General features: G+C 45.4%; 52 protein-coding genes (2 of these 52 cut by a window edge). 35 read left to right on the top strand and 17 right to left on the bottom strand.

The features are described 5' to 3' along the window. The 6 genes from ACYQ2M_RS11430 to ACYQ2M_RS11455 form a co-directional block, all read left to right on the top strand. On the top strand, positions 1 to 413 hold the end of the coding sequence (locus ACYQ2M_RS11430; RefSeq protein WP_459916474.1) for an acetyl-CoA hydrolase/transferase family protein. The gene continues 976 nt to the left of window position 1, outside the view; the window shows 413 of its 1,389 coding nt (coding positions 977–1,389); the start codon falls outside the window, past its left edge; it ends in the stop codon at positions 411 to 413. Between the two features lie 123 nt (positions 414 to 536). Continuing rightward, the gene (locus ACYQ2M_RS11435; protein ID WP_459916475.1) at positions 537 to 1,565 is read left to right on the top strand and encodes a TRAP transporter substrate-binding protein; all 1,029 of its coding nucleotides are present in this window, start codon (positions 537 to 539) and stop codon (positions 1,563 to 1,565) included. 285 nt (positions 1,566 to 1,850) lie between these two features. Continuing rightward, complete coding sequence (locus ACYQ2M_RS11440) at positions 1,851 to 2,345, top strand: TRAP transporter small permease subunit (RefSeq protein WP_459916476.1); 495 nt, start codon at positions 1,851 to 1,853, stop codon at positions 2,343 to 2,345. A gap of 11 nt (positions 2,346 to 2,356) precedes the next feature. Continuing rightward, on the top strand, positions 2,357 to 3,658 hold the full coding sequence (locus tag ACYQ2M_RS11445; RefSeq protein WP_459916477.1) for a TRAP transporter large permease: 1,302 nt from the start codon (positions 2,357 to 2,359) through the stop codon (positions 3,656 to 3,658). Between the two features lie 53 nt (positions 3,659 to 3,711). Continuing rightward, complete coding sequence (locus ACYQ2M_RS11450; protein ID WP_459916478.1) at positions 3,712 to 4,479, top strand: enoyl-CoA hydratase-related protein; 768 nt, start codon at positions 3,712 to 3,714, stop codon at positions 4,477 to 4,479. A gap of 31 nt (positions 4,480 to 4,510) precedes the next feature. Then, the gene (locus ACYQ2M_RS11455; RefSeq protein WP_459916479.1) at positions 4,511 to 5,725 is read left to right on the top strand and encodes an MFS transporter; all 1,215 of its coding nucleotides are present in this window, start codon (positions 4,511 to 4,513) and stop codon (positions 5,723 to 5,725) included. A gap of 243 nt (positions 5,726 to 5,968) precedes the next feature. Here ACYQ2M_RS11455 and ACYQ2M_RS11460 read toward each other — a convergent pair whose 3' ends face one another. Then, positions 5,969 to 6,886 carry a PAS domain S-box protein gene (locus ACYQ2M_RS11460; protein WP_459916480.1) on the bottom strand — a complete coding sequence of 306 codons (918 nt, stop codon included), beginning with the start codon at positions 6,884 to 6,886 and terminating at the stop codon, positions 5,969 to 5,971. 439 nt (positions 6,887 to 7,325) lie between these two features. Here ACYQ2M_RS11460 and ACYQ2M_RS11465 point away from each other — a divergent pair, with 439 nt between their 5' ends. The 5 genes from ACYQ2M_RS11465 to ACYQ2M_RS11485 all read left to right on the top strand — a co-directional run bounded on the left by ACYQ2M_RS11465 (position 7,326) and on the right by ACYQ2M_RS11485 (position 12,801). Beyond that, a complete protein-coding gene (locus tag ACYQ2M_RS11465) occupies positions 7,326 to 7,940 on the top strand; it encodes a flavodoxin family protein (RefSeq protein ID WP_459916481.1) in 615 nt (204 codons plus the stop codon). Between the two features lie 16 nt (positions 7,941 to 7,956). Further along, positions 7,957 to 8,748 (top strand): enoyl-CoA hydratase-related protein, encoded by a 792-nt coding sequence (locus ACYQ2M_RS11470; RefSeq protein WP_459916482.1) that lies wholly within the window; start codon positions 7,957 to 7,959, stop codon positions 8,746 to 8,748. 195 nt (positions 8,749 to 8,943) lie between these two features. After that, positions 8,944 to 10,098: an acyl-CoA dehydrogenase family protein gene (locus ACYQ2M_RS11475; protein WP_459916483.1), complete on the top strand. Its 1,155-nt coding sequence runs from the start codon at positions 8,944 to 8,946 to the stop codon at positions 10,096 to 10,098. A 120-nt stretch (positions 10,099 to 10,218) separates the two neighbouring features. Then, positions 10,219 to 10,986: an SDR family NAD(P)-dependent oxidoreductase gene (locus ACYQ2M_RS11480; protein ID WP_459916484.1), complete on the top strand. Its 768-nt coding sequence runs from the start codon at positions 10,219 to 10,221 to the stop codon at positions 10,984 to 10,986. A 153-nt stretch (positions 10,987 to 11,139) separates the two neighbouring features. Continuing rightward, positions 11,140 to 12,801, top strand: a complete 1,662-nt coding sequence (locus ACYQ2M_RS11485; RefSeq protein WP_459916485.1) for a class I adenylate-forming enzyme family protein — start codon at positions 11,140 to 11,142, stop codon at positions 12,799 to 12,801. 140 nt (positions 12,802 to 12,941) lie between these two features. Here ACYQ2M_RS11485 and ACYQ2M_RS11490 read toward each other — a convergent pair whose 3' ends face one another. Then, positions 12,942 to 14,369, bottom strand: a complete 1,428-nt coding sequence (locus ACYQ2M_RS11490; protein WP_459916486.1) for a sigma-54 interaction domain-containing protein — start codon at positions 14,367 to 14,369, stop codon at positions 12,942 to 12,944. Between the two features lie 685 nt (positions 14,370 to 15,054). Here ACYQ2M_RS11490 and ACYQ2M_RS11495 point away from each other — a divergent pair. Both ACYQ2M_RS11495 and ACYQ2M_RS11500 read left to right on the top strand, forming a co-directional pair. After that, complete coding sequence (locus ACYQ2M_RS11495) at positions 15,055 to 15,690, top strand: DUF3786 domain-containing protein (protein ID WP_459916487.1); 636 nt, start codon at positions 15,055 to 15,057, stop codon at positions 15,688 to 15,690. 141 nt (positions 15,691 to 15,831) lie between these two features. Beyond that, positions 15,832 to 16,008, top strand: a complete 177-nt coding sequence (locus ACYQ2M_RS11500) for a hypothetical protein (RefSeq protein WP_459916488.1) — start codon at positions 15,832 to 15,834, stop codon at positions 16,006 to 16,008. Between the two features lie 33 nt (positions 16,009 to 16,041). Here the strand turns inward: ACYQ2M_RS11500 and ACYQ2M_RS11505 are convergent, their stop codons facing one another. Then, on the bottom strand, positions 16,042 to 16,326 hold the full coding sequence (locus tag ACYQ2M_RS11505; protein WP_459916489.1) for a hypothetical protein: 285 nt from the start codon (positions 16,324 to 16,326) through the stop codon (positions 16,042 to 16,044). 333 nt (positions 16,327 to 16,659) lie between these two features. Here ACYQ2M_RS11505 and ACYQ2M_RS11510 point away from each other — a divergent pair, with 333 nt between their 5' ends. From ACYQ2M_RS11510 to ACYQ2M_RS11565, 12 genes are all read left to right on the top strand, one after another. Next, the gene (locus ACYQ2M_RS11510; protein ID WP_459916490.1) at positions 16,660 to 17,802 is read left to right on the top strand and encodes a methionine aminotransferase; all 1,143 of its coding nucleotides are present in this window, start codon (positions 16,660 to 16,662) and stop codon (positions 17,800 to 17,802) included. Between the two features lie 181 nt (positions 17,803 to 17,983). Then, complete coding sequence (locus ACYQ2M_RS11515) at positions 17,984 to 18,163, top strand: hypothetical protein (protein ID WP_459916491.1); 180 nt, start codon at positions 17,984 to 17,986, stop codon at positions 18,161 to 18,163. 417 nt (positions 18,164 to 18,580) lie between these two features. Next, positions 18,581 to 19,858 carry an SPL family radical SAM protein gene (locus tag ACYQ2M_RS11520; RefSeq protein WP_459916492.1) on the top strand — a complete coding sequence of 426 codons (1,278 nt, stop codon included), beginning with the start codon at positions 18,581 to 18,583 and terminating at the stop codon, positions 19,856 to 19,858. A 386-nt stretch (positions 19,859 to 20,244) separates the two neighbouring features. After that, on the top strand, positions 20,245 to 22,911 hold the full coding sequence (locus ACYQ2M_RS11525; RefSeq protein ID WP_459916493.1) for a molybdopterin-dependent oxidoreductase: 2,667 nt from the start codon (positions 20,245 to 20,247) through the stop codon (positions 22,909 to 22,911). Next, a complete protein-coding gene (locus ACYQ2M_RS11530; RefSeq protein ID WP_459916494.1) occupies positions 22,912 to 23,274 on the top strand; it encodes a TusE/DsrC/DsvC family sulfur relay protein in 363 nt (120 codons plus the stop codon). A gap of 28 nt (positions 23,275 to 23,302) precedes the next feature. Continuing rightward, positions 23,303 to 24,451, top strand: coding sequence for an aminotransferase class V-fold PLP-dependent enzyme (locus tag ACYQ2M_RS11535; RefSeq protein ID WP_459916495.1), 1,149 nt, complete (start codon positions 23,303 to 23,305; stop codon positions 24,449 to 24,451). A gap of 231 nt (positions 24,452 to 24,682) precedes the next feature. Further along, positions 24,683 to 26,422 carry a sensor histidine kinase gene (locus tag ACYQ2M_RS11540; protein ID WP_459916496.1) on the top strand — a complete coding sequence of 580 codons (1,740 nt, stop codon included), beginning with the start codon at positions 24,683 to 24,685 and terminating at the stop codon, positions 26,420 to 26,422. Between the two features lie 30 nt (positions 26,423 to 26,452). Continuing rightward, a complete protein-coding gene (locus ACYQ2M_RS11545) occupies positions 26,453 to 26,908 on the top strand; it encodes a response regulator (RefSeq protein WP_459916497.1) in 456 nt (151 codons plus the stop codon). A gap of 24 nt (positions 26,909 to 26,932) precedes the next feature. Next, entirely contained in the window at positions 26,933 to 28,780 is a 1,848-nt protein-coding gene (locus tag ACYQ2M_RS11550; protein ID WP_459916498.1) for an SLC13 family permease, read from the top strand. Positions 28,781 to 28,803: 23 nt separating this feature from the next. Beyond that, the gene (locus tag ACYQ2M_RS11555) at positions 28,804 to 28,956 is read left to right on the top strand and encodes a hypothetical protein (RefSeq protein ID WP_459916499.1); all 153 of its coding nucleotides are present in this window, start codon (positions 28,804 to 28,806) and stop codon (positions 28,954 to 28,956) included. Positions 28,957 to 29,027: 71 nt separating this feature from the next. Continuing rightward, positions 29,028 to 29,558 (top strand): YIP1 family protein, encoded by a 531-nt coding sequence (locus ACYQ2M_RS11560; protein WP_459916500.1) that lies wholly within the window; start codon positions 29,028 to 29,030, stop codon positions 29,556 to 29,558. Positions 29,559 to 29,739: 181 nt separating this feature from the next. Beyond that, positions 29,740 to 30,642 (top strand): response regulator, encoded by a 903-nt coding sequence (locus tag ACYQ2M_RS11565; RefSeq protein WP_459916501.1) that lies wholly within the window; start codon positions 29,740 to 29,742, stop codon positions 30,640 to 30,642. 187 nt (positions 30,643 to 30,829) lie between these two features. Here ACYQ2M_RS11565 and ACYQ2M_RS11570 read toward each other — a convergent pair whose 3' ends face one another. Further along, entirely contained in the window at positions 30,830 to 31,312 is a 483-nt protein-coding gene (locus ACYQ2M_RS11570; protein ID WP_459916502.1) for a universal stress protein, read from the bottom strand. A 23-nt stretch (positions 31,313 to 31,335) separates the two neighbouring features. Next, positions 31,336 to 32,013, bottom strand: a complete 678-nt coding sequence (locus tag ACYQ2M_RS11575; protein ID WP_459916503.1) for a CBS and ACT domain-containing protein — start codon at positions 32,011 to 32,013, stop codon at positions 31,336 to 31,338. A 567-nt stretch (positions 32,014 to 32,580) separates the two neighbouring features. Here ACYQ2M_RS11575 and ACYQ2M_RS11580 point away from each other — a divergent pair. From ACYQ2M_RS11580 to ACYQ2M_RS11625, 10 genes are all read left to right on the top strand, one after another. Further along, complete coding sequence (locus ACYQ2M_RS11580) at positions 32,581 to 33,510, top strand: universal stress protein (RefSeq protein WP_459916504.1); 930 nt, start codon at positions 32,581 to 32,583, stop codon at positions 33,508 to 33,510. A gap of 57 nt (positions 33,511 to 33,567) precedes the next feature. Then, entirely contained in the window at positions 33,568 to 36,243 is a 2,676-nt protein-coding gene (locus ACYQ2M_RS11585; RefSeq protein ID WP_459916505.1) for a bifunctional acetate--CoA ligase family protein/GNAT family N-acetyltransferase, read from the top strand. A 92-nt stretch (positions 36,244 to 36,335) separates the two neighbouring features. Then, entirely contained in the window at positions 36,336 to 38,081 is a 1,746-nt protein-coding gene (locus ACYQ2M_RS11590) for a sensor histidine kinase (RefSeq protein WP_459916506.1), read from the top strand. Between the two features lie 202 nt (positions 38,082 to 38,283). Further along, complete coding sequence (locus ACYQ2M_RS11595) at positions 38,284 to 38,715, top strand: response regulator (RefSeq protein ID WP_459916507.1); 432 nt, start codon at positions 38,284 to 38,286, stop codon at positions 38,713 to 38,715. A 9-nt stretch (positions 38,716 to 38,724) separates the two neighbouring features. Then, complete coding sequence (locus ACYQ2M_RS11600; protein ID WP_459916508.1) at positions 38,725 to 39,132, top strand: response regulator; 408 nt, start codon at positions 38,725 to 38,727, stop codon at positions 39,130 to 39,132. Positions 39,133 to 39,160: 28 nt separating this feature from the next. Beyond that, positions 39,161 to 40,741, top strand: a complete 1,581-nt coding sequence (locus ACYQ2M_RS11605) for an SLC13 family permease (RefSeq protein WP_459916527.1) — start codon at positions 39,161 to 39,163, stop codon at positions 40,739 to 40,741. A gap of 74 nt (positions 40,742 to 40,815) precedes the next feature. Continuing rightward, positions 40,816 to 41,988, top strand: coding sequence for a sensor histidine kinase (locus tag ACYQ2M_RS11610; RefSeq protein WP_459916509.1), 1,173 nt, complete (start codon positions 40,816 to 40,818; stop codon positions 41,986 to 41,988). Positions 41,989 to 42,199: 211 nt separating this feature from the next. Next, complete coding sequence (locus ACYQ2M_RS11615) at positions 42,200 to 42,640, top strand: sigma-54-dependent transcriptional regulator (protein ID WP_459916510.1); 441 nt, start codon at positions 42,200 to 42,202, stop codon at positions 42,638 to 42,640. 138 nt (positions 42,641 to 42,778) lie between these two features. After that, positions 42,779 to 44,254, top strand: coding sequence for a sensor histidine kinase (locus tag ACYQ2M_RS11620; RefSeq protein WP_459916511.1), 1,476 nt, complete (start codon positions 42,779 to 42,781; stop codon positions 44,252 to 44,254). 1 nt (position 44,255) lies between these two features. Then, on the top strand, positions 44,256 to 45,677 hold the full coding sequence (locus ACYQ2M_RS11625; protein WP_459916512.1) for a sigma-54-dependent transcriptional regulator: 1,422 nt from the start codon (positions 44,256 to 44,258) through the stop codon (positions 45,675 to 45,677). A gap of 252 nt (positions 45,678 to 45,929) precedes the next feature. Here the strand turns inward: ACYQ2M_RS11625 and ACYQ2M_RS11630 are convergent, their stop codons facing one another. From ACYQ2M_RS11630 to ACYQ2M_RS11685, 12 genes are all read right to left on the bottom strand, one after another. Continuing rightward, positions 45,930 to 48,026, bottom strand: coding sequence for a transporter substrate-binding domain-containing protein (locus tag ACYQ2M_RS11630; protein WP_459916513.1), 2,097 nt, complete (start codon positions 48,024 to 48,026; stop codon positions 45,930 to 45,932). Positions 48,027 to 48,790: 764 nt separating this feature from the next. After that, entirely contained in the window at positions 48,791 to 49,156 is a 366-nt protein-coding gene (locus tag ACYQ2M_RS11635; RefSeq protein WP_459916514.1) for a cupin domain-containing protein, read from the bottom strand. A gap of 176 nt (positions 49,157 to 49,332) precedes the next feature. Further along, complete coding sequence (locus ACYQ2M_RS11640) at positions 49,333 to 49,920, bottom strand: AMP-binding enzyme (RefSeq protein ID WP_459916528.1); 588 nt, start codon at positions 49,918 to 49,920, stop codon at positions 49,333 to 49,335. Next, on the bottom strand, positions 49,910 to 50,917 hold the full coding sequence (locus tag ACYQ2M_RS11645; RefSeq protein WP_459916515.1) for an AMP-binding protein: 1,008 nt from the start codon (positions 50,915 to 50,917) through the stop codon (positions 49,910 to 49,912). The genes ACYQ2M_RS11640 and ACYQ2M_RS11645 overlap by 11 nt, the downstream gene beginning before the upstream one ends. Before the next feature lie 58 nt (positions 50,918 to 50,975). Continuing rightward, positions 50,976 to 51,311, bottom strand: coding sequence for a hypothetical protein (locus ACYQ2M_RS11650; protein WP_459916516.1), 336 nt, complete (start codon positions 51,309 to 51,311; stop codon positions 50,976 to 50,978). Between the two features lie 287 nt (positions 51,312 to 51,598). After that, positions 51,599 to 52,414 (bottom strand): penicillin-insensitive murein endopeptidase, encoded by an 816-nt coding sequence (gene mepA / locus ACYQ2M_RS11655; RefSeq protein WP_459916517.1) that lies wholly within the window; start codon positions 52,412 to 52,414, stop codon positions 51,599 to 51,601. A gap of 815 nt (positions 52,415 to 53,229) precedes the next feature. Continuing rightward, a complete protein-coding gene (locus ACYQ2M_RS11660) occupies positions 53,230 to 53,679 on the bottom strand; it encodes an N-acetyltransferase (protein WP_459916518.1) in 450 nt (149 codons plus the stop codon). Positions 53,680 to 53,818: 139 nt separating this feature from the next. Continuing rightward, entirely contained in the window at positions 53,819 to 54,364 is a 546-nt protein-coding gene (locus tag ACYQ2M_RS11665; protein ID WP_459916519.1) for a GNAT family N-acetyltransferase, read from the bottom strand. Between the two features lie 178 nt (positions 54,365 to 54,542). Further along, positions 54,543 to 54,764: a hypothetical protein gene (locus tag ACYQ2M_RS11670; RefSeq protein ID WP_459916520.1), complete on the bottom strand. Its 222-nt coding sequence runs from the start codon at positions 54,762 to 54,764 to the stop codon at positions 54,543 to 54,545. A 105-nt stretch (positions 54,765 to 54,869) separates the two neighbouring features. Continuing rightward, positions 54,870 to 55,496, bottom strand: a complete 627-nt coding sequence (locus ACYQ2M_RS11675; protein ID WP_459916521.1) for a LysE family translocator — start codon at positions 55,494 to 55,496, stop codon at positions 54,870 to 54,872. A gap of 726 nt (positions 55,497 to 56,222) precedes the next feature. Then, the gene (locus ACYQ2M_RS11680; RefSeq protein WP_459916522.1) at positions 56,223 to 56,405 is read right to left on the bottom strand and encodes a phage integrase N-terminal SAM-like domain-containing protein; all 183 of its coding nucleotides are present in this window, start codon (positions 56,403 to 56,405) and stop codon (positions 56,223 to 56,225) included. Between the two features lie 359 nt (positions 56,406 to 56,764). Further along, on the bottom strand, positions 56,765 to 57,671 hold the end of the coding sequence (locus ACYQ2M_RS11685) for a hypothetical protein (RefSeq protein ID WP_459916523.1). 1,280 nt of this gene lie beyond the right edge of the window; only the last 907 of its 2,187 coding nucleotides appear in the window; its start codon lies off the right edge, out of view; its stop codon occupies positions 56,765 to 56,767.

Consider the following 57,671-nt stretch of genomic DNA (forward strand, 5'->3'; position numbering starts at 1 on the left):
ATTTAACGGGGCAGGTGGCATCGGAACAGATGGTTTTCAATGGAAGGCCTTACCAGATAAGCGGGTCCGGAGGTCAATTGGATTTTGTAATGGGTACGATGATGTCCCAGGATCAGAAGGGAGTCAGTGTCCTTTCTTTGTATTCAACCTACAAGGGGATATCAAGAATCCTTCCTCTTTTGGAAACCGGTTCTAATATAACCGTTCCAAGAACCCTTACCCAATATGTGGCAACAGAATGGGGGGTGGTCAATTTAAGAGGGTTGAGCAACAGCCAGAGAGCTTTGGCGCTTATTTCCATTGCACATCCTGATTTTAGGGAGGATTTGTCCCGAAAGGCCTATGAGATGGGACTTGTTTCTTATGGGCAAAGACAAGGAAGAAATGATGGTGTCATTTTTATTAGGGAATAACCACTGTCTTTTTATGTGAAAGTCCTGGCAAAACGAGGAAGGATTTTCAAGATTCGTTGCAGGCGGACTCATTTTTTAGCTATGGTCTGCCAGTGCTGGTTTATTAGATTAAAGGAGTCTATTATGTATCGAAAATGCTTAAGATGGACCGTACTTTGTGTTGTCTCTATTTCAATGATGTTTCTGGTGACTGGAGTGGCTTTCGCAAAAAAAGAGCTGAAGATTCAGCTGGTGTATCCCCAGACAAGCAGTGTTGCAGCCAATAGCCTGTTTTTTGCTGACAAAGTGAAAGAATTAACAAAGGGAGAACTTTCCATTAAAATATTCTATCCCGGCCAGCTTGTTAAAGCAAAAGAAGGACTCACTGCAATGCAGCGGAACATGATAGATGGTTATATCGGTTCAATGCTTTACTATGCTGGTGTTATTCCTGAAGTGAATGGTGAATGGCTTCCGTTCAGCTGGAAAAATGTTTCTGAAGCCATGGATATTTATTATAATTACGGGTATCTGGATGTTATGCGACGGGCCACTGCCAAACAGGGGTGTTATTATGTGGCACCCATTTCCGTGGCAAAAATGGGTCTGATGACCAATTTTCCCATTAACAGTATGGAAGATTTAAAGGGGAAAAAGATCCGAGCCGTGGGAATGGAAGGAAAAATAGTAAAGGAATTGGGAGGATCATCCGTATCATTGTCCGGTGCGGAACAGTATACTGCACTGCAAAGAGGAGTGGCAGATGGCACGGATTATCCATGGTACACCCTCAGGGATTATAAATTCTATGAAGTTGTTTCCTATGTAAGCTCTCCCACGCTCCATTCTCCGGGAATGGTGGAAATATTATTTAATAATAAGGTGTGGGAAAAATTGTCAGCGGAGGAAAAAGATGCTGTTAACATGGCTGGCTTTCTGACCAGTATTCATTCTGCTAATTTATCGGAAAAGAATGATGCTGAAATCATTGATTTTTGTAAAGAAAATAATGTGACGATCATTGAATTGCCCACAGAAGAGGTGAATAAAATGATAACAGCCCTTAAGCCTGTGTATGAAGATCATTCCAAGGGAAGCGACCTATGTGCGGAGCAGATTGAAATATTAAGAAAATATTTTGCTGAAATGAAAATCAAGCATCCATTGTTTTAAAAAGGACATGTTCTTTTTAGTATCCTTTATTGTTCGAGTTGTCGTTTCCATCTAATATTCAAATTTTTGTTGGTCGATTATGCGAGAACGGGGTCAGGCTTGTGTTATTGGCGTTATCCAGACCAAATTCGGTACAAACCCAAAACTTCATGGATAATGCCAGTAACGCAAGTCTGGCCTCTCCTTGTACTGGTCCCTCATCCATTTTTATAAACATGAACAAATTTTAATAGCGACTACTATAAAAAAATTTGAGGGTTTGCTCATCGAGTCATAGGAAATTAAATGAAAAAAACAATTAAAGTTATGGATTTTATTGTGAGTGCCGGTGGTTATCTTGCGGGTTTCCTTTGTCTGGTGCTTGTGGCGATTGTTGTACTTGGCGTTTTCTCAAGATACATTTTGAAAGCTCCTCTGGATTGGACCATGGAAATTTCTCAATATCTTTTCTGCGGGATTTCTTTACTTGCAACCGGTTATGCATTGCTGGAGGGTGCCCATGTAAGAATTGATCTGGTTCGTATCCGTTTGTCCTTGAAGGTACAAGAGCGTTTGGATTTGGTTCAATATGTAGTTGTTATCTGTCTTTGTATTGTTCTTATCTGGATGGGGGGGCAAGAATTTTGGAACACTTTTGTTAATAATCATCGATCCGAAAGTGTACTGGGGCTTCTTTTGTGGCCGGTATGGTCAAGCATTCCCCTGGGAGGGGTTTTGTTATTGCTTGCAGCCATCTCCGGTATTTGTAAATTTTTCTTTAATATTGAAAAGAATTCATAAAGGACATCGCCATGGACTGGACGGTAACTATTGTCGGCGCTTCATTTTTTATTTTGCTTCTCATCGGGGTTCCTGTGGGTTTTGCTCTTACGGGTGTGGCCATGCTGGGAACGATTTGCTCCTGGGGAGTGGGTGCATTGTATCAGATAGTTAGTACCACCTACAGCGATTCAACCAGTTTTATTCTCATCGCTGTGCCCCTTTTCATATTAATGGCAAATTTTCTGGAGCGTAGTGGATTGGCCGATGATTTGTATCAAATTATTTATATGTGGTCAGGACGTTTAAGGGGAGGACTTGCCATTGGAACCGTTATTATTTGTGCGATTTTCGGGGCCATGTCAGGTGTCGGTTCCGTAGCCACTGTTACAATGGGCTTAATCGCATTGCCTGCCATGTTTAAACGTGGATATGATAAAAGTTTGGTCCTTGGATCAATCATGGCGGGAGGAGCCTTGGGGATTCTAATTCCTCCAAGTATTATTATGATTATATATGCAGGCATTGCCGATGTATCCGTGGGTAAGCTTTTCATGGCCGGTATCATGCCCGGTTTAGTGCTCAGTATTTTATTTATTGGATATATAGCTATTAGATGCCTCCTGAATCCCGAAATGGGACCTTCTGTTCCTGAAAGATATACCTTTGTGGAAAAAATGTTATCATTAAAGGGAATTATCCTTCCGATTCTCCTGGTACTTTTTGTACTGGGAAGTATTTATCAGGGGGTTGCCACACCCACAGAAGCCGCCGGTATAGGTGCTTTCGGTGCGCTTTTATGCATGGTTATATACAAACGTTTTAACCTTGCGAATCTTACTTCGGCGCTTTTGAGTACCGTTAAAGTAAATGCCATGGTCATGTGGATCATCATCGGTGCTGCATGTTTTACACATTATCTGGCATTTATCGGGGTTCAGGAGCTGGTTCAGGAAATGATGTTGAATTTAGGCGTTTCCAGGTGGTGGATATTAATTTTTATCCAATTCCTCTTCTTTTTCTGTGGAATGATTCTGGAACCTGCCGCCATAATCACCCTGCTTGGTCCTATTCTTATTCCCATTGTCAATGCATTGGGATTTGACCTGTTATGGTTTGGCGTTTTATTTGTCATCAACATGACCATGGGATATCTCACGCCTCCATTCGGTTTTAATCTTTTTATATTAAAAGGAGTGGCTCCGCCCCATATTACCATGAACGATCTGTATCGTTCCGTTTTACCCTTTTGTTTACTGCAGGCCATTGGGCTTATCCTCGTTATCGTTTTTCCTGAAATTGCGCTGTGGCTTCCCGGTAAAATGGTGAATTAAAAGGCTCATGTAACGGGTTGATAAAAGTGGCAGAAACATGGGAAATTTATCGAATGATTGAGAACAGGAATATTGATATTGTTATTCAAAATAAGGTGATGAGAATAGGAATTAATCGTCCTGAAAAAAGAAATGCTTTAACGGGCGATATGTATGATGCTATGAGTATGGCATTGAGACGTGCCAAGGACAGTGTCGATGTTAAAACGGTTTTGTTGCATGGTACCAGGGATGCATTTTCTGCAGGTAACGATTTAAAAGAGTTTGATAATCGTAATCCGGATAAACCATCACACGGTGCAATCTTTTTGATGACGCTTCAATCTTTTAAAAAGCCAGTTGTTGCCGCCGTCTCCGGTCTTGCTGTGGGGGTGGGGGTAACCTTACTGCTGCATTGTGATTTGGCCTATGCTGCCTTTGACACCCGTTTTCGTATGCCTTTTGTTAATCTCGGGGTTTGTCCGGAAGCCGGTTCAACCCTTTTGCTGCCCGTAGCTGCCGGATATAAAAAGGCCGCTGAAGCCCTGATGCTGGGTGATTTTTTTGAAACATCAACGGCCATGGAACTGGGGCTCGTCAATGGAGTTGTACCATCACAAGAACTTTTCAATTATGCGGTTGAAAAGGCAGAATATTTGGCCAAACAGCCCCAACGGGCACTTTTGCTGGTAAAGCAACTTTTAAAACAGGACTATGAACAGGCTCTTGCCCAACGAATGACATTGGAATTTACCTGTTTTAGTGAACTATTGCTGACGCCGGAGTCCATTGAGGCCCGGGGTAAATTGCAGAATCGGTCTTCAAAAGCAGAGGATTATTGATTTTGAAATTAGAATGGAGTAGGTTCCACCCATGGTAAAAAAGACTCTTTTCAATTTTGAATTTCTGTCCCTCTGCATGATTACTTTTCTGGCGCTGTGCAATGTGGCGGCTTTTTATAATTTTCATTTATATCTGCAACATCTCGGCTTTTTGGGTAAGCAGTCGGGGTTTTTAATTGGCATCTACTCCCTTACGGCAATGTCCCTTTATTTGTTTGCAAGTAAGCATATCACGATCAATAATGCCATTTTCTGTGTGTTCTCCGGCATTTTGCTGGTGGTCTGTTGCGGGTTCGCTTATCTGTTTGTAGAAAATTTCTGGTTGTTGGCGCTTGTGCGCATTGCCAATGGTGCCGGGGTGTTTTTGGTGATGGCATCGACCATGGTTATGTTGATTGCCATCATTCCGTCCCACAAAATCGGTATGGCTTTCAGCCTCTATTCGGTGGCGCTGTTGTTGCCGTATTCCATTATGCCGGCAGTATCGGAGATGATCCATCCTTATGTGGAGAAGCCCACGTTCGTTTACCTGGGCACAGCACTGTTGCTGCTGCCTGCCATTAAAATTATCTCCAACATCCGTAATCGGATAAGACCCCAGATGTCGGACCCGGATACGGGTGTGGATAAAGCGGGCCAACAGTCTTCATTGGACAACGGCGCAAGAAGGCGGAACCTCATGCGCAAACCTGTGATATCCATCCTCATTGTCAATGCCATCTATTTCACAATTTTTACAGCCCTTTTTTATCTGTTTGAAGGGTTTGCCGTGCAACGGGGAATTCAAAATACGGGATTGTTTTTTAGCACTCAAATGGGCGTTATGATTACCATTCGTCTTGTCGGCGGACGTATTTTTGACACGGTTTCAAAACTTGCCTTGATTATCATCGCGTTGCTGGGTACCGGAGCGGGATTTGGACTACTGCTGCTGGTTCGGGATCCGGCATGGATACTTCCCATTGCAGTTGTCTTTGGAATGGGTATGGGGCTATGCGTTCCCCCCCTCAACTCCTTGATGTACCTTGTGAGTCAACCGCAATACCGTGGATATAATTCTAATATGATGATGCTTTCCATTCATTTCGGCAGTTTTATGGGGCCTTTTGCCGGGGGATGGATCATTGATGCGGGCGGTTACGACAGTTTTTTGACTTGCGCAATTTTTATAACCGTGGGTGCTGCAGTTCTGTTTTTCGTTGTAAATCCTGAAAAAGATGTGCCGTACATTGCAGTTGCCCTTTAAATAATTGTGACGGGTGGCCCATCTTCTGATAATTCCCCCCAATTTTTTTACTGGGACCGCAAAGGATCTTGTCTCTGGCACAAACGTCTGGAAAAGAATAAAATCAGAACTTGCATATGTAAATGTTTGGGCAGTGCCCATATTCGGCTGTTTGTGGCTGCGTCGGATCCTGATGTGCTATATGAGCAGACCAAAACGGGTGATGATGGGGAGCTCACCGAATATTTACCTGCATATCTGTTATCAACATACATGTTTGGACAGGTTTAAAAGGTGGGTTCTTAGATTGGCTCGACTTCCTGTCAGACTTAGTTTTTTTCGTATTGAAAAACGATGTGATTCAACAGAGTGTACCGATATATGAAGAATCTTTGCAATGTCTTTATTCGTCTTTCCCGCAATAATATGTCCTGCTACTTCCATTTCACGGGCACTTAGACCATAGACATCATTTCCCAGCCTTTCACCTATGTCTGAAGCAATTTCATCCAGACGATCCATGATTACATCCAGATGTGCATGCTGAGTGGGGCTCAGGCGGGTCATTATTAGATTGTTCAGGTGAGGTTGTATCATGTTTTTTATGTTGTGCCAGACTTTCGACTCCAGTTCTTTTTTATCTTCAGCCCTCTGATTTAAAAGAACTTTCAAAGCGGTGTTCAACTCCAATAATTTGGCAGAGCGTTTTTCCAGTTCTTTATTGGCGTCAGCCAATTGCGTTTCTGTTCTTTTCAGGGTGGTTACATCAACTAAAACATTAATAAGACATTTTTGATTTTCCACGTCGATGATGGAATTGGACCATAAGAAATTACGAACCTCACCATTTTTCATTCTCAGCTTTATGGGTAATTTATCCAATCCCCCTTTTTCCTTTATCAATGACAACGCACGGCTTCGACCTTCCGGATCAGACCATATTCCGATTTCATTGGAAGTCCTTCCAAGGACCTCTTCTTTATAATATCCGGTATCGCTGCAAAAGGCATTGTTGAAATCAAGGAATGCACCTTCCCTTAAAGTCACCAATATTATCCATGTGGGACTGGCACTGAATAGCTTGTTCCACATTTCTTCCTTTTTACGCAATAGACGTTCCGCGTCATCATTATGGGTGCTTTCCACCAGTTCTTTAAAAAAGGAATAACTTTTTGAATTCATAGCTCACTCCTCTATATCGTAATGGGGTGGCTTCAGGGAAGATGCTGTGATTGCGCCCCAGAAAACACGTATTGACTATAATATATGGTCAATCAATAGTCAATCAACCATGGTTGACGATTTGTCAAAATCAAAATATTTTCAGATTAAATGAATCACAATTATTTGCTGTTTTTTATTTGGATGTTTTACTAAATACCGCCCCGGGTGAAGCATATTTTTCCCTTGCCCGGTTCACAAAGACATAGAAGATTGTATTACGCACCCCAGCACCCAGTCTGGCATTTGAATCGTCGTGAAGGGCTTGGTTACAATCTCAGCCACTTTGGGGTGAGTTCAGGCTTGTTCCGTCAGTTGAGAATTGTGGTCCATCTTATGATCAACCCCGTCCTGAAACAAGTACATGTCTAAGATATAACGAAAAAACAGGAATCAGAATATGAATATACTTGCTATTAATTCCAGTCATCGTCCAGGTAAGAATACCGCTTTAATGTTAAACCTTGTCCTGAATGAAATCAAAGACAAGGGGGGGCATACCGAACTTTTGGAGCTTGCAAATCATAAAATTGAACTTTGTCGGGCATGCAATAAATGCCTTCAAACCCCTGAATGCAGTGTTCTCAACGATGACATGGCAATGATTGCCGAAAAAATGCTGAAGGCCGATGCCATTGTGCTTGGTTCTCCTGTATATTTTGCAAATGTAACCAGCCTTATGAAGATATTTATTGATCGCACGCGTTGGATGCATATGTGCAAAAACCTGCTTGATGGCAAAGTCGGGGGTGTTCTTACCCATGCCGGATTGCGAAACGGCGGACAGGAAATGACCCAGATGATTCTTGAACGTTTTCTCCAACACCATGGTGTCCATGTGGTTGACTCCAGAATTGTGGATGCTCCCATTTATAATATCGGCGTTATTGGAACCCTGTTTGACGACATGAAAGATGAAAAAATTTTATGGAAAAAAGGAGTTATGGATGACCCTTTGACTATCATGATGTGTCGCGCATTGGGTCAAAATATTCTTCGTCAGCTTAACAGATAAATTAAAGGAGAAGAAAATGAATTTTGAGGACATTATATACGAAAAATCAGAAGGCATTGCAAAAATTATCATTAACAGGCCGGATAAATACAACGCCTGTGCACCCCAGACCGTTTATGAACTGACCCAGGTACTTACAGATGCATGGGTTGATAAATCCGTTGGCGTGGTTGTGTTCACGGGTGCCGGAGACAAGGCATTTTGCACCGGGGGGGATCAATCCATCAGAGATATGGGCGGATATGCCGGAACAATTGCAGCCTTGCCCCTGGAAGTCGGCTGGCAGCAGGTGACCCACTTGATTCGGTCCATACCCAAACCGGTAATTGCCAGGGTCAACGGTTATGCCATCGGTGGCGGCCATGTTTTTCATGTGGTTTGTGATTTTTCCATCGCCTCTGAAAGGGCAAAATTCGGCCAGGCCGGTCCGAAGGTCGGCAGCTTTGATCCGGGATTCGGCACCGGAGATCTCGTTCGAGCCGTTGGTATAAAAAAAGCAAAGGAAATCTGGTATATGTGCCACATATATTCCGCTGTTGAAGCCCTGGAGATGGGTCTGGTCAATATTGTAGTCCCCCACGATCAACTGGATAGTGAAGTAGATAAATGGTGTGCAGAGCTCCTGGAAAAGAGTCCGACTGCCCTTAAAATGCTCAAATATGCGTTCCATGCCGAATTTGATGGAATAGCAGGTATCACCAACCTTGGTGTAGGGGGGTTGAGCATGTTTTACGGAACGGAGGAGTCCGCCGAAGGTAATAATGCCTTTAAAGAAAAAAGAAAACCTGATTTTTCAAAATTCAGATAAATTTCATGTCTGCACAGCTGCCCTGAATACTGAGTTGAGAATGTGTTTGTCGCACATCACAGCCTGCTGAAAAACCTGTTGGAGCAAGCAAGCCGGGCAGCTTGTTCTCCAATTTAACAATCAACGCTTCAAAATCAGCGAAATTACGATAAAACTCTATTGTTGTGCTCACATTTTATGCCGGAGGTGTTTTAAATGGAATTTGGATTTAACAAAGAACAAAAACAAATAACCGATGCCGTGAGGCGTTTTGCCCAGAAAGAACTTTTACCCCAATATTCCAAATGGGACCGAGAAAAAACTTTTCCTATGGAAATCTGGAAGAAAATCGGTGATCTAGGACTGCTGGGGATGAATGTACCCGTGAAAGACGGAGGTCTGGGGGCGGACTGTGTGACCCAGGGGATAGCCACCGAAGAGTTAGCAAAAGGTGATCCGAATCTGGCTTCTGCGGCATTTGCAGCAACAGAGTTATGTTGCTGTATGATGCAGCATGGTACGGAGGCAATGAAATCAGAATTCTTGCGTCCCATTATCGCAGGGGATATGGTACCTGCTTTTGCTCTGACGGAACCCCATTGCGGCACAGATGCCGCAGCCATGGCCTCCCAGGCGGTAAAGAAAGGTGATTATTATATATTAAATGGAGAAAAATCAGGGATTACATCCATCATGGCAGCTGATGTGACAGTGGTTTTTGCCAAGACAGATCCCGACAATGGCCCCCGGGGGGTTAGTGCTTTTGTAGTACCCAATGATTTACCAGGTATTTCCCGGCAGTCCTTTGATGATATGGGCGGGAAAGCATTGGTAAGAGGCTCCATTTTTATGGATGATGTGAAGATTCCGGCGAAATATCTCATAGGAAATGAAGGTGAAGGGTTTAAGATCGGAATGAAATCATTTGATGTTAGCCGTGTCTATCTTGCCTTGCTTTGTATTGGGGCTGCGGAAATATCGCTTAAGGAAACCATTGCCTATACCAAAGAAAGACATAGCTTTAATAAACCTCTGGCCAAATATGAAGGGGTTTCTTTTCCCATCGTCGAACATCTCAGCATTATTGAATCCGTAAGATTGCTTTGTTACAAATCTCTGTGGTTGAGAGACAATAAAAAAACCCACACCAAAGAAGCGGCAATGGTTAAATGGATGGCCCCCAAATTTTCGGTGAATGCCATTCATGACTGTCTTCTGTTGCATGGTCATTACGGATACACGGAAGATTTGCCCCTGGAACAAAGATTGAGGGATGTCATGGCCATCGAAATAGCTGATGGAACTGCCCAAGTATCAAAAATGGTCATTTCAAGAGAAGTTTTCGGTAAAGAATATTTGCCATATAAATAACACCCCATTCGCTGTCTCTAAATTTTGTCGTCAGTTAAAAAAAGACCTTAATAAAATGCCTTAACCGGTGATTAAGGTGTCCTGCCAACAATTAATGGATTGATTAAAAGGAGTCGTTAAATGTATGAATTAACAGGAAAAGTTGTAATTATTACTGGAGGATCAAGGGGAATCGGTAAGGGGATCGCCACTGTCATGGCGAAACAGGGAGCCCGAATTGTGATAGCGGATCTTTTAAAGGAAGAGGCGGAAAAAACTGCTGCTGAGATAGAAAGCAATGGTGGTAAAGCCATGGCCATCAAAACCGATATATGCAATTTTGATGAAGTCAAGGCCATGGTGGCAAGAGCAAAAGAACACTTCGGCAGTGTTGATATTCTTGTGAACAATGCTGGCTGGGATAGAATGATTCCCTTTCATAAGACAGACCCGGAACTATGGAATAAGATCATTGATATCAACTACAAAGGAACACTCAATTGCGTGTTCTGTGCCATGGAAGAGATGAAAAACAATAATTATGGCAAAATCATCAGTATCGCCTCGGATGCCGGACGGGTGGGCAGCAGTGGAGAAGCGGTCTATTCAGGCACCAAAGGTGCGGTAATCGCTTTTTCCAAAGCAATGGCAAGGGAACTTGCTAAAACCAAAATAAATGTAAATGTGGTCTGTCCAGGTCCCACCAATACTCCATTGGTAAAAGAAATGAAGGATGACAGTGAGTTCAATAATAAGGTGCTTTCCGGCATGGAAAGGATAATCCCTCTGAAACGAATGGGCGTTCCTGAAGACATTGCATATGCCGTAACCTTCTTAGCCTCAAAGGAAGCTGATTTTATCACCGGTCAGGTCATAAGTGTCAGTGGCGGGTTGACCATGGCAGGCTGATGCGGTAGGCAAAAATTATTTTGACATACTCCCATACTCAATAGTCGTAAGTTCCCATTCTTATACTTCATATGATGTTGAAAATAGACCATTATGTGGTGGCAGTTCAGAGAACTTATGACTGAGGGGTTCTTAAAATGGAGACAAAAAAAGATGAAAAAATTTACCTACAACAGTGAGATGTTTATAGATGTCTTTGAGAATGAGTTTACCTATATTAATGGTTTTTTGAGAAATGTTCATCGTCATAGCAACAGGACAGCCATCACCTGTCCTGAAAGGGGAAAAAGCTGGACTTATCCTCAACTGAATCAGGAGAGCAACAGGCTTGCCAATGCCATGATTGCCGATGGGGTTCGGAAGCAGGATGTTGTAATGTACCAATTGTTAAATTGCGCAGAATTTGCCTTTCTCTATCTTGCCCCCCAAAAAATAGGGGCCGTCAACTGTCCCATTAACTTTCGACTTTCTTATGGTGAGACGGCATATACCATTGATGATAGTAAACCCAAGATTTTTTTTTATGATTCCGAAGTAAAAGAGATGTGTGAAAAGGCTTTAAATACAGCCAGTCATAAACCTGAAAAAGTTGTGATGATTGATGTGTCAGGGAAAGAAAAACCCTTTGCAGGTTCAATTTCCTATGATGAATATGTAAGAGATGCCTCTGATGATGATCCGTCCATAGAAAGACCGACACATATCTATGATGAAACCACTCGATTGTATACGTCTGGCACCACGGGAATGCCCAAAGGCGTGCCCTTAAACAATGTTTGTGAGATAATGAGTGCCCATGATGTACTGATGCATTTTCCACTTTCATCCATGGATAAAACAATGAATATGACGCCGTGGTTTCACCGTGGCGGATTGTATTCCGGGGGACCCAATCCCACGCTCTATGCCGGTGGCGAGATCGTTGTATTGAGAAACTTTGATCCCCGAGTGGTTTTATCCCATGTTGAAAAATATGGCGTGACTTTTCTCATCGGTGCCCCGGTGACCCTTAAGGCTATTCATGACGAACAGCTTCGAGAAACCAGGGATCTTAGTAAGCTGAAAGGGATTGTCACCATGGGAGCCCCGCTTGAAAGAAATGCCTGCATTGAGTTCCAGAAAATTTTAACCCCGAATATTTTTAACGGTTATGGGTCCACAGAAGCTTTCTGGAATACCTTTTTAAGGCCCCATGATCTTCCCAGGATGGCGGGTACCGCAGGCAAATCATGCACGGATGATGATATGGCGGTTGTAAAACTTTATCCTGATCGGTTTGCTGAGCCGTCTGACGTTGTGGCCAAAGATAATGAAACCGTGGGAGAGGTCATAATAAAGGCTCCCGGGAAATGTTCCTATGATTATCTTAACAAGCCGGAAGAAGCGGAAAAGAAATTTTATAAAGGCTGGGTATATATCGGAGATCTGGCGACCTGGAATGAAGAAGAATTTGTAACAATTGTGGGAAGGAAAGACGATATGCTTATTTCCGGTGGAGAAAACATACAGCCCGCACAGGTGGAAGAAGCCATCAATGAATATTATAAGGTAGAAGAATGTGTGGTAACAGGTGTCCCTGATAAAAAATGGGGGCAGGTGGTCGTGGCATATGTTATCAGGAAAGATGCCTCTTTAACCGTGAGTGAACTTGATGAATTTTGCCGACAACATCCCATGCTGGCACGATATAAAAGGCCTAAGTATTATAAATTTACAGAAGCAATTGATCTTACAGCCACAGGAAAAAAGATTCATTATAAGGCCAAAGCCAAGGCAGAAGAAGACATGAAAAAAGGCAAGTTTGAGAAAGTATAATTTGTTTGTAAGGCTTTCACCCATTTTAGTGTGAGGAACTCAGTGAGGGCTTTGTGTTATATTTCTTGGGTTCCTCACTCAATTCCTTGATGTTTTTTGTGAACCAACCGAAATACCGTAGCAGATGGTTACGGAGGGGCTCAGGAGATATTATATTTTTTCATTTTCTGATAAAGACCGGTACGATGGATTTTTAGAAGGGCAGATGCTTTTTCGCGGTTGTTATCAGCTCTTTTAAGGGCATTTAGAATGGCTTTTTTTTCTGTGCTTTCCATGATGCTTTTTAACGAATCCCCCATCTCTTCCATGGGCTGGCAGGTATCTGCTTTTTCTTGCAGGGAGATGGGCAGGTCCTTGATCTCAATTGCGTTATCATTGCAAAGGATAATGGAACGATCGGCAATGTTTCTTAACTCTCTGAGATTGCCGGGCCAGGAGTAGTTCTGGAGTGCGGCCATGGCTTCCGGGGATACAGTGGGTACCTGTCTTCTGTTCCCTTTGCTGAGTTTATCCAGAAAATGGTTGAATATTTCAGGAATATCTTCTTTGATATCCCTTAAAGACGGCAGGGTAATGACAAACACATTTAATCTGTAGTAAAGATCCAGACGGAAGGTTTTGTCGCTTACCATTTTGTTCAGATCACAGTTGGTGGCGCTGATGACCCGAAAATCAATCTTTTTGGGTTTTCCGCCCAGCCTTTCCACCTCTTTTTCCTGAAGTACCCGCATGAGCTTCACCTGAAGCAGGGGGGGCATATCACCGATTTCATCCAGAAAAATGGTTCCATGATTGGCCAGTTCAAATTTTCCGGCTTTTCCCTTTTTATTGGCACCGGTAAAGGCGCCTGCTTCATATCCGAACAGTTCTGATTCTATTAATTCACTGGGGATGGACGCGCAATTTACCCGGACAAAATTGGATTTACTGCGCTGACTGATCTGGTGAATAGCGTGGGCAAAAAGTTCCTTCCCCGTTCCGGATTCTCCAGTTATTAAAACGGAAGCGTCGGATTGCGCGGCTTTATTCGCCAATGCCTTGCATTTGAGGATGGCCTCGGAGTTTCCAATGATGTTATCAAACGTATACTGGGTGGCATATGACTGATGCAGCACATCCTTATAATAATCAATCTGGTTTTTCAGGCAATCAATACGCTCATAGAGCTGCTTTAATTTGTCTGGGCTGGTGAACATCATTTTGCCCATGGCACCTATGAGGCGATTGTCTTTAAATAGAGGAATTCGTGCAACTATTCGATTATTCCTGTTTAAGACCATGCTCCTGCCGATTTCGGCTCTGCCTGTCTCGAGAACCCTTGTCATCTTGGTGTCCGGCCTGATTTCTTGAATATGTCGTCCCAGGGAGTTTTTTACGGATATGTCGGAATAGCCTTCATTGGATTGACTCATGAAACGGACAATTCCCTGCGCGTCCACAAGAATAAGGCTTTCATAGGCATTGTCCAGCAGGCTGAATAGAAGGTCCTCGGGGATGTTTTCCAAAAGACAACGGCAGTTGTTGCTATATGCATTCTTGTTTGTTGTATCATCGGAAGATTTGTTCAAGGGGCTTTGTCCTGTCCTTTTCTCAAGCATTCTTATTCGTTTGAAAGTCAGCAGGGAAAATTTTCAAATTACGATTTTTGGGTTATGGTAAGCGTAATTCTAAACCTATTGGGAGCTTTATTGCAAGGACAAATTCTTTTGGTTTTTTTGGATAAAACCGAAAAAATAAAAAATAGCCTCAGGATTTTTTGTATTATGTGAAAAGGAGCTGTGAACATTGTTGCCATTGAACCTGAATCTCCCGGGAAACAATCACCGTGCAGGCAGTTGCCCAAGTTTCATTGCGTCTTTTGTTAGATGGCTCATTCCTTTTTTTATACATTTATTTTCCATATTGCACGTCCATAATAAATCTCATCCTTTTCTTTGATGTAGCCGGTTGTCGGTTTAACTGTGGGGTGATTGGACATCCGTTAAGCCAGATCCTCCCATTACCTGCCAGTTAAATTAAGTTTTTTTACTATTTGGTAAAAAAATCGGTCACAGTGGCTTGCTGGTGAAAATAACCCTTGTATTGACTGGCATTGACTAAAACCTGGGTTCCGCTCCGAGAATTTGAAATATCCAGGGATTGTCCCCTCTTTTTGAGCATAAATGTATTTGGAGCTGCCTCATGGATAATTTTTTGAAATAATGATATTTGGGTTTAAACCTGAAAATCAGATATAAAAACAGACAAGGAGTTATGATGAAACAAGCACCGGTTTTCGATGAAATTTACAAGCAATACCTTGCCGATATTTCAGCCATCGACCCGAAACTTATAGCCAACCGCCTGAGCATTAACGTTGACGGGAATGAGGCCATTATTCCTTTTTACGGTAAACCGTATCGCGTCTCAGGTATGGGAGTCATGGACGCAGAAGGGAAACGACCTATTCACGCGGTTAGCGTTATTCTATTTAAGTATTTGCTTTTATGCCCCAAGCAGGAGCCACCTGTCGCCGACGAGTTGGTCAGGTACCACAGCTTTCCGGATGCAGCTCCCTATGCGCAAGGTTTCAGAAATACAGCAGAACGGCCCATCAGTAAGGCTTTTAGCGGAAAGCTGGATGACCTTAAACGGGCATGCATGGCCCTGGGAGGTCAGCCGGGAGAGGCTCCATTCAGTTGTGATCTGGCCATCAAGTTTCCGGCACTTCCCAAAGTGAATTTGTTAATGGTATTCAACGATCAGGATGAAGAGTTCCCGGCAGAATGTTCCATTCTGTTTGAGACGCATGCCGATGCCTATCTGGATATGGAATGCTTGGCTATGCTTGGCATGGTACTGGCTACCTGGTTAAAAAATGGACCGGATTACAGGGATGGAAATATTTGATGGTGCATCTCCCAGCATTAACACAATATAAGATCAACACCCCTGGAGTGTTTGGCTCAGGGGGTGTAGACAGTCGTATGCACAAAAATAAGACCCCGAAATCCAACAAGAGCCTATACCCATAACCCTTAAAGGCATGCAATGACTTGTTTAGGTAAACAGATTGCAGGCAATGAGATGGAACGGTCAGAAATTTGCATCGGCAATCTCTGGATATTCAAGACTTTTGTTCTGGAAGACATTCAGGCACTTAAAGAAGCGGGGAAGATTCTTATTGAAGGCAGGCAATTGATCCTGCCTTCCCTGGAAATCGCCTGACTTTTATAAGTATCCCCCCTGACAGTATTTGCACTACTTGCAGCTCAGCGCTCCGACGGCTGCCGTGCAGATCGCCACAGCGGCTTGTTCATTGTTTGCTGAAAATTCCTGGCCATCTTTGATAAAGATTGCTCGCCACTGGCTTTCGTTCAGGCTCTTGGGACAAAGGTCTTTCAGCTGAAAGGAAAACCCTTTGGCTTCAAGTACTTCGGACAGTTGCAAAGCTGCGTGAATGTCGTGGCTGGCTTGGGGTGGAACTACTTCGCCAAGGTAATGTTTGAGTTGTTCTTCCAGTATTTTGGGTATGGATTCGGACATTGTGGGCTCCAGTATGGTGTTTTTTTATGCACGCATGAAGCAACGTCTCCATGCATGGATGTCATTCAACCACTGAAGGCTGTCCGGGTCAATCCTTTTGAAATTTTTATGATGTTCCCGGCAGATATTCTGTCATGTGTGTTACAATGATAAAGATTAGAAGAATTAACAAAAATTTTTGTAAATTCTCAATAAGTCCGGGCATTCATGGAATCCTTTTGAATAGCACCCGGCGTTCAAGGGGTAAGCAGGCTTTATCACCCCAGGTTATTGAGCACTTGCAAATTTTTATATCAATTAATTAATTTTATTAGAAAAGGTGAATTTGTTACGATGAAATTAGAATCCAAGCTCCCAGATGTTGGCATGACTATTTTTTCCGTTATGTCAAAACTGGCTAATGACTATGGAGCGATTAATCTATCACAGGGCTTTCCTGAGTTTGATGCGAACCCCAATTTGATTTCGCTGGTTGAAAAATATCTGCGATCTTCGTGCAATCAATATGCACCCACCCAGGGGGTTCTTGAGCTCAGACAGCAAATAGCCATCAAAACAATGGAGCTCTATCAGGCTGAAGTTAACCCGGACACTGAAATTACCGTCACAGCAGGGGCCACAGAAGCGCTTTATGCAGTTATCACTGCAACCGTAAACAGGGGCGATGAGGTCATTCTTTTTGAACCGGCGTATGATTCTTATATGCCGGCGATTGTTTTAAGCGGTGGAATTCCGGTTTATTTACCACTTAAATTCCCGGACTATTCAATTGATTGGAACCAGGTTAAAAAAACGATTACCGATAAAACCCGCCTGATAATTCTGAACTTCCCGCATAACCCTTCAGGAGCCATTCTAACCCAACAAGATATTTCTGCACTGAAAGAGATTGTTGCAGAACACAATGTATTTATTCTCAGTGATGAGGTCTATGAACACATCGTTTTTGACGGTCAGATTCATGAGAGCATGTTAAGATATCCTGAATTGGCGCAAAGAAGTTTTGTGGTGAGTTCCTTTGGTAAAACCTATCACACCACCGGCTGGAAAACAGGATACTGTATTGCCCCCGAACCTTTATCCATCGAACTTCAAAAAATTCATCAATACCTGACATTTTCCGGAATCACCCCCATACAGTATGCCTTGGCGGAGTATTTAAACGTTAAGAGTGAATATCTGGGCCTTTCTACCTTTTATCAAAAAAAACGTGATTTGTTTTTATCATTGATTAAAACATCTCGATTCAAGCCCCTGCCTTGTCACGGAACATACTTTCAAATGCTGGACTATTCTGCAATCTCGGATGAACCGGATGTGGATTTTGCCAGACGTTTGACCATGGAAAATAAGGTGGCTTCCATCCCGCCATCTGTTTTTTACAATCAGAACAATGACTACCGTGTCTTAAGATTTTGTTTTGCCAAAAATGATAATACGCTGGAAAAAGCGGCTGAAATTTTAAATAGGGTTTAAACCGATTACAAGGGAAAAACTATTTTTTTGCCCTCTCCCAGAGCTTCTTTTACACTCTCCATGTGCCGGTGGGTTGCAATCTCCCTCTCTAAAATGCCTGTTTGCTACTTGATAGAACAATAGGATAAAAACTAAATAGGGCTTTTGCTAAAGAAAGATGGTCCGGAAGAACCGATTATGAATGTTGATTGTAGATCAAATTTATCATATAGAATTATTGAAAGGTGAAAAAAAGGCAAAAAAGTTAATATCGGATGATGTAAGAAAAGACGTTGCAGACATTGTAGAAAAATATAATCAAAAGGAATTAAGCAATTTGCCTTGCTATTTTGTTGCAAGATTTCAAGGGAGATTTCTTTAACTTGATCGCTATGATTATGACAGAAAAAAACCCTATATGCCGCCTTAAGTATACCGGGGACTTCAAGGCGTGGGCGTTTGGAATATTTAAATGGAGTTCTGAAACTTAGGATGTCAATGATTTGTGGTTTCCTGGAGGAGAGTTAGCCGACGGAACTGTTGAGGGTGCAATAAAAGCAGGAATGACGGCGTATCCACTATGATCGCCTGAGCAGCGTTGGAAATAATTCAGGAAGAAGCATAAATGAATTATGATAGATACAAAGTCAGAAAAGAGGCTGCAGCTTTCCAGATTAAGATGGAAAATATCATGTATATAATAATACATGGCTGTAACCACCAGCCACAACGAAAGATGAAACTCACATGATTCCTAATCTTTAGACCGAGTTTTATATAAAATATGACAGGGATAGCAATGACATCGGATAAATTTTCTCAAATAAGGCTTTACCATCACCTTCCGGCCGGGCAGCAGCAGTGGCTCCTCTCCCTGTCACAACAATATCCCTTTACTTTCCAGCAGTTGCGATTGCTTACGGAATACAGCGTGGACCTGGGCTGCTGGCAGGAGGGTTCTCTGGAACAATTTTACCGGCCTGAAGCGCTGGCCAACGCCACGGGAAAAAATGCAGCGGCAACGGTTTTTCGACAGTTCCGGGATGGGTATGAGGCCCTGAAGTCCCAGGAGAAAAAATATCCTGTGGCACCTAGGTTTGCGGCCGGTGAGCAGAAGTTCCCCGAGGGACAGATGGTGGAAGTGCCCCTGAAGGGTTCCATCATGGGACAATGCCCTGTGGCCTCTGAAAAGACCCGCTGCTGTAATTTGACAACCCTGGATGCCGTGCAGCAGTGCGGATTTGACTGCAGTTATTGTTCCATTCAATCTTTTTACCACGGTAATCAGGTCCGGTTTATCCGGAATCTGGTCTCCCACCTGGATACCCTGGAGCTGGAGGAAGATAAAAAATACCACATCGGCACCGGACAGTCTTCGGATTCTCTGATGTGGGGTAACCGGTTCGGGTTGCTGGATTCCCTGTGTCGTTTTGCCGCGGCCCATCCCAACGTCATTCTTGAGATGAAATCCAAGAGTGCCCGCATTGATTATTTTCTGGAAAATAGGCCTCCGCCCAATATGGTGTTCACCTGGTCCCTGAATACACCGGTGGTGATTCAGGCAGAGGAGCGGGGAACGGCTTCCCTTGACAAACGGCTGGAAAGTGCCCGGAAACTGGCGGATCTTGGCATCCCGGTGGGGTTCCATTTCCATCCCATGGTCTGGTACGAGGGCTGGGAAGGAGATTATCTGGCCGTGGCCTCGCGCCTGCTTGAACGTTTTGATCCGGAGGAGGTGGTCATGGTTTCCCTTGGCACACTCACCTTTATCAAACCTGTGTTGAAAAAAATTCGGGAACGTATGGTGCTTACATCCATCCTTCAGATGCCCATGGAGGAGTGCGCAGGTAAGTTGAGCTATCCCTTTGAGATCAAAAAAACGCTTTTCTCAACTCTTTACAATGCGTTTCCCAGGGCCTGGAAGACGTCCGTTTTTTTTTACATGTGCATGGAAGACATCAATTTATGGCCCGTTGTTTTTAACCGCAGCTATGACTCCAATGAGTTGTTTGAAGCGGATATGCTGGCAGCTTACCATAAAAAGAGCGCTGCCATTCGTCAACATCCCCTGAACTAAAGACCGGTGGCATTCAAGGGTGCGGCATAATTTTTTACGCTTTCCATCGTCTCTTTCAGCCCCTTTATAATCTTGTTGCGACCGATAACATGATGACGTTTTTTGGGACAAAGGTCGTGCCAGCCTTACTTTATAACTTTGAGAAATCACTATTTGAAAATTTTCTCAATATTAACAGGTTTATGCCCAACACTTGAATTTAAGATGTATTGGTTTTATGGTTTGTTATAGTTGCTTATAGTTTTTTATATGGTATTTTTTTTTGTGATATTTGTTTTTTGTTGACAAAAACAAACCGTAATTATACACAAAACTTCACTTGTTCTGACAATCTTGCCTTATTCTTTCAACCGGTTCCAAATCAATTATAAATTATGGGGAAAAATTTGAAAATAATCAATTTAACCATTAATGGGCTGGCAAAGCGGGTAGTTGCCGATAAAAATATGGTTTTGCTGGATTTGTTGCGGGAACATCTGCAACTGACAGGGAGCAAACAGTCCTGTGATCGAAAAGGTCAATGCGGGGCCTGCACGGTCATTGTTAACAAAAAAGCGGTATTATCCTGCCTTACAAAGGTTCAGAAACTTGAGGGAGCCACGGTGATTTCCGTTGAAGGCCTGGGCACACCGGAAAACCCCCATTTGATTCAGGAAGCCTTTGCCTTGGCCGGTGCCATCCAGTGTGGTTTCTGCACGCCGGGCATGATTATGGCCACCAAGGCACTTCTGGATGTCAACCTTGATCCCAGCGTTGAGGAGATCAAGCATGCCCTTCGCCGCAACATCTGCCGCTGCACAGGCTATGTAAAGATCATTGAAGCCGTTCAACTGGCAGCCAGATTCCTGAGAAAAGAATTAACCCCCGATGAGATTCGACCCAAACCCACCGATGCCAAAATGGGGGTTTCCCACGTCAGACCCTCAGCCCTTTTAAAGGCCTGTGGGACGGCACAGTTTGGGGCAGATATCACCATGCCCGGAGCCCTTGAAATCGCCGTGGTACGAAGTCCCCATTTCCACGCGGAAATTAAAAACATTGATTTCACTGTAGCTGAAAAAATGCCGGGATTCGTTGGAAGTCTTACCGCTGCAGACATCAAAGGCACCAATAGATTAAAATACATCGTGGGCGATCGACCGGTGATATGTGAAGACCGGGTGCGCACCCTGGGAGATGCCGTTGCCGTGGTGGTGGCCCAGACCAGGGAACAGGCCCTGGCAGCTGTGGATGCCGTAAAGGTTGACTATGCGCTTTTGCCGGAGATGAGAACCACGGATGCAGCCTTGGCAACGGATGCCCTGCAGATTCATCCCGACCGACCCAATCTTTGCTTCAGCCAACCCATGATCAAGGGGGATGCTGCCAAAGGATTTACCAATGCAGCCTTTGTTGTGGAAGAAAATTTTTCCACCCAGATTAATCACCAGGCTCCCATGGAGCCGGAAAACAGTGTGGCTTACATGGAAGGGAAGGGCGAAGATGCCACCCTTGTGGTCATGGGTCGGGGTATTAATATTCATCTTCACATGTCCATGCTCCAGGAAGCCCTGGGTTTTGAGAACATTCGCTATGAAGAGCCCTTTTCCGGGGGGCAGTTCGGTATAAAACTTGAGATATTCACCGAAGGCATTGCCGCTGCTGCAGCGTTGAAATTCAACCGTCCTGTGCGTTACCGGCCGAGCATTGCAGAATCCATGCTCATCACTTCCAAGCGCCATCCCTTTGATATGAAAATTAAGATGGGAGCCGATGACAAAGGCAAGTTAACGGCTCTGGAGATGGATATAATCGTTGATAACGGAGCCTATAATTCCATTGGCAATGTTATCATTAACCGGGCACTCCACATGCTTTCAAGCTCTTATTATATTCCCAATATCAACGTTTCTTCCAAGTTGATCTACAGCAACAATCCCTGGGGAAGTGCAGCCCGGGGAGCAGGGCCTCCACAGGCCCATTATGCCCTGGAATGCGCCATGGACCTTCTGGCACAAAAACTTGGCATGGACCCCCTGGCATTCAGAAAGTTAAACAGCCTGGCTCCGGGATTGACCAAGGCCACGGGTCATCCGGTGGATCAATGGCCCTTTCCCGAATTGTGCGATGCCATTAAACCCAATTATGACAGGGCCATGGCCGATGCCGCAGCCCATGATAACAAGGGTGCCATCAAACGAGGTGTGGGGCTGGGTGCTGCCGCCTTCGGCATCGGGTTTCCCGGGGATAAATCCATCTCCGCCGTGGAGCTGGAGGCGGACGACGGCGTAACCGTATATGCTGCAGCAGCAGACCCCGGCGAGGGAAATGATTCCATGCTCACCCAGCTGGCAGCCCAGGTATTGGAACTGCCCCTTGACAAGGTCCGGGCCGTTACCAGAACCACCGCAAAAACCGCTGCCGCAGGTCCGGCATCGGGAAGCCGGGTGACCCTGATGATCGGGGGAGCCACTGTGGCGGCGCTGGAGCAGTTGAAAAAAGCCATGGATGAAGTGGGCGCTAAAACCTTTGGGGCATTTAAAGCCGCCGATGTTCCCACACGCTATGTGGGTCACCGTTCCACTGTTGAAACCGCCCCCCTTGATCCGGAAACCGGCCAGGGTCCCTCTTCGGAATCTGATGTCCACGCCGTCCAGCTGGCTGAGGTGGAAGTCAACATCGAGACCGGTGAGGTCCGGGTGCTGAAGATGACCATGGCTGTTGATGCCGGGGTGGTAATTAACCCCAATAATCTGACAGGACAACTGGAAGGTGGCATGGACATGGGGGTGGGGTATGCCCTGCGGGAGGAGTTCATCGCCGGAGAAACCACGGACTGGCGAACCTTTAAGTTCCCCACCATGAAAACTGCCTTTGACATGGAAACGGTGATCCAGGAAACCCCCAGAAACCGGGGTACATTGGGTGCCACAGGGGTGGGAGAAATGTCCATGGTATCAACGGCACCGGCGGTGATCAATGCCATTAAAGATGCCTGCGGTGTACTTATAACCGATCTGCCTGCCACACCGGATAAAGTGATGGCTGCATTAAAAGCGGCCGCTAGGGAATAGATGACTGAAAACGGTCTGGAAGATTCCACCCAGCAGACTCGTGACCGGCATCTGCGTACCATTGCCGGTCACGATCTTTATTTTGACTGGGAGGATTTTTTGTGGGAGCCCCAGGATTGGAATGAGACCATCGCCCTTGCGCTTGCCCGGGAGATGGGCCTTGAAGGCCTTGATGATACCCAGTGGCAGGTGCTCCGGTTCATGCGGGAATTTTACTTTTACCATGGCCGGGCACCCATGAACAAAGACTTAAAGGAGGGAACGGGGATGAGTCTCATGGCGCTTGAAAAATTGTTTCCCCGGGGTATCCGCATGGGTGCCCGAAGACTGGCGGGCCTGCCCAATCCCAAGGCATGCCTGTAAGTGACTGATAAAAAAGGAGCAGTATCGTTTGATATATCTTGACAACGCTGCCACCACATGGCCAAAGCCAAGACAGATACTTGATCAGATGGTGGAACAGTTTTCCGCCATGGGGGTTTCTCCGGGCAGGGGCAGCTATGATGCTGCCCTGGCAGCATCGGATTTTATTAGTGCAACCCGCATAAAGCTGGCTCTTTTCTTTGATGCACCTGATGCCGACCGGGTGATTTTTACAGCCAATGCAACGGATGGCCTTAATACGGCCCTGCTGGGAATTTTAAAACCCGGAGATCACGTCATCACCACCCGCCTGGAGCACAACTCCGTTCTTCGTCCCCTTTATTATCTGCAACAAAATAAAATCATCACCTGCAGTATTGTTCCCTTTGATCAGGAGGGGTTCATTAATCCCAAGGATATTGAAGATGCCATACGCCCGGTAACAAGACTGGTGGTCATGACCCATGCCTCCAATGTCCTTGGCACCATTCAACCCGTGGATCAAGTTGGGAAAATATGTAAAGCACGGGGTATTGATTTTGTGGTGGATGCCTCACAGTCCGCAGGACAGATCCCCGTTAGCATGGCGGATATGAATGCGTCAGCCCTGGTGTTCACCGGCCATAAATCCCTTTATGGTCCCCCCGGTATCGGTGGTCTGGTGCTCCATCCCTGCCTTGAAATAGAACCCAGTCGCTTTGGGGGAACCGGCATTGTATCCAGCAGTCTGGTTCACACCCGACAATTTCCCCATCGTCTGGAAGCCGGTACCCATAATCTCATGGGCATCATCGGCCTTTCACTGGCCATGGATTATCTTTGTAAAAAGGGCATCTCCACCCTCCATGATCAGGAAATGCGTCTTGTTAAGCAGTTGTATCAGGGGCTTTCCATGATCAAAGGAATTACCCTGTATGGTGGTTTCAAGATGCGCTCTGATCGACATCTGGCTGTACTTTCTGCCAACCTCAAATCGGTAAGCTCCGCAGATCTTGGTGCCATCCTGGACGGTGATTTTGGCATTGCCGTGCGGGTGGGTATTCATTGTGCCCCCCTGGTTCATGAAAGCCTTAATACTGCCGACACCGGCGCTGTAAGGTTCAGTCTGGGGATGTTCAATACCCCTGCAGAAATAGACGCAACCGTTAAGGCCATTGAAGAGATTGCACAGCACTGACCTGGCACCATTTCCTCTTTATTTTTCCCTTCATTTACACCTTGAAAAAAAATCTGACACTTGATTCTTTCGTCAGGTCTTTTCTGTTTTAGCGTGCCTGCCTTTTATTCTTTTTTTATTTCAGTGTCTTATATTTTTTATGGCCGTTTTTTATCCAGCGGCACCATAGTTGCTATTCTTGTCCGGTAAGCATATCAGATCTTTTTTCCAGGGACATGGGGGCAAACGGCAATGGATAAACAAAACGAATCACATAAAGAGCGCAATCACCCGCTGAAACGATCTATTTTAACCAATATGATCGTCATTCCTTTTATTCCTTTTCTCCTGGCTGTGGGAGTCAGTTTTTATTATTTTTCCACCACATTGGAACAAAACAGCATCAGCAGTCTCAAGCGCATTGTGGAAGATCACTGCGACATGATTGATGGCTTTTTGATGGAGCGACAATCCGATCTTGAGCTGATAACCAACACCTATACCTTTGATGAGATTATGGAAGCCACTTCCATTAACCGGATTTTTGAAAATCTCAAGAAACGCTCTGGTGCCTTTGTGGACCTGGGCCTGTTTGACAGTCAGGGCATCCATAGAAAATATGCCGGCAAGTTCCAGCTGTTGGAGGGAAAAGAATATAAAAATGAAGTGTGGTTTAAAAAAGTGATGGAAACCGGGTTTTACATCAGCGATATATTTTCAGGATATCGCAATGTGCCCCATTTCGTCATTGCCGTAAAAAAAAGTGCTGGTAAGGCTGCCTGGGTGCTCCGGGCCACCATTGACACCCTGGCCTTTGATCGAATGGTCTCCCGGGTGCGGATTGGTAAAACCGGTGAGTCCTATATCTTGAACACCTCTGGCGTTTCACAAACAGAGAGACGTTCCGGGGGTATCGGAATCATGGAAAAAGATCCCGAGTATTCCGACTTTCCCGCATTCCCTTCCTTTCCGCCATCCACCCACAACGGTATTCAAACCTTTATTAAATCCGATGCTAACGGTGATCAATACCTCTATGCCACCACCCGGCTTAAAAACAGGGAGTGGTTTCTGGTGGTGCGTCAGGAAAAAAGGGATGCCTATAAATCCCTTTATTCGGCCATGTACATTACCTTGCTGATCATGGTTCTGGGTGGGGCTGTTATCATCGTAACCGCCCTCTACATGACAGAACATATCCTTAAACGCATTGATACTCTGGGCATGGAAAAAGAAAGCCTTGGTAACCAGTTGATCCGGGCGGTGCAGTTGGCGGAAATTGGTGAAATGGCAGCCGGGTTTGCCCATGAGATAAATAACCCCCTGCAGATTATCAAGGGTGAGCATCTTCTGATTGAAACCCTTCTTGATGAGGTATCATCCCTGTTAATCCCCACGGCAAAAGATGAAGTGGCGGAAATAAACGAATCCATGGATCAGATAAAACTCCAGGTGAACCGCTGTTCTGAAATTACCCATGCCATTTTAAAGTTCGGACGAAAAAACGAGTCAAAACTTGAGGTATTGAATCCCTGTGAGATCATCCCTGAAATTTTGCACATGGTGGAAAAAAAGGCCCATGTGGACGGTATTGTCATGGATCAGATCATTTCCCCTGATACGCCCCTTTTCAAGGGGGATGCCTCCCAGTTTCAGCAAGTAATTTTAAATCTTGTGAACAATGCCATGGACGCCATTGTGGAGCGACATGGTGCTTCAGGCGGAAAACTGGATATTGTGTCAGAGAGAACTGAACAGGGAAATACGGAGATCCGGATTGCCGATAACGGCATGGGTATCAGTTCGGAGAATATTGGAAAGATTTTCTCACCTTTTTTTACCACAAAACCCGTGGGGAAAGGCACGGGACTTGGGCTTTCAGTGTGTTACGGCATTATCAAAAATTGGGGGGGGACCATGGCGGTGGAAAGCGGAAAAGACAAGGGAACCACCTTTGTGATTACCCTACCGTCACATGATAATCAAAGATAAAAAACCATGATGAAACAGGAGGGCAGTATTTTGGAAAAAATGAAGCTGTTACTGGTGGATGATGAAGAACGATATCTGAAAACAACAAGACGATTGATGGAAAAAAAAGGCTATTCCGTGTCCGTGGCAACCAGCGGACAGGAGGCCCTGGAAACCCTTAAAAAACAAACTATTCATGTGGTTATTCTGGATGTCAAGATGCCCGGCATGGACGGCAATGAGACCCTGAAAGTTATCAAGCAGCTGTATCCTCTGGTGGAGGTGGTGATGCTCACCGGTCATGCCACCGTGGATTCAGCCATTGACGGCCTGAAATCCGGGGCAACGGATTATCTCATGAAACCCGCTGACATTGATGACATCATAGAAAAGGCAGAAGAAGCCTATGAAAAACGCCAGCGCCTGGAGGAAAAGATCCGGGTGGCCCAGACCAAAAAGTTCATGCGATCGCCCCGGGAAATTCTCAAGGACGATGACGAAGAATAGAACCATTCTTTTGGAGGTTGATAGATGAAAAAATCAAAGCCGGTTACTGGATATGACAAGTATATTAATTGGAAACTGTTTATCATCCCTGTTGTCCTTTTTTTTACTGTTTTGGCAATCCCCACACCAGATGGCATGAAGGATGTGGGCATGGAGTACCATGTGGGACCCAAGGCTGTTATTAACCACATCACCATGGCCTTGTTTCAGCAGGAAAGTACTTCGGTGGAGCAATGGCAGCTGCTCACGGCAAAAATCATGGAGCAGAACATGCGTATTGGTGCGTTGAAAAAGGCACGTTTCCTCAAACGAAATGTTAAATGGTGTCAAAAATATAAAATTGAGGTCAATAAAACCAATTTTGATAAGGCCCATGCCTACATCAAAGATAATGTGACGGACCAGAATTTTGAGACCATTATGACAAGCTCATTGGTGCTGCGCAAGGATGGTTTAAAATACGAAGAGCAGACCGGCAGTGATAAAACCGCTGCCGACAAAGGTGCCTGGCAGATCAAGGTGGCCATTGCCATGGGGCTTTTTGTGGTGTTCTGTTTCTTAACGGAGTGTATTCCGTTGCCGGCGGTGGCCTTCTGCATCGGTCTGATCCTTGTGTTCACCGGTGTGATTTCCCGCCAGGAAGTGGCCATGCTGTACTGGAGTGATGCCTGCTGGTTCATTATGGGAAGTCTTATGTTTGCCGCGGCCTTTGTTAAAACTGGGGTGGACAAACGTGTGTGTCTGATGATGTTTAAAAAATTGGCAGTGCCCAATATCAAGTGGATCACCCTGATCTTTTTTCTTATCATAACACCCCTTGCCGCCTTTATTTCCGATCATGCCCTGGCGGCAATGTTTCTTCCCATTGGTATGCTTTTATATCAGAACAGTCTGACCCGGGAAGTCCCCGAGGATAAAGAGCTTGCCAAGGTGTTGATGATCAGTATCGCCATGGCCTGTAATATCGGTGGCCCCGGTGCTCCTTCCGGCGGTGCCAGGAACGTTATCATGATGACCTATTTAACGGATATGTTCGGTGTGGACATTGGTTATTTCCAGTGGGTTACCTACTGCTTTCCTTTCCTTATCCTCATGATCCCCGTTAGCTGGTTCATCGTGAACTTCAGGTTTAAACCCCAGATTACTTCGCTTGCCCCGGCCATGAATCAGCTGCAAACGGAAATCGGTAAGATGGGTGGATGGAATAAACAACAGATCTGGGCTTTGATCATTTTTATCATCATGGTCTTTGGCTGGTTTACGGAAAAATCCTTTTATGCCATGGGTATTTATCCCGTTCGTCTGGGTATCGGCGTTATCGCTGTTGCCGGTGCCATCGGTTATATTCTCACCGGTGTGGTGAACTGGCGTGATTACCAGGAAAAGGTGGATTGGGGGGTTGTGTGGCTGTATGCCGGGGCCATCATTTTTGGCCGGGTGCTGGATCAGACCGGTGCGGCTTACTGGCTGGCCCGATCCGTCATTGATTTTCTGTCACAGTTCGGCATGGAATCCGGTCTTCCCCTCATGGCCATCAGTAACGGTCTCACCGCCATTTTGACCAACCTTATGGCGGACGGTCCTGCTGCTGCATCCGTGGGACCCATTACCCTGAACATGGCGGGTATGGTGCATCCCGGCACCACCTATCTGCCCTTCATGGCCATGGGTACGGCCATCGCATCTTCTTTTGCCTATTGTTTGATTATCGGTACACCGCCCAACGCCATTGTGTATGCCAGTGGATATCTTGAGCCCAAGGATTATCTCCGGGCTGGTATTCCTCTGTTTTTCTTTGCCAATGTGGTGTTACTGCTGCTCACCGGTATTTACTGGACTCTTAGAGGGTTTAGCGGAATGCCTGGTTTTTAATCTGCTTAACACAGGATGAAGTCATGGAAGTAAAACAGAAAAAAAGCAGTGACGATTCATGGAAGACGATGTTTAAAACCGGAGAAATACGCTTTACCAAAGCGGCGGAACGTAAATTCTTTTTTTACATGACCTTGATTATGCTTCTGGCGGGTATTTTTTCAAAAATAATATAATCACCATGCCCTGACAGGCACAATGGTTCCATTTCTGTTCAGGCGGGAATAATGGGAAAAGGTGCAGGACGATGTTGGAATCCAGTTTAAAAAATTGTCAGTTCTATGCTTATGCCATTGTTCAGCTGTTGATTGAACCTGGACAATTTTTTATGGAACTGCCCGGCAAAACCACAGCTAAAATCACAGTGGGATTCATGGTCCTCAGCAGTATATTTTATGCTGTGGCAAGCCTTTTGACAGGGGCCTACGGTCATCCGATGTGGATAATGAGTATTGTGTTCTTTAGCAATGCCATGGGAATGATTCTGCTTTCCGCCGCCATTGGTTATGTGATCATGGTACTGATGGTGGGCAAGAAAGCATCGTTTTCGGGCGTACTCAGTATTTATGCCTTTTCCGCAGGCATTACACTTTTTCTTTCATGGCTTCCATTTATGCTGTGGTTCACGGAACCCTGGAGATGGTGGCTGGTATATACCGGATTTAAAAACAGCTGTTCGTTGACAGGCCGAAAATCTTTTTGGATTGTGTGTCTGTCTCTGGTGCTGCAGGTGTGTCTGATATCTTCAGCCCTCATGGCCTTTGGCCGTTTAAGATAGGCACTACCCGGCCGTGTACAGAACAACCAGGCCCGGACAAGAAGTACCTGACCGGCAGTTAAAATACCCGGTACAAAAGACTGGCTCGAACAGATTTGTTTGCGAAAAAAGAGCCTTAAAACCCCGGTTTTTTAAGATTTGACTGTCGGAAGACCAATTATAGAACACCAAGGAGAAGATAATGATGAGTCAGATAAAAGTGTTGATGGTGGATGATGAAAAACGCTTTCGGGATACCACAAAAAAGATCCTTAATAAAAAAGGGTTTGAAACCCTCGTGGCGGAAAGTGGCGAAGATGCCCTGGAAAAAATAGACCAGAACCCCGATGTGGTGATTCTGGATATAAAGATGCCCGGCATGGATGGCCATGAAACCCTGGAAAAAATAAAGGAAATAAAACCGGAGCTGCCGGTGATCATGCTCACCGGCCACGGTGCCATGCCCTCGGCAAAGGAAGCCCTGGGCCAGGGTGCCTTTGATTATTTGAGTAAACCCTGTGATATCAATCTTCTGGCTGAAAAAATAAAGGAAGCCTGCCAGATTAAAGATAAATCATCTCTGCCCCGGGAGCGCAGTGTGTTGGATATCATGATCCCCATTGCCGAATACTCCACCATTGAGGAAGACAAGAGCATTAAGGATGCCATTAATCTGCTGAAAAGATCCTTTATCACCCGCATGGCCACCAGTAGACTCATGGAAACGGGTCATCGTTCCATTCTGGTGGTGAATAAAGCCAACCAGGTCCAGGGAACCCTCACCATCCGTGATCTCATGGAAATGGTGATGCCGGGGTATCTTTCTGCCCCCAAGCCTTCCCTGGCGGACAGCATTGAATATTCACCCATGTTCTGGGAAGGCATGTTCACCATGGGAATGCTGGCGATGAAAGATAAGCCTCTCAGCGATGTCATGTCACCTTCGCCGGCTTCCATTGATGGTAAGGCCAATTTGATGGAAGCTGCCTACCTTATGCTTGAGGCAAATCAGCGCCGTCTGATTGTCAGCTTGTCCGGTAAAACCGTGGGGATTATCCGGGAACAGGAACTCTTTTTTGAAATGGAACGAATTATTAACGTATAGCAAGGGCAAGGCCGGAAAGAGTTAGGCGATTAAGTAACAAAAACAAGTCCCCCGGGAAATGATATTCCCGGGGGACTTGTTTGGTTTTGTGCCGTCGTCGAGCCTGTTCCCATCGTTAATTAATTAAGCCAGACTCCTCCCCAAAGTGGCCCATGTTGTGACCAGGCCCGAAAATGGGAATGCCCCATCAATCTTCAGTGCGTTTGTGAGGCCCCTGCCTGACACTGAGCACCGGGATGGGAGAATGACGAAAGATTTTTTCCGCATGGGAGCCAAACAGAGTTCTTGCAATATTGCCCTTTCCCTTGTTGCCCATGACGATGAGATCTATCTCATTTTCCGTTGCGTGTTTAATGATTTCTTCAAAGGGGACGCCCATGCCGATGTGGATGGTCATAGCGGATTTCTGGTCAAAGAAATTTTCCTTGATCATCTTTTTTAACCATTTGCGTCGTTCTTCGGTGCTTTCTTTGACATATTGCTGGAGATCAAGTTTGTCAGGATAATAACTTGTGACCATCTTGACGGCGTCGAGATCCCTCTGATTTAAAACATTAAGAATCTGAATTTCAGCGTTGCTGTTACCGCCAACGGCAAGGGCATACTCAAGTGTGGGGATGGAGTAGTCGGACAGATCAATACAAACCAGTATCTTGTTGATTTCTTTCATGAGAGTGTTTCCTTATATTTTGGTTAAAAAAGCCTTCTGATATTGCGGGTTTGGTCGGCCAGAAAGAACATATCTCCCGCATCGTAGAGCTGGGCAGCCACGCTGTCGAAATTTTCTTCAGGTATATCAAAGGCATGTATAAACACCTTTCTGAAGCCATCTTCAACATCATCATAGGATGTCAGAATGCTCAGCAGTCTGCCTCCCCCCATGCGGATGATATCGGTGATGCTCTTGATCATGCCGGGGCTGTCAGTGATTCTAAAGGCAAAAATCTGTCCCTTGCGGGCACCGCCGGTGAAGGAGACCAGGCATCTGAAAATATCGCTTTTGGTGATGACACCTGTCAGGCGCCCCCGGTTGTTCTTGACGGGCATGCCGGAAATATTTTCCATGAGCATGGTACCTGCCACTTCTTCCACGGTACGGTCTTCGGTGGTGCATAAAACGGGGTGGGACATGATTGTTCGAATTCTCACCTTGGTCAACAATGAACTCAGCTCATAGACGGCAAGGGAGGTGGCCTGGGACGGGGTGGCTTTTTTAATATCTCCATCGGTGACAATTCCCACGATTTTTCCATTCTCGAGCACCGGCAGTATTGAAATTATTTTTTTCTTAAACAGGTCGTCGGCATCCAGGACAGATGCATCCGCATCGATGGTATTTACTGGTGAGCTCATCCATTTTTTTATCAACATGGGGCATCTCCTTTCCGGGTTGATCATGGTATCCTTTGCCAGTTTTTAGCCACATGCGCATGGCACCTGTGATCTTCCCTGTTTTAATATTTATGAGACATTATGTGCATTGATTTACCTGATTTTAATTTTTCTTCAACACTATGTAAGAGCAACTTTTATGCCGAAGGAATTCATTTCATGGGATTCATTTCATGGGTGCTTCGGTGGGATACGATCACCGGGGTGTCATAGCGGAAAATGCCTCATCGGGGGCTTGATAAAAGGTGTGTGTCACCGGAGCGCCATGCATGGAGATGTGCCAGGGATTTATCATTGGGGAAATTCAGGGGAAAACGGTGTCAGTTTTCTTTACAATCTGTAAAGAATAGCCTTGTTATGATGGGCAGCTAAAGCTTAGCCAACCGGCTTATGTCTTGGATATTTATTCAAATACAGGTGCTTATGACTTTTTTAATTCAAAGGCATGTAACTTGCTGATCAAGCAGTTAACAGCAGGGCTGTCAGATCCATCAGGAAATTGGATTTGATCATAATAATCACCCCTTCCAATGGAGGGCATATCAAATGATGGAATTTCAAAATAAGATGCTGGTTGTTCTGGACGGTTCTGAAAGGTCCTTTAAGACCATAGAGTACCTGTGCGATTTTAAGCCGTTCATCGGGAAAGAAATTGCGCTTTTTAATGTATTCAGCTCGGTGCCGGAAAGTTACTGGGATATCGGGAAAGAGTCCTTCAGCAGAAACGCCATGAGCCAGGCCAAAGGCTGGGAACTCCAGCGCAGGAAAGAGATGGAAAATTACATGGAGCGCGCCAAAAGTATGCTTGTGGGGGCAGGCTATCCTGAGGATAACGTTACCATATCTATACAGACTCGAGACAAAGGCGTGGCAAGGGATATAATTACCGAGGCTGCAAGGGGATATTTTGCCGTACTTGCAAGACGTCGGGGATATGGGGCACAACTTCAGATGGTCATGGGCAGTACCACCACCAAGCTTTTGGAAAGACTTTCGTCGGTGCCGGTGCTGCTGGCGGGCCTTCATAAAAGCAATGCCTCAATTCTTCTCAGTGTGGATGGCTCGGATGGCTCCAACCGGGCCGTGGATTTCGTCGCTCATGTGGTGGCAAATTCCTCCTGCCGTATTGTCATTTGCGGTGTGTTGCGGGACTTCAATCTCATTGATGAGGAAGGAGAGGCCCAGGACACCGTGAATCATGTCAAATTATTTTTTAACAGCATGCAGATCGCCATTGATGATGCTGCAAAGAAACTTAAAGCTGTGGGTATTCCCAGTGAAAAAATTCGGCGAAAAATCATCACCGGAACCCGGAGTCGCGCCGCCAGCATTGTGCAGGCTGCGGAAGAAGAAGATTGCGGTACCATCGTACTTGGTCGACGGGGGAAATCCAATGTGGAGGAGTTTTCCATTGGCAGGGTACCCTGGAAGGTGGTTCATGCCGCACGTAGAATGACGGTGTGGATTGTTGCTTAAAACCTGGCAAGGTCGGCCAACTTACCATTGATGAGATACGCTGGAGGGCATAAAATAATGAGCACCATAAACATGCACAGGCTGTTTAATCCGAAATCTGTTGCCGTTATCGGTGCGGGTGAACGTCCGGGACATATCGGGGCTGCCATTATGAATAATCTGTTAAATGGCGGGTTCCCCGGTAAGATATATCCGGTGAATCCAAAATATGACACGGTTATGGGGCTTGACTGTGTGCCCCATCTGGCGGCCCTTGAAACCTCTGTGGACATGGCCATCATCGCCACTCCCATCAACACTGTGCCAGAGATTGTGGAGGACTGCGGAAATAAAGGCCTTGGCGGTGTCGTGGTGATTTCTGCCGGCGGCAAGGAAACAGGTGCCCCCGGCCGCAGGATCGAAGCCCAAATCATGGACATTGCCAGAAAAACAAACTTGCGCATCATCGGTCCCAACTGCCTTGGTATAGTCAATACTGCAAAAAAATTCAATGCCAGTTTTGCCCATCAGTCTCCCCTGCCGGGGAAAATCGCTTTTCTTTCCCAGAGCGGTGCAGTGTGCACCTCTGTCCTTGATATGGCCATGCGTGAAAATGTGGGATTCAGTCATTTTGTGAGCCTTGGCACCATGATGGACATTGATTTTGCAGACATGATTGATTACTTGGGCTCGCTTGGTTCCGTTGAAAGCATTGTCATGTATGTGGAAAATATCACTAATATCAGAAATTTCATGAGTGCGGCCCGATCCGTATCCCGTATTAAACCCATTATTGCCCTGAAATCTGGCAGATCAACGGCCGGTGCCCGGGCCGCAGCCTCTCACACCGGTGCCCTTGCAGGAGAAGACGCCGTGTACGATGCAGCCTTTAAGAGGGCGGGCATTTTACGGGTGAATCAGTTCCAGGAACTTTTTGACTGTGCGGAATTCCTTGCCAAACAAAAACAGCCCAAGGGACCTCGACTTGCCATCATCACCAACGCCGGAGGTCCCGGTGTCATGGCCGCCGATGCCTTGGCCGCCCATGGCCTGGAACCGGCTGTATTTTCGCCCGATACCATTACTCAACTGAATGGGTTTCTGTCGGAGAACTGGAGCCGGGGAAATCCCGTGGATATTCTGGGGGATTCGCCCCCGGAACATTATCTTCAGGCCGTTCGTATCTGCCTGGATGCACCGGAAATAGACGGCTTGCTCCTGCTTTGTTCCCCTGCTGGGACCCTGAATCTGCCGGATCTTGCCCATCCCTTGGCCGAGGTGCTGAAAAAGACACCATATCCGGTGTTCACCGCATGGATAGGCGGGCTGGATGTGGACAAGGCCCGGCGTATTCTCAACCAGGCGGGTATCGTTACCTATGATTCTCCAGAGCGTGCCGTGCGGGCCTTTGTGGATCTGTACCAATATGCCGAAAACATCCAGACCCTCCAGGAAATTCCCATTCGTACGGATAAGAAATTGCTCATTGACCGGAAACATGCCGGAGAAATCATCAAAGAGGGTCTGGCTCTGGGGCATGGCGTTTTAACGGAACTGGAAGGAAAAGACCTGCTTAAGGCTTATGGCATCCCGGTGAATCGTACGGAACTTGCGGTGTCCGCCGATCATGCGGTGTCCCTGGCCGATGGCATGGAATATCCGGTGGCCATGAAAATATGCTCCCGGGATATTGTTCATAAATCCGATGCAGGTGGGGTACTGCTGAATCTGGAAGACAAGGATGCTGTGCGGATGGGATTTGTAACCCTAATGGAAGCGGCAAAACTCCATACACCAGATGGTGATATCATGGGGGTCTGCATACAGCCCATGTCCCCGGTACCGGATTATGAATTGATCTTTGGTGCAAAGCAGGACCCTGATTTTGGCCCCATACTGCTTTTTGGCATGGGCGGGGTGCTCACCGAGGTTTTTAAGGATATGGCAAAGGGGCTGCCTCCGTTGAACCGGATCCTGGCCCGGAGACTAATCCAGGGAACCAAAATATCAACGGTACTCAATGGCTACAGAAACATTGAAAAAATTAACCGGGATGCCCTGGAAGAAACCTTGATTCGGCTCAGCCGTCTGTTGACGGATTTCCCCGAGATTCAGGAAATGGACATCAACCCCATGATGGTCAAAAACGGCAGATATCTTGCCGTGGATGCCCGGGTGATTTTAAAACCCACCACAGTGGCGCCTGGCATGCACCTGGTGATCAGCGCCTATCCCTGGCAGCACGAAGCCGTGGATGAAACCATTGACGGTGTTCCCATTTTCATGCGTCCCATCCGGCCCGGAGATGCCCCCCTTTTGATTGAACATTTTAATGCATTGTCTCCCCGGAGTGTCTACATGCGGTTTTTCACCCCCATGAAGCAGTTGTCCCATACCATGCTCATCCGCCTGACCCAGATTGACTATGATCGCGAAATCGCTCTTGTTGCCCTTCTCCAGGAAGGAAAAGAACAGAAGATGGCCGGCATCGCCCGGGTTATTTTTGAACCCGACGGTAAAAATGGAGAATTCGCCGTGGCCGTGGCCGATAAATGGCATGGCAAGGGCATTGGGGCATCCCTTTTGAAGAGGTGCCTTATCTATGCCAGAGAGAAGGGGCTTAAACGGGTGTGGGGAATTGTGATTTCAGAGAACCGACAGATGGTGAAACTGGGTAAAAAACTTGGTTTTGATATAAAACTGGTACCCGGCTCATCGGAATACGAACTTGCCATTGACCTTACGGTTACCTGATATTGTGAGAAAGTCTTATTTTTACGATGAAAGTGTTTGTTTGAAAACAGGTCCCCAAAATCAAAATGTTTGAATGGAAGGAACAAAAAACCATGGCACAGGCTTCAGAAGATCGAAACAGCTTTTATCAGTTACTGACCCGAAAAATTACGGTGCTCATTGTCATTGTTTCTTTTTTTCCCATGCTGTTGACCACGGGCATTCTTTTTTCCCGGTTTAATCGGGCATATACCGATAAGGTGCGGGCACATATTTCAGAGCTTGTCCAGAAGCATAGCCAGAATATTGACCGATTTCTTGCTGAAAAATCGGGAAATATTCGATTCCTGGCAAGAACCTTTGATCCCCTGCATCAGACCGCTGGACACTTTTTAAAGCAGAGCCTGACCCTCTTGAAAAAAGAGTATGGCGATGTCTTCACCGATCTTGGACTGGTGGATGAAAACGGTATCCAATTTGCTTATGAAGGACCATTCAAGCTGGAAAATGCCGATTATGCATCGGCCAACTGGTTCCTCCAGGCAAAGAGTCGACCCATTTATATCAGTGATGTCTTTGCCGGATTACGGGGGCATCCCCATTTTATCATTGCCGTTCAACTCAACGTTGAAAATTTCCATTATATTTTACGCTCCACCATTAATTTCGGGGCCTTTAATTCTTTGGTGGAAAACATTCACATGGGCAAAACCGGGGTGGCCTTTATTGTCAACGGTCGGGGGGAACTCCAGACCCAAACGGATGTCGCCTTTCCACCAGAGGTCCTTGAATCGTTTCCCAGGGGCGGTGATTTTAAAAAGAATCAGACCTTTTTTGTTAAAAAAAAGGATACCTCGGGCCGTGAATACGTATGCGTGGCAGCCATGCTCAGCAATATTGACTGGATGATGGTGTTTCATCAGGATTTAAACGATGCTTTTCGGGATTTAAACAGTACCAAATGGTTAACGTTGCTTATCTTTACCCTGGGATGTGCGGCCATTTTATCCGTGGCTGTGGCCCTCCCCCGGAATATTGTAAAACTGCTTTCCCGTGCCGATGAAAAAAGCGAGGTCATGAACCGCCAGGTTGTGGAGAGCGGCAAGCTTGCCACCATCGGTGAACTGGCCGCCGGTATTGCCCATGAAATCAATAACCCCGTGGCCATCATGGTGGAGGAGGCAGGCTGGATTGAAGATCTTCTGGAGGAGGAAGAGTTAAAACAGTGCGAAAACCTTGATGAGTTCATGCGGGCCTTACGCCAGATCAACACCCAGGGCCGCCGCTGCAAGGAAATCACCCATAAGCTGTTAAGTTTTGCCAGAAAAACCGATTCCACCATCAATGATGTGCAGATCAACGATTCCGTCAGGGAAATCGTATCGCTTACGGCCCAGATGGCTCGTTACAACAATGTGATCATAGAAACGGACCTTGGCGAAAGCATTCCTTATATACGGATTTCACCCTCCGAACTGCAGCAGGTGATCTTGAATCTTATCAATAATGCCATTGATGCCATGGAGAAAAGCGGAGGTACCATTAAAATTTCCACCAAAGTTAGTTCCATTGAAATCAAGCATCTGGTCATTGTCATTGAAGATAATGGCCCCGGGATTCCCCGGGACAATCTGGCTCGGATTTTTGATCCGTTTTTCACCACAAAACCGGTGGGAAAAGGTACGGGCCTTGGCCTTTCCATCTGCTATGGCATCATCGAAAAAATGAATGGAAAAATTGATGTTCACAGTGAGGTGGGGGTGGGCACGCGGTTTCGTATATGGATACCGTTTCAGGATCTGGATGGGGACGATGAGGGAACCGTTTTTGATGAGATGGCCAGTGTTTCTGGGGTTTGATGGGGGGAGTCAGTGGTGGATTGATGGGCGACATGTTCTTTGTCAAAATCTGTAATGTGGTGCCTGACAGGGCAAAAGAGCCATCGGTGATCCGTGATTGGATCGGGTGCCCGTTGGGGGCGGCATATTACCATGTTTATTATTTGTTGTGTCGGCGGTCCGACATGGCGGTTTTATATGAAGAAATATAAGGAGGAAGCATATGAAAAACATTAATTTGTTGATGGTGGATGATGAAAAGGGATTTCTTGACACCATAATCAAACGTTTGAAAAAACGAGACGTGAATGTCTTCGGTGTCTATGGCGGTAAAGATGCTTTGGCATTTCTTGGGGAAAATACGTCCATTGACGCCGTTGTGCTGGACGTAAAAATGCCGGAAATGGACGGGGTGGAAACCCTCATCGAAATCAAGCGGCAGTTTCCCCTGGTGGAGGTGATTATGCTCACCGGCCATGCCACCGTGGAAACGGCCATTGAGGGCATGCGACTTGGGGCCTTTGATTACCTGATGAAACCCTGCGACATTGACGTACTGGTGTCCAAGGTACAGGAGGCGGTGGCAAAGAAAAAAGCACATGAAGAAAAAATAACCGAGGCACGCATTAAAGAGATTACCCAGCGACGGGTGTAAGGAACGCTCATGGACAGAAATAAAAAAAAGAGCATCATCATAAATGTCCTGCTGGTGGACGATGAAAAGGGATATTTAAATGTTCTGTCCAACCGGCTGTTAAAACGTTCCATCCATGCCACCAAAGCCTTCAGTGGTACCGAGGCAATTCAGATCCTGAGAAAGAAAGATTTTGATGTGGTGGTTCTGGATCTGAAGATGGAAGACATGGATGGCATTGAGGTGCTCAAAATCATGAAAAAAATGGTGCCGGAACTGCCTGTGATTATTCTCACCGGGCATGGTTCCCAGACAGCAGCCCAGGAGGGAATGCTTTTCGGTGCCTTTGATTATCTGACAAAACCCTGCGAGCTTAAGGAACTTATGGATAAAATCCGTGAAGCCCACGACCATCAGCAGGGATACGCACAACCGTGACTGAAAATTGAACCGGTGAGGAGAAAAAATAATGTATCGAACAAATGGATTCAAGCTCTGTGTGGCCCTGATTCTGGGTGTGATTGTTTTTATGCTGCCAAGGCCCGAAGGCACACAGTTTAAAATTACAGGAGATGCTGGGAAATTGCTTCTACAGGGGGTATCATCGCATTTTACCATGGTGATCTCCGATAAAAAAGAAAGCAGCAGCTATGTTTTAAAAGCCAAGTCACCAGGATCATTGGAATCCACTGCAAAGTTTTTGCGGCAAAAAGCCCAGGATCTGAATCTAAGTTCCCTTGAGGTGGATTATGTGGACGGACTTTCCCCTAAGGCCAAACGGTTTTTGGCCATTCTGGTGGTATTGGTGACCCTGTTTGTGGTGGAACCCATTCCCCTTGAGATCACGGCGGTGTGCATCGGTGTGTTGCTGGTGATCATGGGCATTACCGACGTGAAAAATGCCTGGGCACCCTACATGCATCCGGTGGTGATTTTCATCATGTGCTGTCTTATTTTTGCCATTGCCCTGGACAAAGCAGGCTTAACAAAACGCCTTGGATATTATATTATCAAAAAGGCGGGTAACAGCATTACCAGATTTACCTTTATCATTGCCATTGGTCTTGGCCTTGCGTCTTCTTTCATGCACGATGCCGCCGCCTGTGCCATCGGCATTGTCACCATGCTGCCCCTTATGCGGGCTGCGGGCATTGAGCCCGAAACCAAGACGGCAAAATTCATGATGCTGTCTCTTCCCTTTGCCTGCTCCTGCGGGGGCATGGGTACCCTGGTGGGTGGTGGTCGATGCATGGTGGCAGCGGCGTTCTTAAAGGAGTTCACCGGTATAGAGATTACCTTTTTTCAATGGCTGTTATATGCCATGCCGGCCGCCATAATTACGGTACCGGTAGCGGTGTTTATTGTGTATATGGTATATCGGCCGAATCCAAAATATAAATTGCCCGATTTTGATGAAGATCTGGGACCCATGACCAGCATTGAAAAAAAGACGGTGGCCATCATTGCCCTTTCCTTTGCCCTGTGGTTAACCAAGGGACTCCATGGCATTGATTATTCCGTTACCGGTATGCTGGGTGTGACGGGATTGATACTTTGTAAAGTCCTGCGGTGGCGGGATATTAATGACAATCTGGAGTGGGGCACGGCTCTTTTTATTTTTGGTGGTGGTATTTCCCTGGGCCTTGCCATGGGATATTCCGGTGCTGCCGATTATTTTGCCAACCTGTTCTTCCCGTTGATCCAGGGAAAAGGCTGGCTTGTGCTTTTCATAGGTGTGGGGGTGTTTGGCGCGCTTGTGACCAATGCCATGGCCAATGTAGCCGCAGCAGCGTTGATTTTACCCATTGTAATTCCCATGGCCCAACTGGAAGGGGTGGACCCAACCATTCTGGCGCTGTGTCTGGGAATGGCCACTTCCTTTGCCCTGCTCTTGGTCATTGGATGTCCCCCCAATGCTATTGCCTACAGTTATAAATATTTTAAATCATCGGATCTCACCAAGGTGGGGCTGGTGGCTACCCCGGTTTTATTAACCATGCTGGTGGTGGTGGCTGCCGTCTGGTGGCGAATTCTGGGCTTGATTTAGAGAGGAGAGCAGATGAAAATCAATTCCCATGCAGGGATGCAACACAGATATCTTAGCATACAGGGGAGATTGAGATGACAACACACACGGATAGCAAGACTCGCCTTCTTCTGGTGGATGACGAGGATGGGTTCAGGGAGGCCATTGCCAGAAGGCTTGCCAAAAGGGGAATACCCTCCCTGCAGGCAGCTTCCGGGGAAGCCTGCCTTGCCCTTCTTGACAAAACGCCCATGGATGTGGTGGTGCTGGATGTCCGCATGCCTGGAATGGACGGTCTTGAGACTCTGAGGGTCATTAAAAAACGCTTTGACAATACCCAGGTGATTCTTCTCACCGGTAATGTGGCGGTGGCCGATGGCATTGAAGGCATTAAATCCGGTGCCTTTGATTATCTGACCAAGCCTGTGGAAATTGATCATCTGTTCAATAAAATCAATCAGGCCTATGACATGATCCAACTGGAGGAAGAAAAACGTCAGCAGCAGGAATACCGGGACAAGCTGGAAAAAAAAATGGTGGACACCGAAAGACTTGCCGCCCTTGGAACCATGTCCACGGGCATTGCCCATGAAATCAATAATCCTCTGGCGATTATCAACGAGGCGGCAGGGTTCATGAAGCAGACCTTGGATGCACCGGACATGGAGAGCTTTCCCCAGCGGCAAGGACTGCTTATGGCTCTTGGTAAGATTGAGACCAGCATTAAAAGAGCCAGCCGAATTACCCACCAGCTTCTGGGTCATGTAAAAAAACAGGGAGCCCGGTTTGCCTGTGTTGACATGACCCTGCTGGTGCTGGAAACCCTGGCGCTTTTAAAGGGAGAAATGAAGCACAAGCAGGTGAACATCCACTGGAAAACCCCGCAAAAGGAATTCATGCTGGTAAGTGATGCCTATCAGATCCGCCAGGTACTTGTGAATCTGGTGAGCAATGCCATCCATGCATTGCATCCCAACGGCACCATTACCCTGTCCATCCATGAAACACCTGTTTTTACGGTGTTTGGCATTGAGGATGACGGAGTGGGAATTCTTCCGGAAAATCTGGGAAAGATATTTGATCCTTTTTTCACCACCAAGTCTTTTGATCAGGGTACCGGGCTGGGGCTGTTTGTGGTGCATAAGATTATCAGCGGCCTTGGCGGTGAAGTTGATGTGGAAAGTCAGCCGGGCAAAGGTACGGGGTTTATCATAAAGTTGCCCCGGAACTTGGATAAGGAACTTCCGTATTTGAAGAATACTGTGTGAAAATGACATTATGGTGCCCCCGCCGAGTATGGTGCCCCCGCCGAGGGCTCTGGTGTCGATGATTTGAGGTTACATTATCATATAAAAGGACATGGCAGTAAGAAACCGCCACAACGAATAATGAGAAAGTAGTTGCTGTTAACACCCAGCACCTAATACCCAGTGCCTGCTTTTTCATATAAAAAAACAAAAAAACATGGGAGACAAAACAATGATAAAAATACCAGCCAAGGTCTTGATTGTGGATGATGAGAAGGATTTTGTTGATATCTTTTCACTGCGACTCCAGGGCCAGGGAGAAAAAGTGTCCACGGCCGCCAGCGGCAAGGAGGCCCTTGATGTGCTTGCCAAAAAGCCCATTGACGTGGTGATACTGGACATTCGTATGCCCGGCATGGACGGCATTGATACCTTAAAGGAGATCAAGCGCCTGTATCCCCTGGTGGAGGTGATTCTTCTCACCGGCCATGGCTCTACGGAAACAGCCGTGGACGGCATGAAACTTGGGGCCTTTGATTATCTTATGAAACCTGCGGATTTTGAAGATATTCGGGTGAAACTGGAAAACGCCAGAAAGCGCAAAGATGAACAGGAAGAGCGTATTCGAAAGGCTGAGGTCAGACTCCTTTTGCGAAGAAGTGGCGATGTGTGATATTGGAGGGGGGTAGATAAGCTGGTTGATGGGTATGTGGGGGCTGATTTCGGTCAGCGATTAAGGGGGCAGCATATGTTCCGCCTGCCCCCCTGTCCCGCCAATATTGCTGAATAAAGGCTGAGCATGTTAACGAAGATGAAAAAACGCGGGCTTCAGTTGAGCCTTAAAAACAGGGTATATCTGGTCAATGCCATTCTGGTGTGCATAACCCTTATCGGGGCTATTTTAATGATATGGTATACCCATAAAACCGAAAAAATATTTCGGGAAATCATTGATCGGAATGTTGTGATTTTTCAATCCGCAGAAGCCCTTTCCACATCCCTTGTAAATCAAAAGGGGTTTATTTCCTATTATTTGCTCGATGGTGATCCTGCCTGGATTGACGAGCTTAAAAAATACATGTCCCTTTTTGAAGAGCATCTGGATACGGTGAAATCCCTTGTTCAGGAAAAGTGGGAAAAGGATGCCGTGGCACAAATTCAGTCGGAATATGAATATTGCGTCATGACCAAAAACAAGGTACTGGAGCTCTATGATGTCGGTGAAATGCAGAAAGGGGCAAGGCTTCACAGGGATGCCAAGAAGCATTTTTCCCGTATTTTTGAACTTTGCGATCAGTTTAATTCCTTTCATAAAAACAAGATTTCCCAGGCCATCAACACCAGTCGCACAGAGTCCAACCACTTGAGATATATTGCACTGATAGCTGTGATCACCGTCATTGTCTTAAGCCTTTTGATAAATTATATCTTTAACCGCCACATTCTTGAACCCATTCGAAAACTGGCAGCAGAGGCGGATCGGCAGGGAGGGACACATCCTTTTGTAAATGAAGTCACTGCTTTAAAGGAAAGTGTCCACGGATTGATTGAAAATGCAGAGCAGACACACCTGGAACTGAAACGAAGTCAGGAGACCCTCATGCAATCTGAAAAAATGGCATTGGTGGGTAAACTTGCCGCCGGCACGGCCCACAGCATTCGAAATCCATTGACCTCCGTCAAGATGCGACTTTTTTCTTTAAGTCGTTCCTGCAGTTTCACCGACGATCAGCTTGAAGACTTCAACGTTATTTCAGAGGAGATCAAGCAGATAAATAAGATATTGGAAAATTTCCTTGAATTTGCCCGTCCCCCACGATTAAAAACAAAGATGAAGAGTCCCTCTGAGGTTGTGGACAGTGCCTTGAACCTTTTAAAACAGCGTTTAAAGTCCTACCAGGTGAGCACCAGCCTTGTGCGCAAAAAAACACTTGCGGAAACATTGATTGATCCGGAACAGTTGAAGGAAGTTCTTGTAAATATTGTTATAAATGCCTGTGAGGCCATGGAGGGCGGGGGAATCATTGCCATCCATGAAGACGAACAATATGTGGAGCCCCTGAAAAAAGTGGATGTCATCACCATCACTGACAATGGGCCTGGCATTCCCGCAGCGGTGAAAGAAGAGGTGTTTAACCCCTTTTTTACCACCAAGGAGCATGGCACGGGGCTGGGGTTGAACATTGCATTTAATATCATCAGCCAGCATGGGGGATGGCTGGCGGTAAAGAGCCGGGAGGGTGAAGGCGCATCGTTTATTATTACCCTGCCGGTGAAGGATATATGACATGGATACCATTTTGGTGATTGACGATGATGATCAATTGAGAAAAAGCTTTGCTAAACTTCTGGTGGAAGAGAAATACACGGTGATGACGGCGGCTTCCGGCGAGGAGGGTGTTGATGTGGTGGCCCAGACCCCCCTGGATCTCGTGCTTCTGGACATGCGGCTTCCCGGCATGAACGGCATGGAAACGTTTAAAAAAATCAAAGCCATTGATGCCAAGCTTCCTGTTATTATCATCACCGCATACAGCACCACAGAGATTGCCATTGAAGCCACCAAACTGGGGGCCTATGATTATATCCTCAAGCCCTTTGATATCCCGGACATGCTCATCCTCATCAAGCAAGCCATTGATGCGGGTTACTGCATGCGAGCTCCGGTTCAGCTGGATGCGGTTTCCTGCGATCATTCCAAGGATGCCATTGTGGGCCAGAGTCGTCTCATGCAGGGGGTATATAAAAAGATTGGTCGAGTTTCCCAGACTGATGCCAACGTACTGATCCGGGGGGAATCGGGTACGGGCAAGGAATTGGTGGCCCGGGCCGTGTACCAGCATAGCAATCGCTCGGATAAACCCTTTTTGATCATCAACTGCGTGGCCATTCCCGAGCATCTTCTGGAAAGTGAGCTGTTCGGCTATGAAAAAGGGGCCTTCACCGGAGCCAATCAACGCCACATCGGTAAAATTGAACAGGCCCAGAACGGCACGGTATTTTTGGATGAAATCGGGGACATGCCCCTGAATATTCAGGCTAAGATTTTAAGACTGCTCCAGGAGCGCTGCATTGAACGTCTGGGGGGAGAAGAGACCATTGCGGTGGATGTCAGGATCATTGCCGCCACCAACAAACCCCTGGAAAAGGCCATCACCGAGGGAAGCTTTCGGGAAGATCTGTACTTTAGGCTTAAGGTTGTCACCATTGAATTGCCGCCTTTGCGGGAACGCCAGGAGGATATACAGAGTCTGATAACCCATTACATGGAAAAATTTTCCCAGGAATTGAAGGTGGATAATCCCGGTATCCAAAAACAGGCACTTTCGGTGTTGAACAATTATGCGTGGCCCGGCAATGTTCGGGAGCTGTCCAACATGATTCAGAAAATGCTTATTTTCAATCGGGGCGCACCGGTATCGCTCATGGAGGTGGAACAGCTTATCTGTAAAAATGCCGATGGCGGATCCCATGAAACCATTGATCCGGATATGTTGAAAAAATGGGTGTGGCAGCAACTGGCAAGCCCGTCGGAGCCCCATAGATTTGAGGATTTTATGGATACCCTGGCCGGAATTGTGATCTCCCAGGCCTTGACCTTCACCAATGGCAACCGCTCCCAGGCAGCCAGATTGCTGGAGATCTCCCGTCCCACACTCCATGCCAAGATGGATAAATACGATATTAAATTTAAGATTGATGTTACGTAATATTTATTCTCTTTAAAACCCATTAACCCGAAGAAAGATGCAGGCAACTCCCCCTGGGATTAAAAAATCGAAATTAATGCCTCTGTTCCCGGACATTATTATTACTCTGGCATTATCTCAATCCGTATTTTCCCTCATTGATCGGGCCTGGCAAATCATTCATCCAGGTGTTTATCGGTATCCTCTGTCGTGGCGAAAATCACCGGGATATCCGTGAACTGAATAAGGTCAGGGGGTATGGTTCGGCGTGTGTTATTTGTGTCGTCTAGCCCATGGCCATACGAAGTGCCTTTTCGTTGTCTTTGAATACCGTGCTGCCTCTTCATCCATGGCCAGCGGTAAAAATATTCGGAAGGTGCTTCCGTGGTTCTTCATGCTCTCCACGCTGATGGCACCTTTCCATGCCCTTACAATCCCCAGAACCACCGGTAGTCCCAACCCCCGTCCAGTGAAATGGGTGGTAAAAAAGGGATCAAAAAGTTTGTCCATATCGGTTTCTGAGATTCCGCAACCCGTATCTGATATTTCTATGCAGGCTAAAATGTCGCCATTTGGGTTCCAGTCGATGGGCACAATATGGATTTTAGGAATGTCGGATGCCGGTATGGTTTTGATTGTCAGAGAAATATTGCCTTGGTCTTTGCGGTTGAGAATGGCTTCTGAAGCGTTGCTGATAAGACGGGTTAAAACCTGACGGATTTGATCCGTATTGGCAGTAACCATTGGGCCGGCAGCCATAAAATCGGTTTCAAAGGAGATCTCTTCTGTCAGGGTCTTTTGAATCAAAGGCAGATTTTTGCGGGAACACGCTGAGAGGTCCACGCATCCTAGCTTGCCTGTGCTCTGTCCGATATAGACTAACATAAGCCCGCTGACCTCCGATGCCCGGTGACTGGCATCCATAGCTTCGGTCAGGAATTTAAGAACCTGTGCATCTTTAGGCAGATCATTCAGGGCCAGTTCCAGATTACCCATCACCACGCTCATCTGGTTATTGAAGTGATGAGCGATGGCCCCGGCCATGCGGGTAAGGCTTTCGAACTTACCTGTCTTCCAGGTTCTGGTTTGCAGGGCTCTGTTCTCTTTCTCGGCCAGTTTGCGCGCATTGGCGTCTATGATGAACCCTTCGAGCCCTACCACTTGGCTATCCTTCACCACAGGAGTCGCAGAGAAGGTGTGGTATCCAACGCTTCCATCTTTACAAAGGCGGGAGGACTCACCGGTTGGGATTGTCTTCCCCATGAATAGCGTTTTTATATGCTTCTTAGCTGCGTCCATATCCGCTTTTACCTGGGTTAGTGTGAACGGCTGCCCGATGACATCCTGCCGGGAATCATATCCATGCATTTTCAGCCAGGCATGATTTACGTTTTGAAAATTACCCTCATTGTCAATGAAAAAATATCCGGCGTCTGTATTTTCGATAATTCCACGAAAACGCTCTTCAGCTTCTAATAAGGATCGGTTCAAATTGATGATTGACAGATATCTCCAGGTCACCATGACTGCTATGGTCAAAAGCAAAACAACTCCCATTATGAGGATAACCCTGTTCCGGCTCCAGAAGGGTTGCGTCTTGCCATACCATTTTTCGTAAAGTCTTTGATATTCAGATGTTTTGATGAATTGGCAGATGGCGTTGTCGAGTTTTGAAAATAATGTCGTTTCTCCTTTTATGATTGCGATGCTCCGCTTAATTTCTTGAAGCGGTTTCCCAACAACCTTGATTTTTTCCTCAAGGCCAGATCGAAGGGCCATGGTCATGATCTGCTTTTCGGGGTATACCAAGGCATCTACATTCCCCGCCAGGAGGGCCATGAACGCCTCTTCCATGGAATTAAAAACCCGAAGATTGAATCCGCCCCGCGTTCTCATAAGTACGAGGCCCTGATTGTGGGAAACAACCCCTATATTTTTTCCGTCAAGCGCATTGTCTTCATCTATGCCTGTGGTGGCATTTCGGACAAAAATAGAGATTTTAGAAGTTTCATATGGTGCGGTAAAATCATACAAAGCCAGTCGTTCATTGGTTATACCCATATTGGGGGACAAAATGGCCCGGTTGTTTCTGAGCAATTCATGGGCCTCCGGCCAGGAATCGCAAACAACATAACGAACTTTAAGCTCGCTCAGCTCAGCAACGCTGTTCATGATATCAATGGCAAATCCTTCCGGGGTGCCGGTGTTTTTATTGGTTAGATATTGCGGCGGCCAGTTGCGCAAGGCCACCGCAACGACTTCTTTGGGGTCACCTTCAGAAGCATATACCTCTGGCGGAAGGACAAAGAGCACTAACAAAATAACTGCTCTAAAAGCGGTATGGGAAAATTTGCTCACAAGCACTTTCATGATGCCCCCATGGTGACTCATAATTAGCGTTGCTTGTAAATCCGATGTTCTGATTTTTATATGAAACTCTATTCAAAGCGATGAAATAATAAGGATTTTAGCTTTCGCTGTGGTGGATGATTACTGCCATGTATGTTATATGAAAAAGAAGGTTTTAGGTTTTGAGTGCTGCCTACTGGTAACCTACAGTGACTGCTTTTTCATGATTCATTGTGCCCGTAAGGGCATGGGGAAATATGGAATATTTTTGCGAAATTTCATAAAGATTAAAAAATATTACATAAACCCATCATCCCTCGTTTAAAGCGTATCGATTGTTGGGTTATAGAATGCTATATGCAAGATTAATACAATTTGTTTATATATTCATAAAAATATGTGTTGTTTAAACAAATAGGGTAATTCTACCTGTATCTCAGACCAATTCACGAAATTATTATTGGGGTTTTATTGGCCATGATTCGAAGTGCAATTCCCTTATCCGACAATAATTGTCATGTTTTCTATGTTTTTTTGTCGATGCTGTTATGATATTAAAAAGTGTATTAATTTTTCATTTCACAGTGTCTTTTGTATCTGGGTCAAGACCAAATGCAATAAAAAACATACGGGGCAATAGTCGTCCAGATCAGTACAAGAAGCCAGAGGCGTCCCTGGAACAGGTTCTATTCGTGCAATAATCTGAGCCAGAGATTCCCCATGATGAAGTGTCCAAAGATGAATTCAAACAGGATTGTCATGATAATTCCTTCTTTATATACCTTTTAAACGTCATCTCTATGAACTGTATCGGGAGAAAATGCAGGTAAACATATTGCTATATATTCAGCACCTTGATCATCTGGAGTGCTATATTGAACCCACTCTTTTGCCTTCACAATAATAGCTTCTCCAGCATGAATATCTAATTGTTTTTCTGTGGTTTTAACCCTCAACATACCTTCCAGTACAACAGTATATTCTGTAAACTCAGGTTTTTGCCCAGGCTCTACCCAACCAGCAGGGCTTTTCATACGAGCTATACTTATGTCTGAAGTTTGTGAATTTACGAGTCCAATAAATTCTTCAATTATTTTTGGTTTATTACCAGCGGCTTCTATTACAGTGGGTTTATCTATTTTTATTGGCATATCTTTTTCTCCAGAGTAATTCAGGGGACACCATACTTATCTACCTGCAAAAATGAAAAATTAAGTATGGTGTCCCCAGATTTTAAAAAATGTCTGCTGTCGCCTGTTTCCCCTTTGCGTTACATGATGAGGATAGACAGCAACAACAACTATGTGTGCCATGACTAAAATTAATATTATGGTTTGGTGTACTGAGCCCGAAGTCTGTTTTTTAGAATTTTTCCAGAGCCTGTTTTGGGAAGTTCGGAAATAAAGGTGATCTGTCTGGGCAGTTTGAATTTTGCCAGTTTTTCCCGGCAGAACACTGATAACTCCTGTTCCGATAGATCCGCGTTTTGCTTTAATACCACCAGTGCTGCGGGCACTTCTCCCCATTTGTCGTCGGCAACGGCTATGACGGCGCACTCCAATACCTGGGGATGCTTGTATATGACGTTTTCAATTTCCACGGAGGAGATATTCTCACCCCCGCTGATGATAATATCCTTTGCCCGGTCCACAATCAATACATAACCTTGGGAATCCACAGTGGCCAGGTCACCGGTGTAGAAAAAGCCCCCTTTTATGGCTTCTTCTGTGGCCTGGGGCAATTTCCAATATCCTTTCATTACATTATCGCCCCGGACTATGATTTCTCCTACGGTGGCACCATCCCAGGGCACATCCGTGTCATTGGCATCCACCACCCGAAGATCCACACCGGGCACTTCCAGGCCGGTGCGGGTGATGTAATCCATCTTTTCCGATTCAGGTTTATCTATCAGGGTGCTTTTCCAGGGTGCTTTTCAAGTTGCCCACGGTGAGAAGGGGCGTGGTTTCGGTGAGACCATATCCTGAATAATACTGACATCCCAGTTTTTCCATCATGCGGGTTGCATTGACCGGGGACATGGGGGCACCACCCACCATTGTCCAGGCCAGTGTCTCCAGGTTGTAGGTTTCAAGTTCCGGCAGATCCAGGAGAAAATTGATCATGGTGGGAACCATCATGGCGGCGGTCACTTTTTCATCCTGCATGGTTTGCAGTACATCTTTTGGAATAAACTGTCGCTGCATGACATGGCAGCCCCCTTGGTAAGTAACGGACCACATGAAAAAGGCATCGGCAAGGTGAAACAAAGGGGCGATGTGGTGCCATACCGTGGCGTCATCCAGTTTAAAGGATATGATGGTGGTCAGGGCATTGGCATAGATGTTACGGTGGGTCAGCATGACGCCCTTGGGATTTCCCGTGGTGCCGCTGGTGTAGTAGAGATTGAGCATGGCGTTTTCATCTTCGGGTTCACCTGCTATGGGGGTGTCATCGGCATCATCAATAAATGCCTCATAGGTACCGGTGATCCAATTTTCATCTGCCGGGCCATCGGCAATATAAAAGCGTTTCAGGGTGGGAACCACTTCTCGAACCTGTGCCATGAGAGGCTTGAAATCGTAATGGAAAATAATGGCCTCAGCTTCAGAATCTTTCAGAATGTAGACGTACTCTTCTGCACTGAGTCGGGTGTTGAGGGGGGAAAGCACACATCCCGATGCTGCCATGCCAAAGTAAAGCTCCATGTAGCGATAGGTGTTGTAATCCAGCATGGCGATCCTGCCGCCCTGGGGTATTTGCATTCCCTGTACAGCGTGAATCACCCGGTTTACACGATTGTTAACCTGTGCATAAGACAATCGCAGGTCACCGTCAACAACGGCTGTTTTTTCTCCATACAATTTGACCGCTCTTTTTAGAATTCTGACAGGACTCATGGGAACTTGCATGTGTAGGCTCCTTTTTTTGATGAACGTTTTTTGTTTGGTTTCTGCTTTTATTTGAAAATCAGCCTGGAAAAATGTACTTATTGGCATTTGTTCTTTGGTTCATGTTGTGTTTTAGGGTTCTGATGTGGTAAAGGACCTCTCTGAACTTTGAGAAAACATGAGCGGAGCTTGATAAGTGCAGGTAAACATAAAAAATTTGATTGATGATCACCAGTGTTATGATACGGTTAGAGAGTTGCGCTGGCCAGAAGGAAGAACGTGCCCTTTTTGTGAGACCCATAGGGTTATCAGAAAAGGTTTTGATGATAAAGAATCCGCCAAACAACATTATGAATGTAAAAATTGTTGAAAACGCTTCGATGACCTTACGGGCACCATCTTTTTTGGACATCATCAACCACTCAAAGTCTGGATTCTCTGCCTCTACTTTATGGGACTGAACTTGTCTTTTCCTGAGGCATCCTGCTCCGCGTAGGACAAATATATCCAGTGTTTTTCCTTGTATTGGGGATGGAGAATTATATCGCCTCTTGGTTTTTTGAATTCAGCAGCTACTTATTCGTAATATCCAAATGACAGTTTGATTTCCTATGCAAATCTGTGCCAATAGCTTTCCATGATCCATTCCGGTCTGTATTATCCTCATCTTTTCATAGCAAATTTTTGTGACAGTTTTTATTTTTAAATTCCCAACAATTCAAGGCAACGCGGTGGTAAAGAGGGCCTTTGGGGGCCACTTCGTTTTGTTTTTTTTGCGGGAATCCGCTGTGCATCATCCGAAAACCACCAATTTAGATCCTCCCCGCAACCCTTTTTAAACGGTGGTTTAGGCTGGGATACACAGTCGGGTGAGTCGGCTGGACAAGCCAGGCGGATATGAAAATGCTGGTAATGCCCCCACCAGGGACGGATTTTGTACAGCCACTTCTGCCCGGTAAATTGCTGGCACAAGGCACGTTTAATCAGGGGGTGGACAAAAATACGTTCCACATGGGCAAAGCGTGCCGCCGCCCGGATGACCTGTCCGTGCTGGGGATGCCATTTTTTGGGGTCAAGGGCCGTGAATGTTTTGTTTAAAACCGATTGCGGTTTGAATTGTTCACGTTGGATATCGTTTAATAATAAATCATCCTTCATCCCGATTCCCATAAGCAGGATATCCGCATCCAGACCATTCTGGTGGCTGGCATGCCCGCTGGGCATGGGGCCTCCTTTTTTCTGGGCCAAATCCCCTATATATAGTATTCCCCAACCATTAGCGGCGGTTTGGTGTCCTAAGACCTTAATCAGGTGAATCAGGCTGGGATGGCCGAAATAACGCTTCCGTTTGAGCCGAACCACCTGATAGCCCTCGCCTTGCGGTGGCAGGGCCGTCGCATTGCAAATGCAGCCAGCGGTATAGCTGCCATAGATTTCGGCTGGCTCGGCGGCCAGACCAGCTCCCCAAAGGACCGTGAATACCCCCATGAAAATAGCTGCCAATGGAAAATATTTCAAAACAAATAAGCTCCTTATACTTATGCCCTGTCCTGTCATTCCCATCCTGTGGACATGTTTTTTTTGGGATTTTTTCTCTATACAAAGAAGACTTGATTGTAAAATTATATTGGGCAAGTTGTAAGGGTTCAATCAAAATTGATGTGGATAATTTCATTTATTTTAGAGATCATTTTCCATTGTTGTTGTATCAACAGGGCAAACCGTAACGCAAAGTCCACGTGCGTATCTCCAAATTTTATTTAAAAGAAAACAGATTGCCAAGGGCTTGTCACATCTTTTATAATGGGTTCTGCATTCACAATCCCGCGCTGCAACTGAAGTTGCATTTATAAGTATCTCCATTACCTGTTCTGTCGGCAATACCCATTGTTTTGTGCTAAATGACTCTGAAACCGGGATGATTTCTGAAGATGTTGAAATTTGCCCTTTACTTAGCTATTTATCATAATTGATAATTTTTTTTTAAGAAAAAAATCAATAATATATTTTTTTCTTCATCTTACCACACCTCGTTTATCTTATCGCAGCCCAACCATCACAAATAAGCGGTTTGCCTGATTCGGGCCGGTGGCACAGAACCTTTTGGGAGGAGTGCTGGTCCGGGGGGCCCTGCTACGGCCTCGGTGATGCTGCTCCCCCGCCTGATGCAGGATGCGGTAAAAAGTGGATTCGGAGGCGATGTAAGTGCTTTTGTCTGCCAGCCTGGCGCAATCTGGCCCGGCGGAAGGCTTGTAAATTATGGATCATGGCAGATGCTGAGCACTTTCTCAGTCTCCTTTTGGGTCAGTTTATTGGCCGGTTCCGGTGGCTTCTCAGTGATGGGGAGTCCTATCCCGATATGTGCCTATGCACATCGTGTATTCTTGATGACCAGTATGTTCGTCTGTTTGTTCACTGACAACCGCAAAGCCTTGAGAAAGGTAGAACTGATAACTATCTACATTTTCCTTATAAACGGATAATGTTAACCTATCTCTCTGTTTCTTGGCATGTGTTATTAACTGTTTACCAATCCCCTTACCTTGAAACTCAGGATGAACGAAGATGGTTGCAAGACTATTCTCGTGAAGCGAATAAAAGCCAAGAACTTTAGAGCTACTTTCAAAAACGTAAATCTCTGATGCGGGAATGTAAATATTGCGCATATTTTCTACTTGGGATTTCCAAAACGATGCTTCGACAAAATCATGAGCTTTAATTGAAGCAGACAGCCATATATCAAGAACATGATCTATATCAGACCCACTAAACTTCCTTATCATTTAAACCTCAGAGTTTGAATATGCCGAATGTCGTAGCCAGCCGCCAGCATATGTGTTGCAAATCAGTTCCTCCAGGCGCAAGCCAGCCGGGTAAGCTGTCATCAACAGCATACGATTTCGAAATCCGGGTTAGCAATAGCTATTCTCTCCAATGCTGCGGTTCATTCAAGACTTTCGAGCATTTTACCTTGCCATTAATTCGCCCTAAAACATCACCATTTAATTCTTGTACCATCCATGCTGCGGAATGTTCTTTGGGTATTGGGTAGGGCGCTTCAAAGCCCTGCACACCTGCTGGTGCGAACCTGCAACGCGGATAATAAGACGGGTGACCAAGTACAAACACTAACTCTGTTCCTGTTTTTTGTAACTGATTCAAGCCTTCATTAATTAACTTTTGTCCGACCCCGCCTTTTTGTGCGGTGGGAAGAATTGCTAAAGGGGCTAATATTTGAGCAGATACTGATGTATCAGTTTGGGTGATTGCTGCTTTTGTGTAGAGTATATGTCCAATTATCTCATTGTTATCAACAGCTACCAAAGATAGAATTGGTTTTGCTGTTTCATCATCTAATAAGTCGTCAACAAGTTTGGCAATTACGGAACCTTTCTCATTACCAAAAGCTTGCTTGTGAATATTCAGAATTTCATTGCGGTCTGATTCAGTTGCCTTTCTTATTATCAATGATATCTCCTCATTTTGAATTGCTAACGGGCCAGGCTTTTAAACATTTTGGAGAACATGGGAAAACTGACGCCGTGATCGATCAGGCACCCTTCTGAAATGAGTTTTTCGTTCCCGGGTTCCTGGCGGGTGGCCAAACTGGTTCTACGGAGCCCCCAGGATGACCAGGCTTATGTCCCTATATTTCCGGTAGAGTGATTCCAGCCCCTTGTACTGGGGGATGCAAGCCGCAGTTCCTGGTCGTATTGACCACAAGCACCGCTTTTCCCCGGTAAACATCCGTACTGACCGTTTTGCCCTGCAGGCTGACAGCCGAGAAATCATAAAAGCGTTTATCATTAAGATCTTTTGCTTTTATCATAATCTCCTGAAACGTCATTTCAGCTGATGTCTTTTTCATGCCATTCACCAATAGCAATATTTATGCGAAAAATAATTCTAAATTCTACACTGCAACTGTTTTGTTTCATATGTGTGATAAATGTAATCAAACTGGAGAATTTTTCTATCGCTTTGTTGTTGCTAATTTTAGGGCAAGGCCTATAAAAACTGTACCAGCAGCATAGTTTAGAATTTTTTGAATGTAATTTGAACGGTTCAGCCACGGGGCGACAGTCCCTGCCAGAAGAGCAATTCCGCTAAAAACCAGTATTGTGGCAAGAATAAACAGACCTCCAAGTATCATGATCTGTAATGATATAGAACCTGCTGATGGATCTGCGAACTGAGGTAAAAATGCAAGGAAAAAAATAGATACATTGGGATTTGTAATATTCATGATAATAGAATTGTAGTAAAGCTTACTGATATTTTTTTCACTGTCTATTGCACCTTCAATTTCTTCAGTAGGTGCTCGGAATGCCTTCCATGCAAGATATATAAGATATCCTGTACCTATGAGTTTTAATGCAGAAAATGCAGCAGCCGATGTTTGAAAAATAACAGCTACCCCCAGGGCCACAGCGGTTGTGTGTGCAATCAATCCTGTGCATAAGCCTAAAACTACAACAAGGCCAGCAATTCTTCCCCGTAGAAGTGACTGGGTAAGAAGAAATAATTTATCAGGCCCAGGTGCAAAGCCAAATATGATAGATGTAGAAAAAAAAGCGAGCAAAGTTTCAAATGGTATCATAAAATTGTCTCCATAAAAAATTCTTTACAAAATCAAATATTTAATCAATAATTTAACATCATGTCAGCAATTTTTTGTATCATAAACTTGCTTTGTAGCCAGATCTCACTTTGATGCTAAAATATTCAATTTCAACAGGTTATATGTAGTAAATAAGCACATGCAAAATAACGTTATGAATTTTATCCTCCGTCCCGTTTCCGCAAAAAGACATCTTCCGGCTTGAGAATAAAGTATGACACAAAATTTTATCCGTCCCTGCGACAAGGGATGGTGGATAAAATCCTGTTGAACTTAATCTTGGATGTGTGTACCAAATATATATGGGGATTGTAAATAACTATCAGAAATGTAAAAAACAAAAATTGAACAGAATTTTTAGAATAAGCCTTTAATATGTTGTTATTTTAATCTTTTCTTCTATATTGGCTCGACATTTTAATGTGGCCTAATAATAAAATTGTGAAAAAAATTGTTTTCCAGAGGTTCCATAGTCAAGTTTTCTAAAGAATCGGCATCTGCAGGATGTACTTCTCTCTTCCTTCATTTGAAGTGTTGAAAACATCCAACCAATTTTTGTAATTGACCTATTTTATGGAGAATATATTCCTTTGGCTGACTTTATAAATTCGCTTCCTCCCATACCGTAGAGATGTTTTTTTATCTCAAACCTTTTCACCAGTATCCCTTTTTTACACAATGGGCAACACCGGATATCAGTTCCGGTCAAGTCGAGCATAATCTCCTCGACGGATCTGGTAGCTCCGTTTTCTTGGGACTCAGCTCATCCGGCGATTTGCCATAATGCCCGGCTAATTTTGTTATCTGGTAAAGGTAGGACTCTTGGGTCTTATCGGAAAATTTTTTCAACTTCATGGCCTGGGTCATTTCATCACGCAACTTTGTCATATTACCTCCTTGAAAAGGTTTAAAAGCAGACAAAGGTAACGATAAAATGAATGAGGAATTGGAAAGAAATTTTTCTGTTTTTTGCGGTTGAAACAAAAGAAAGGGATGTGAGGATGATGCTGATTATGCGACGGATACTGCCCCTCAGGGGTTTCGTTCAACACATGTCTATGGGCAGGCGTGAAGCCCAGTCAGTATTAAGCAAAATGGTAATATCAGGCACTGATTGTCGTGAGCTCCCTTGTCTGGTCCATGCCCTGGATGGCCATGTAATTCAGGTGACAGTATACTTATCTTCCTGCAAACATGATAAAATTAAGTATGGTGTCCCCAGCTTTTAGAGATTTTAGATTTTTTTATCAAATTTGGATATTGCTATATTGCTCAGTGATTTTAAAATCATAATCAGGATATTCATAAAGGGAATGTCTTTTTTCCGATTGTCCGATGGAATACCCCCAAATGCTCTTATAATCGGAAATATCCTCCCCCATATCCCCTAATTGATACAAATAATCATTGATCGCTTTGGATTCGACGATAATGACTTTCCCCATTTTATTAATAATGGGACTGTGAGAACGGTTGGGATCATGGTCAAATTGAAGAATCCGTCTACCTCTTCTTGTGATGCCAATGGTTCTGAAAGAGAGGCTTTTCCCCACCCCGGGCATGTTGAGGACACTTTTATCCGTGGAAAGGAAGGGTAGTCCAAGTTTTTCTTTTAAATGAATCATATTTTCAACCATTCGGGGAGGATCACAAGCTAGCTTTTTAATCTCGTTATGGTATTCATCCGGAACCATGCCGATGTATTTTTCTTCATTTTGTTCCTGTATTAATCTGGCATTTGTTGCAAAATTATAGACATTTTCATTATGGCCTTTGACGCAGAAGGAATAATAGGGCGCGATGCCGATATCATTCAACACCTTTCTTAATTTTGCACCATGTCCCCGCCGGGATGCTGCCGTAATATAAACATGCTGGTTAGCCACAATCCAGCCAGCCGATAAAATTCGCTGAATCGCTTTTTGGGCTTCAGGAGTAATTTCCATGGGTGAAATAAAGTGGGTTTGAATCACAAATTGGCTGATTCCTATTTGCCTTGATTTTTCACGGAAATTTTCAAGTATCTTTATTAACTCAGGGTCAACCCTCTGGGGAAGATACACCGGAATTCTCGTTCCTAGCCGGACGCGTTGCATTTCGGCAAATTTTTCACCGTCAGGGCGTTTTTTATTGGCCTTAATTTTTCTGGCAGCC

The organism is Desulfocicer niacini (genome assembly GCF_054657595.1).

Excerpts from the sequence above, each read along its gene's own strand:
- ACYQ2M_RS11435 (WP_459916475.1), top strand. The coding sequence starts at position 537 with ATGTATCGAAAATGCTTAAGATGGACCGTACTTTGTGTTGTCTCTATT.
- ACYQ2M_RS11440 (WP_459916476.1), top strand. The coding sequence starts at position 1,851 with ATGAAAAAAACAATTAAAGTTATGGATTTTATTGTGAGTGCCGGTGGT.
- ACYQ2M_RS11445 (WP_459916477.1), top strand. The coding sequence starts at position 2,357 with ATGGACTGGACGGTAACTATTGTCGGCGCTTCATTTTTTATTTTGCTT.
- ACYQ2M_RS11450 (WP_459916478.1), top strand. The coding sequence starts at position 3,712 with ATGATTGAGAACAGGAATATTGATATTGTTATTCAAAATAAGGTGATG.
- ACYQ2M_RS11455 (WP_459916479.1), top strand. The coding sequence starts at position 4,511 with ATGGTAAAAAAGACTCTTTTCAATTTTGAATTTCTGTCCCTCTGCATG.
- ACYQ2M_RS11460 (WP_459916480.1), bottom strand. The coding sequence starts at position 6,886 with ATGAATTCAAAAAGTTATTCCTTTTTTAAAGAACTGGTGGAAAGCACC.
- ACYQ2M_RS11465 (WP_459916481.1), top strand. The coding sequence starts at position 7,326 with ATGAATATACTTGCTATTAATTCCAGTCATCGTCCAGGTAAGAATACC.
- ACYQ2M_RS11470 (WP_459916482.1), top strand. The coding sequence starts at position 7,957 with ATGAATTTTGAGGACATTATATACGAAAAATCAGAAGGCATTGCAAAA.
- ACYQ2M_RS11475 (WP_459916483.1), top strand. The coding sequence starts at position 8,944 with ATGGAATTTGGATTTAACAAAGAACAAAAACAAATAACCGATGCCGTG.
- ACYQ2M_RS11480 (WP_459916484.1), top strand. The coding sequence starts at position 10,219 with ATGTATGAATTAACAGGAAAAGTTGTAATTATTACTGGAGGATCAAGG.
- ACYQ2M_RS11485 (WP_459916485.1), top strand. The coding sequence starts at position 11,140 with ATGAAAAAATTTACCTACAACAGTGAGATGTTTATAGATGTCTTTGAG.
- ACYQ2M_RS11495 (WP_459916487.1), top strand. The coding sequence starts at position 15,055 with ATGATGAAACAAGCACCGGTTTTCGATGAAATTTACAAGCAATACCTT.
- ACYQ2M_RS11500 (WP_459916488.1), top strand. The coding sequence starts at position 15,832 with ATGACTTGTTTAGGTAAACAGATTGCAGGCAATGAGATGGAACGGTCA.
- ACYQ2M_RS11505 (WP_459916489.1), bottom strand. The coding sequence starts at position 16,326 with ATGTCCGAATCCATACCCAAAATACTGGAAGAACAACTCAAACATTAC.
- ACYQ2M_RS11510 (WP_459916490.1), top strand. The coding sequence starts at position 16,660 with ATGAAATTAGAATCCAAGCTCCCAGATGTTGGCATGACTATTTTTTCC.
- ACYQ2M_RS11515 (WP_459916491.1), top strand. The coding sequence starts at position 17,984 with ATGTTGATTGTAGATCAAATTTATCATATAGAATTATTGAAAGGTGAA.
- ACYQ2M_RS11520 (WP_459916492.1), top strand. The coding sequence starts at position 18,581 with ATGACATCGGATAAATTTTCTCAAATAAGGCTTTACCATCACCTTCCG.
- ACYQ2M_RS11530 (WP_459916494.1), top strand. The coding sequence starts at position 22,912 with ATGACTGAAAACGGTCTGGAAGATTCCACCCAGCAGACTCGTGACCGG.
- ACYQ2M_RS11540 (WP_459916496.1), top strand. The coding sequence starts at position 24,683 with ATGGATAAACAAAACGAATCACATAAAGAGCGCAATCACCCGCTGAAA.
- ACYQ2M_RS11550 (WP_459916498.1), top strand. The coding sequence starts at position 26,933 with ATGAAAAAATCAAAGCCGGTTACTGGATATGACAAGTATATTAATTGG.
- ACYQ2M_RS11555 (WP_459916499.1), top strand. The coding sequence starts at position 28,804 with ATGGAAGTAAAACAGAAAAAAAGCAGTGACGATTCATGGAAGACGATG.
- ACYQ2M_RS11560 (WP_459916500.1), top strand. The coding sequence starts at position 29,028 with ATGTTGGAATCCAGTTTAAAAAATTGTCAGTTCTATGCTTATGCCATT.
- ACYQ2M_RS11565 (WP_459916501.1), top strand. The coding sequence starts at position 29,740 with ATGATGAGTCAGATAAAAGTGTTGATGGTGGATGATGAAAAACGCTTT.
- ACYQ2M_RS11570 (WP_459916502.1), bottom strand. The coding sequence starts at position 31,312 with ATGAAAGAAATCAACAAGATACTGGTTTGTATTGATCTGTCCGACTAC.
- ACYQ2M_RS11575 (WP_459916503.1), bottom strand. The coding sequence starts at position 32,013 with ATGTTGATAAAAAAATGGATGAGCTCACCAGTAAATACCATCGATGCG.
- ACYQ2M_RS11580 (WP_459916504.1), top strand. The coding sequence starts at position 32,581 with ATGATGGAATTTCAAAATAAGATGCTGGTTGTTCTGGACGGTTCTGAA.
- ACYQ2M_RS11585 (WP_459916505.1), top strand. The coding sequence starts at position 33,568 with ATGAGCACCATAAACATGCACAGGCTGTTTAATCCGAAATCTGTTGCC.
- ACYQ2M_RS11590 (WP_459916506.1), top strand. The coding sequence starts at position 36,336 with ATGGCACAGGCTTCAGAAGATCGAAACAGCTTTTATCAGTTACTGACC.
- ACYQ2M_RS11595 (WP_459916507.1), top strand. The coding sequence starts at position 38,284 with ATGAAAAACATTAATTTGTTGATGGTGGATGATGAAAAGGGATTTCTT.
- ACYQ2M_RS11600 (WP_459916508.1), top strand. The coding sequence starts at position 38,725 with ATGGACAGAAATAAAAAAAAGAGCATCATCATAAATGTCCTGCTGGTG.
- ACYQ2M_RS11610 (WP_459916509.1), top strand. The coding sequence starts at position 40,816 with ATGACAACACACACGGATAGCAAGACTCGCCTTCTTCTGGTGGATGAC.
- ACYQ2M_RS11615 (WP_459916510.1), top strand. The coding sequence starts at position 42,200 with ATGATAAAAATACCAGCCAAGGTCTTGATTGTGGATGATGAGAAGGAT.
- ACYQ2M_RS11620 (WP_459916511.1), top strand. The coding sequence starts at position 42,779 with ATGAAAAAACGCGGGCTTCAGTTGAGCCTTAAAAACAGGGTATATCTG.
- ACYQ2M_RS11625 (WP_459916512.1), top strand. The coding sequence starts at position 44,256 with ATGGATACCATTTTGGTGATTGACGATGATGATCAATTGAGAAAAAGC.
- ACYQ2M_RS11630 (WP_459916513.1), bottom strand. The coding sequence starts at position 48,026 with ATGAAAGTGCTTGTGAGCAAATTTTCCCATACCGCTTTTAGAGCAGTT.
- ACYQ2M_RS11635 (WP_459916514.1), bottom strand. The coding sequence starts at position 49,156 with ATGCCAATAAAAATAGATAAACCCACTGTAATAGAAGCCGCTGGTAAT.
- ACYQ2M_RS11645 (WP_459916515.1), bottom strand. The coding sequence starts at position 50,917 with ATGCAAGTTCCCATGAGTCCTGTCAGAATTCTAAAAAGAGCGGTCAAA.
- ACYQ2M_RS11650 (WP_459916516.1), bottom strand. The coding sequence starts at position 51,311 with ATGATGTCCAAAAAAGATGGTGCCCGTAAGGTCATCGAAGCGTTTTCA.
- ACYQ2M_RS11660 (WP_459916518.1), bottom strand. The coding sequence starts at position 53,679 with ATGATAAGGAAGTTTAGTGGGTCTGATATAGATCATGTTCTTGATATA.
- ACYQ2M_RS11670 (WP_459916520.1), bottom strand. The coding sequence starts at position 54,764 with ATGAAAAAGACATCAGCTGAAATGACGTTTCAGGAGATTATGATAAAA.
- ACYQ2M_RS11675 (WP_459916521.1), bottom strand. The coding sequence starts at position 55,496 with ATGATACCATTTGAAACTTTGCTCGCTTTTTTTTCTACATCTATCATA.
- ACYQ2M_RS11680 (WP_459916522.1), bottom strand. The coding sequence starts at position 56,405 with ATGACAAAGTTGCGTGATGAAATGACCCAGGCCATGAAGTTGAAAAAA.